The organism is Clostridium sp. CM036 (assembly GCF_055081135.1).
Genome location: NZ_CM143652.1, coordinates 57,672 through 115,342, shown reverse-complemented (window position 1 = coordinate 115,342; position 57,671 = coordinate 57,672). Strand labels below are relative to the sequence as shown.

Sequence of the window (57,671 nt, the reverse complement as noted above, 5' to 3'; positions counted from 1 at the left end):
ATCCTGTAATGGTTGCGGTGGACATTGTGGTTCTCATTAACCACATGTAATATGTGATTAATATGGAAATACTTAAAAAGGCTAGCCAATATTATTGGTTAGCCTTTTAGTTAAAATTATACATTTATTGATAGACCATCTGTTTTTGAAAACAAATCAACAGTTCCCTTATACTGATCTTGGTATGTAAGCTTTTGAAGGCTCGCAAGCTCCGGAAACCATAACGCAATCTCATGTTCTGCACTTTCAATGCTATCAGAGGCGTGAACTAAATTTTTAGTTTTATCCAAAGTGAATTTCCCTCTTATACTGCCAAGTTCCGCTTTTACAGGATCCTTATCTCCATTGATTTTACGCACTACATCAACAGCTTTTTCACCCATTAAAATAATTGCACATATTTTACCTTCAGTAATATAATTTATTAACGCATCAAAAAATTTCTTTCCTGCGTGTTCACTATAATGTTTTTTAGCAATGTCCTTTGTAGCAGTAATCATTTTGAGCGACACAATTTCTAATGATTTCTCTTCATATTGATTAAGAATTTTCCCAATAAGTCCTCGTTTAACTCCATCTGGTTTAATTAAAACCAAAGTTCTTTCCATTTAAATTCACTCCCCCGCATTGTATATTTATAAACTAAATTATATCCTATTATTAGATATTATACACAAACTTTCATTAATATTCCTACTAGTATTCTTTGTATAGTAATCTAAGTGGTGAAGTTTTATCATCACTAAATAAATCATAATCAGAAATATTTTTAATATCAAATGGTTTATAATTTCTCAATTCATCAAACGGGCATTTCCCTCCATTATCTACCCATTTATGTAATGCACACTCCTTAAAGCAGTCTACTTCTTCTTCTATAGTTGTCAGAAAATCACACTGTAACATTTCATCACCTCGTCCCATATTTTGTTATTTAAGTAACATCATTACTCTCATAACATTATAAGACATTCTAGTGATAATTTGAAGTGCTTTTTTAAATTTTACATATAAATATATAGACAAAAATATACAAATTATCTTCCCTTCTGAGATGTCATTAAATCATCACCTGCGGTGCTGAAATATCGTTAAAAACCGAAGTCCTCACCAATTACAACTACAGTAATATCAGTTCTCATAGGCTTTCTTTTAATTACAGAATAGATCCTACAGATTCTAGTATCTGTTTTGCAGTCATTGCAAACTCCCGTCTTAGTACAAGGATTGGGCATATTTAGTCTCATATTATTCTTTGGTGCCGCAATTTGTTCTATTCGTTCAAAAGCTGAAGCTTCATTTTTACAAATTTTATTAACCCCTACTACAACAATGACTTTTTTAGGTCCAAAGCTCATTGCTGCCACTCTATTTCCTGCCCCATCAACGTTAACAAGCTCTCCATCTAAAGTTACAGCATTAGAACTACATAAATAAACATCACTAAGGAGCTCACCCCTCATAGTCTCCACTTTTTCGTAAGGTGTTAAAGTTGGATCACCATGATCTAACACAACTCCTCCCATGGCCTTTACCTTTTCTTGTATACCAAGTTCACTTATAGTCATTGATCCTCCAAAACCTACTCTGTCACCCTTGTGTACATTACTCATTATAAATTCTGAGGCTTCCTCACCTTTTTTTAAATAAACTGCTGAAAAACCATTTTTTTTAAGAACCTCTACTACTTTTGACCCAATAGTCTCTTTATGCCATGTATGAATTTCTTTCATTTCTTTCCCTCCTTTTTTAAGGAGGATTATATCATTGTATATAAAATATATCAATGATATAATTGTATATACCAAAGGTTTTTTAATCAAGTACTCACTTATAAGTTACTTAGTATACTAAGAACTGTTACCACTCGAACTAACACTAGGAGGTATTATGAGCGATAAAATTATGAAAATAAATAATAAAGAATATAGTTGTGCCATAGAGTTAACACTAGATATAATAGGTGGTAAGTGGAAGCCAATTATTCTTTGGAAATTAGCCCAAAACGGTGTATTAAGATTTAGCGAATTGAAACGCTCCATGGGTGGAATAACACAAAAAATGTTAACACAACAGCTTAGAGAATTAGAATCATATGAAATGGTTCATAGAAAAGTTTATGCAGAAGTTCCTCCTAAGGTAGAATACTCTTTAACAAAACAAGGCAAAAGTGTAATGCCTATATTAGACGTTATGTGTAAGTGGGGAACTGATTATTATGAAGGCATCGTCTCTGACAACAAAGAATAGTGATTTTTAAAGGGTGGACTTTTCCACTCTTTTTTTGATATGTTCAAATTAAGTATGCTAATCATCAGCTAACTAAACATATTTTTTAACTTTTAGGGCATATTAATTGCTAAAAGGAGTGATTTTTTTGAATGTAACCAGTACTTCATTATCATATATGTTTTTTGCAATTTCTATAGTATCATTTATATTTTTCTTGTATTACAAATTTCTAGTAATTAACACAGGTGATAAAAGTAAAAGACGAGATAAAATCATTGGATCAATGAAAGACCCTGAGCATTGGAGACACGGAAATAATATCATGGCTTTTATTTCTCTATTTTGGGCCTTAATATCGCAAAGTGCGTTTATTTATCTAAAATTTTTCTATAAATCAGGATTAGTTTCAATTATATATGTTTTTATCTATTTGGTTCTTATCTCACTAAGTGTTTTATTATTCATTAAGAAAAACAAAGTCGCACGCAGTAAATAATATAACTACAAAACAGTAATAATCTATTTCTTATTACTGTTTTGTAAAATTTCAATAAAACTTTTAATAATCTGCCCTGTAAAACCCCATATCTTATAGTTATTATATTCATAAAAATGCTCATCTAGATACCCTTTTCTAAACTTATAGTCTTTTCCTCCATTTATTAAATGAAAAGGAAAACCCTCTTGGTTTATGGGACCTATCTCCATTCTATAAAGCAGTGGTTCATTTTCCAAAAAGAATTTTAGTGGAACTTTAAAAACGTGATCTACTTCATCCTCATTAGGATTTATTTCACCATATTTTAGTTTGCCTACAAAAGCATATAGCAAGTTACCATAAGGGCTTATATAATAATCCATATCCCCTATAATTTCAATTTGATCGATTTTCAAATTTAATTCTTCCATAGTTTCTCTTATAGAAGTTTCCCTTGGATTTTCATCTAGTTCCACCTTTCCACCTGGAAGACAAACATCACCTGGCTGGCTTCTTAATTTGTGTGCACGCACTTCAAATACAATAGATAATCCCTCTGCATCCTCCGTAAGTAATATCATAACTGCACTTTCTTTAAATTCTCCAATAACCTTAGAATCTCTATTTTTAAATATTTTTTCTAGCTTATTTACCATACCTATTACCTCCTGATTCAACCTACTTATATACTATACCAAGATACTCAAATAATAAACCAAACCTTTCATTATTTTGGTTCTCACATATCAAACATAAATATATTGTATTAACTTCATCCTAAATACATCTTCATTAATCAATGTACCTTGTTCTTAATATCTTAAAATGATATACTTGCTTTATAATTATCAATAGATAAAGATAAAATTCAATACAAATGGAGAGATGAAAATTGAAAAGAAAAAATCGGCTTTTATTATTTACACTAGTGTTTACTTTAATATTTTCTACAACTGTTTTAGCTGCTGTTAACCCACCAGAATTAATTGGTAAAGCTGCCATTTCTGTAGATATGGATACTAACGAAATTATTTACACCAAAAACATTGATAATAAGATGTACCCAGCAAGTATTACAAAGCTTATTACAGCTTTACTACTAGCTGAAAATAAAAAATCAACAGATAATTTAAATTATACAAAAACTGCAAAAGAACAACCATCTTACTCTTATAATCTAAATGTACAGCCTGTAGCAATTGGAGATACAATGTCCGCTGACAACGTAATGGATGGACTTCTTCTTTATTCGGGAAATGATATAGCCTATATGATTGCCGATAACGTTGGTCAAAATCCAACTAATTTTGCTAAAATGATGAATGACAAGGCTACGAATCTAGGAATGAAAGGCTCTCATTTTATCACACCTAATGGTTTGGATGATAAAAATGATCAACATTATACAACTGCTTATGACCTAACTCTTTTAGGTAGAGCTGCTTATAAAAATGATTGGGTAAAAAAGTCTATGGGTAAAAAAACAAGTATAATAAAATCTGCTAATGGGGTCGAAGCTACTGTTCAGAATAGAAATAAACTTCTTGGCATAGAAGGCAACATAGGTGGTAAAACTGGCTATACAGAAAAGGCTGGAAGATGCTTAGTTTCTATATATGAACGTAACGGTCGCCATATCATAGGCGTTGTTATGAATTCTGAGAATGATGCAAAAGATACAAAGGTATTTGAAGATATGAAAAAACTAATTGACTTTAGTTATGACGCTAAAAAAGAAGTGCTTAATAAAAAAGCTACTGAAATCAAAACAATTTCTGTACCCTATAAGGTTATTCCATTCATAGGACCAGAAAAAACAATTGATGTGCCATTAGAGTCAAAGGAAGATGTGACTTTTTATAAAAATGATGTCGCACCACAAACTTCCTCTAAAGTTTCCCTCACGAATGCATGGAAACTTAATAAAAAGACTTCTGTTGGGACATTACTTTTCAAACAAAAAGATGCTGAAAAAAGCTATAAATTATATCCAATGATTTCAAAATCTGCTCTTATTAAAGATAATATAATTATCTATGCTGCAGCTGCCATTGTACTAATCGTAGTTTTAGCATTAATTGTATTATTAATTTCTTCTATCAACCGACGTAAAAATCGTCATAGTAGAGGAATGAGATTCAAATAGGTATTTGCGAGTTTAAGGACTATATTAATTCAAAAATTAATATAGTCCTTTTTTAGGCTTTTCAAATAATTTTTTTGCGAGTATATTGACATTTATATCGTAATATACTAATATAAGAATATTAATATATTATAAGTTGTTATATTTTTCATTACATATAATGTATAAAACAAATCTAAGATAAAATTTATTGATTTTTAAAAGGAGATTTTTTATGAATGCGAATTTTGAACAATATACAGAAATTGCTGATTTATTAAAAGCTATTGCTCACCCTGCACGAATATGTATTATTAGAGGACTTATGAACAAAGGACGCTGCAATGTTAGCTATATGCAGAACTGTTTAAACCTTCCTCAATCCACCGTCTCTCAGCATCTTCAAAAACTAAAATCTTTTGGAATTATCAAAGGTGAAAGAAATGGTCTACAAATTAATTATAAAATTTGTAATGAAACCATCATAAACGTTATAAATGCGATATTTCCTGATGAACATTAGTTGTCTTTTCAAAAAATTAGCGCTATGCGCTTTTTCTAATAGTAGGTTATAATAATTACCCCTACATAATTTCATAAGTATTTATAGTTATAACTTTATAATTCCCTTTAAAACTACTACAAACAATGTTGTAAATCATCCAAGAAAATACTGCTCCAAGAGTCATCAAGTCTCCTATTCTCAAATATAAAATATAGTGTTACTCCAAAGAGACCACCCAAGGCAAATTTAAACTTCTCCTCTTTTAAAACTTTTTCCTTATGGAATTTCACTTTTAATGTTATAAATAAAATTATTGCAGCTAACATAAATCTATAAAATGCCGATAATGTTGGCTCTACCTCTTCTGATATAACCTTTATGCTTAAATATGATAAGCTCCACATAAACATTAAGATAGTTGCCAATATCTAGTTACTCTAATATATTATTATTATAAAGCACATTTTAAAAATAACAATTCAGTATCCTAGTATGTCTATATCCCTGTATATTTTCATGTGCATAATATATTAAAATACGATTTATGCAATTTAGGTGTTGTTAATATTTCATTTTTGCAGTATTATATTATAGTATTCAAGTTTCAACCGTCACTTATGAAATGTTTTTTTATATTAATTTCATTTCGTTAAAACGCAAAAATTATCTACTCACATATGGAGGTGCCAATTTGAAAAAAGAATTTTCTTTAAGTAACGATAAAGTAATGATAAATTTCACTGCAAAATACTGTAATAGTCCTGAAACCCTATTAGAAAGTGCTGGCTTTCGACGGGTTTTCAACGCATATCTCAAAAAAATAAAAAAGAAAAAATCGAATATATATAAATATTTAATCCAAAATGCACACACAGACAATGAGAATTTAGATGTCTTCATTGTACATTTATTTAAACTCTTATCTGTATTAAATGTACATGAGATTACAAATTTAAACACTAAATATAGTTCCCTTATAAGTAGCAAGGATACTTTTATTGATTTTATAGAAGATTTCTATGGCTTTTGGAGAAAACTTGAAAGATACACTGTAATTCACAACAATAAAATCAATGATGGCCTTGAGAAAACAAGCTTTGTTGAAGCTAACAATAATTTTTCAATGCTTATACTTAATTTATACAGAAAAATTGAAGAGAATGTTGTTGGATATAAACCTAAGGTTTACAGGCAACTGCCCGCAGGTGGCAATGCTGGTCTAATTGTTAATAATGCATATTGGCCAATGCCTTCTGGATATGAGCTATTAAAAGACGTTCCATTTATTGATTCAATAATATTAGATTTACCTTATATAAGCTACCCTAAAAAGAATACTCGTAATGGAATTTTTAATGAATGCTTTGAAAACCCATTGAAAAATTGTACTATAAGCACAGACCATTGGTTTTGTTATCCAGCTAAAGTAGGCACTTTACTTGCATTCATTTATATTCACAGAGATTTTATGGCCCATGCAATAACGCTATGTAACCTCTTTGAAATGGCAAGTGAAAGCGAATATAGGGGCATTAAGCCAGATATAGTTTTTGTTTTTGGTGGTAAAGATTCTTCTAATATTAAAAATTCCTCTTCTAAAGGCAGCACAGTATTTTATGATGATGTAGCAAATAATATCATGCTTGGCTATATAAGTTATGGCGATGAAATTGATTATTTCGGATATGTAAAAAAGATGACCTTAACACTTCATAACTTAATAATGATTAAACGCGGTTCTCTGCCAATTCATGGCGCAATGGTAAACATTATTATGAATAATGGTAACAGCGCAAATATTGTTATCATGGGTGATAGCGGTGCGGGTAAGTCTGAATGCTTAGAAGCCTTTAGAAGTTTAAGTGAAGATTATATCAGTGACATGACCATAGTCTTTGATGACATGGGCGTTCTTACTCTAAACGAAGGTGCTAAACCATTAGCCTTTGGAACTGAAATTGGTGCTTTCGTAAGACTCGATGATTTAGATGCAGGTTATGCCTTTAAAGAAATTGATAGAAGCATATTTATGAATCCTGATAAAATTAATGCAAGACTTGTTATGCCAGTAGCAAGCTATAAAGATATTATTAAGGGTTATCCCATAGATTTATTTCTCTATGCAAATAATTATGAAGAAGTAACCTGTGATATTGAAGAAATTAATTTCTTTACGAATCCTGCGGACGCTATTGATGTTTGCAAAAGAGGGTCAAGGATGGCAAAAGGTACTACTACTGAATTAGGTCTTGTAACCTCTTATTTTGCAAACCCTTTTGGTCCTGTTCAAAAACAAGAACTAGTAGATGTACTTCTAGTGAACTATTTTGACGAATTCTTCAAAACAGGGGTAAAAGTTGGACAAATCAGAACTTCCTTGGGTGTAAAAGGACAAGAAAAAGATGGTCCTAAAAAGGCAGCTAAAAAACTATTTGAATTAATTATAAAATAAGAGTGCAATCCGTATGAAGTTTCTCCTGCGTGACTCCAAATAAGAGCTTGAAAAGTGAAGTTCCATACTATTGTGCATCTCCATATTCAAAGATGGAGCTCTTGCGCGACCATGGAAGAGAACGGTCTGGCGGCTAACAATGATAGGTGGGACAGACCCGCGACCTATCGGAAAAGTCCACTGAAATATGTATAAATATTTCAGTGGCCTTTTCATTATTGCTTAAATTCTTTTTCAATAACATCGGTTAATTTTTTACATGGGATAACCTTTAATTTCTTAAATTTAACCCCTGCTTTTAAACAATTTTGAGGTATATAAGCCTTTTTAAACCCCATCCTGTCTACTTCTTTTAGTCTTTGCTCTAAAGATGGGACTTTTTTTAATTCACCAGTAAGACCCAGTTCTCCAATAAATACTGTATCTGTAGCTATCCCATGATTAAGCGTAGAAGATGCGATGCTCATAACTACAGCAAGATTCACCGATGTTTCAGTTAATTTAAGACCCCCTGTTGCTTTTATAATAACATTCTTATCATAAAGCCCTATCCCTCCCCTTTCTTCAAGAATAGAAATAAGGGTTCCCAGTTGCTCCTTCCTTGAAAAACACTCACTTAACCTACTCGGGTAAGGAGTAAAAGATTTAGATACAAGACTTTCTATTTCTATAACAATGGGTCTTGTTCCATCCTTTATAACAGCTAAGGCACTTCCTGGAACCAACTCATCTCTTTTGGTCATAAAAAACTCAGAAGGATCAGTAATCTCTTCCATTCCTATGTCCGAAAGCCTAAACATACCACTCTCTTCCGTATTTCCGAAACGGTTCTTCTTACTTACCAAGTGTTTTAGCTCTTCTCCATCTTCTCCTTCAATATATAATACAGTGTCTACTAAATGCTCTAATATGCGCGGTCCTGCCATCTCGTCTGCCTTTGTCATTTGCCCAACCAGAAAAACAGCTCTTGGCCTCTCTGGATTTTTTGCTTTATCCTTTAAAGCTGTGGCGCATTCAATTACTTGAGTAGGAGAACCAGCCCTCGAACTTGAATATTCCTCCAAAGTGAATGTTTGAATACTGTCAAGTATTATTAAATCAGCATCAACAGTTTCTATATGTTGTAATATTTCATCTAACTTTGTATCTGAAACAACCCAAAAATTATCAGCTATCTCTTTTATTGTTCTGTCAGCTCTATTTTTAATTTGGCTATTACTTTCCTCTCCAGACGCATATAAAACCTTATATCCTTTTAATGACAGTGAATTTGCGAGTTGTAGCAAAAGTGTAGACTTTCCCGCCCCTGGGGGAGCAGATATAATAGTCACACTATCTCTAACTATTCCTCCACCCATAACCCTATCAAACTCTGAAACTCCAGTAATTATTCTATCACTGTTCGCCTGTACAACCGCCTTTAGTTTTGTAGGTTTAGTTGTTGTTCCCATACTATTTAAAGTATTTGATTTAGCAGAGCCCGCCTTAACCACTTTCTCTTCATATGAATTCCATGCACCGCAATCATTACATTTACCCATCCATTTTGGAGCATGTGACCCACACTCTTTACAAACATAGATTATTTTATCTTTTGCCAATTAGAGCCATCTCCCTTTAATTATAATATCAGTGAAATTCAGAAAAAAGATAAGCAGAAGATATATTTTACGTTCTGCTTATCTTTTCTATTATTCCACCTTAGCTTTTGAATTTTTGTAAAACCCACTTACCATATCAAAATTGTTTTTAAGCCTTTGTCCATTATTCAGTTTAAGTACCCTATCATTATTTTTAATAATATAATTTTCAAGCTTTTCCATGTACAAATCTCCAGCTATTTCTTTTTGAGTAACCATGGTTAATCCTTTTTCCCAACTAGCTGTTAACTCTGGATTTAAAAGCGTGGGGATAGAATTTTTCACCACATCATAGATAATTTCTCCAAGTAGAGTAGGCATAACTACTTGTGTTTTATTATTAGATTTAATGTATTCTATTTTTTCAAGCTTCGTTAAAATCCCTGAACGAGTGGCACTTGTACCAATACCTGACCCTTTTATATGTTCTCTTAGTTCTTCATCTTCAATTAGCTTACCTGCATTTTCCATAGCTATAATAATTGAACCTGTGGTAAACCTTTTAGGGGGAGAAGTTTTACCTTCTTTTACAACTAAATCTTCAATTTCTACACTTTGACCTTTTTTTAATGTACTCAAAAATTTCATATTTGTGCTTTCACTATCATTGCTATCCCTATCCGGTTTTAAAACCTCCAAATATCCAAGTTCAACGCACACCTTGTCTGAGGTGAAAAATCTTTCTTTGTCAATCTTTGTTATAACAGAGACCTTACTATACACAGCAGGCGGATAAAAAATCGCCAAAAACCGTCGTAACACTAAGTCATAAATTTTCTTTTGTATATCCTTTAATGATGAATAGTTTTGAAGCCCTTCACCTGTTGGAATAATAGCATAATGATCTGTTACCTTGCTATCATCAACATATTTTGTTTTAGCTATATTACTATACCATTTTTTCCCTAAAATAGTCTGAGCTATATTATTTATCTCAGCATTTCCATTTAACTTCGTTAATTTTTTTATATTCTCATCTATTTCTTTTGCTATCGCTGTAGTCAATACCCTAGCATCCGTTCTTGGATATGTAAGCATTTTCTTCTCATATAATGCTTGAATGTGACTAAGCGTTTGCTCTGGATTTATTTTAAATTTCTTAGAACACTCATTTTGTATTTCTGCTAAATTAAAAAGCAGCGGAGCATTTTTGTTTTCTTTTTTCTTAGTAATATTTTCAACGAAAACTTTACCATCTATACTTGAATCCCTTAGTTCTCCCATCAACTTTTCCGCCGTTTCCTTGGTTTTGAACCCACCCTCATTATAAAGCATAGGTGAATCAAAATACTTAGAACCTTCTACGGCTTTCCATTCTCCCTCATAATTACAACCTTCATCTACCTTAAAACTGACCATAATCTTATAAAAAGGAGTAACAACAAACTCGCGAACTTCTCTTTCCCTTTGAACTACCATTCCAAGCACACAAGACATTACTCGTCCCACAGCAATAACTATATAATTTTTTCCAAGATAATTGCTTACAGTTTTTCCATATACTAAACTTAAAAGCCTTGAGAAATTAATTCCCATTAGATAATCCTCTTTTGCTCTTAAATAGGCCGCTTCAGATAAATTATCATATTCACTCAAATCCTTTGCTTCTTTAACTCCTCGAATAATCTCAGCTTCCGTTTGTGAATCTATCCACACTCTTCGTTTTTGCTTATTAGGAGTCCCCGCCATTTCATCTACTAATCTATATATGTACTCCCCTTCTCGCCCCGAATCTGTACAAACATAAATTCTATCAATATCTTCACGTATTAGTTGGCTTTTAACTATATTAAATTGTTTTTTCACTCCATCTATAACTTCATATTTATACTTTTTAGGTAAAAATGGCAAAGTATCTAAAGACCACTTTTTAAGCTTTGCATCATATTTTTCTGGGTAACTCATAGTAACAAGATGTCCCACGCACCATGTAACAACAGCTTTATCAGACTCTATATATCCATCAAACTTTCTACCATTTATTTTTAAGACTTTGGCAAATTCCGCAGCAACACTTGGTTTCTCTGTAATAAATAACGCCTTACTAATAATTACCACTTCACTTTCCATTAAATCATCTCCTGCGGAGCTGAAGTATTAACAAACTCTATAATACATGCTCTAATAATTGTATTAAGCAATCTATTATACCATTTTTTACGCACCTATTTCAAAGGAAATGCACTTATAGTTCTTTTAGATATTTTTTCAAATCTCCCCCTGTGCTTTTTTCAAACTTACCCTTGTCTAATTTGAAATATTGTGCCTGCTTCTCTAGATCATTTATTAACTCTACTAAAGTTGCATGACAGGTAAGTACAAAAATCTGATGAGTTTTTGAAAGCTGTACTAATGCCTTAACTGTATTTTTCGTATGTGCAATATCAAAGTTAACAAAGGAATCGTCTAAAATCACTGGTAAACTTGGCTTAATTTCTTTTATTCTGCTTATACGAACTGCCAAAAATAATTGTTCTTTTGTGCCCCTGCTTAACTCTCTTGAACTCTCCTTAACACTCTCATCTCGTAATACAGTTTTAAAGTCTCCCTGCATTAAATCTTCCATAGGCACAATATCTTTGTATTCCCCAGAGGTTATTTCACTTAGAATATCACTAGCTCCTTTTAATAACTTATCCTTAGTACTTTCTAAAAACTTTTCTCTGATTTTTTCGAGTAATAAAGCTGCTGTATTATAAACAGCATATTTTTCTGCAAGGGGCCGCAAGTGGCCTCTTGCCTGTCTAATTTCTTTATCGTATTGCACTAACATCTCATCAGAATTTAAGGCTAGGAGTTCATCTTTTAAAGTTTGTTTTTCATTCTTTAAAATATCCAATTGCCCTATCAATTCTTTAATTTCAGCATTTAATCCCTCATATTCATAAGTGAGTTCATCTATATTGATATACTCCCTATATAAATTTTCAAGGATTTTTAATAGATTTGCATCATCACTGGGCGCAGCTTCTACTTTCCCATCATATAATATTTTTTTTATACGCTGGCTTTTTACCGATTGCAATAACTTCTCCTGAATAATTTTTAATTCGTTCTGCATATTTAAATATTTTATATACTTTTCTCCCTGACTTATATACTTTTCTATATTTAATATTATATCCTCTAAGTAATTGCTTCCAAGGAGCCCCAATATTTCATGCTCTACCATGTTTAATTTTAAGTAACTTTCATGGGCTTTTTCCACCAGTATCAAATGCTTATATAACTCCTCTAACTTTAGCAGTATGTCGCTACAAATATTTTCAATATTATCTAAATTTATTTCCTCTGGATTTTTAGTATTAAACTCAGTAAATTTTTTAAGCACCTCACCAATACTACTTAAAGATTCATTAAGGGTATTAAAGTGACTGCTTAGTTTTTTCTTTAATAAATAGTACTCCGATATTTCATCCTTTAAATAAGACACGGTTTTAAAATAATCCTTGATACCTTCTACTGAGACTCTTCCATCAAGCTTTAGAATGTCCCTATACTCGTCCATTATGTTGTTTAGTTCTCTTAAATCCTCATCTAAGCTTATTATTTCCTGGGAATTATTACTGATATCACCTGATCTATTCTCTATCTGAGTTTTAATTTCTATATTTCTATTTATAATTAGTTTGCTATTTGAGTAATTTATAAACAAATATAGGGCTGATCCTATTGCCCCAATTATTATTAGTGAACACCCAAGCAATTTATCTATAAAAAATAATGCCAAGCCTAAAATCATAAAAGATATTGTAAGATAAAAATACTTTTTCATATAAGTTGCAGAATCGCAGGTTACTATTTGTTTTTCTAAGATCTCCCTTTGGATTTTGAGGTCTCCACTTCTTTTATCACAAAGTGCTCTATCGTATTCTGCCTTTTTAAATTTTTCAATATTCTGTATTAAAATGCACTGTTGCACCTCATCACAATTAATCTCTGAAATACCTTTAAAACTAGACCAGTTATCATTTGATTTTTTAATTTTATTCATTAATAACTGTGTTTTCTCATAATACTCATTTTTTTCACTTAGTAGGTTCTTGTTCATTTCCTTAATGCCTGATATTCCATTATAAAAATCACTAATTAAATCCTTGCTACCTAAAAGCAATTCTTTCATAGGTTTCTCTGTGATTATTTCTCTTTGAAATCCATTGTTGTCATTATTGTACTGTTCTAACTCTTTAATATATTGAGTTTTTAGGGTCTTTGCTTTTTCTATATTATATTCCTTTATATCACTATGACTAAAAAAATATGTTTGAAGCTCACCCTCAATATTTTTTCTGTCTTGGTTAAGCTCGTAATTGTGCCTTAAAATGTCTAATTTAATTATATTATTATTGCTAATCTCAAGCTGCTTCTCCTTTGAAATTATGGTAGCCTGAAGATGGGACAAGCTATTTTTCTTTTCAGCAAAAGTATCTAACATGGATATGGATTTTTCCCTTCCCTCTACGCCTTTTTTAATATTCTCCGTGAAGGGCTTAAACATTTTAGTTGATGGATTTCCACGAGTTCCACCGATTGTATTAGCTTTTTCCCTTAACTCTTTAGCAACTCCAGGAATTTTTGCAATATGCTTAAAACCTGCACCCAGTAGCATAGACTGTAGGTTACTATCTTCCTTGCCAGAGCTTTTATTGAGTTCATCAAGACTTATGGTAAAGAGTTCTCTGTAGGTTGATTTATCTATATTATATAACCCTTTATTAGCTTTATTGTCTGTAGCTTTATTGTCTGTAGCATTATTATAAACTATCTCCGGATTACTAAATCCTTTTAAAAGTACATTTACGCCATTTCCATCATCTAATAATAAATCACATCGTACATTGTATTGGAATTTAGCTGGGGGTATACCGCTATTCTTTGAAAACCCAAAGGGGATATTTCTAAGTACCTGCATTAAGGTAGTTTTACCAGATCTATTTGCACCACCAATAACTATTATGCCGCTACCCAAGTCTTCCAGTTTTTCACCTTGAAACACGCCAAAATCTCTAATATCTAGCTGTGTTATTTTCAAATTCTCACCACCCCTACATTATTTCTAAAGCTTCTGCCAATTTTTCAATAAGCAATTCTCTAGCTTGTGATATAATATCCTGCATAATCTCTTCATCAAAATCAAATTTATCTTCATCTATATTTTCTGTATAAATTTGTTTTTTCCAAATGGATCCCCAATTTTTTGCAAGTTGGTTTTTATGCTCAGGGTCCTCAGTATATAAGCTAATTATTTCATCTAAATCCTTAAAAATAGAGTTTTGCATTTTTAGACTTTCAAAATCCTGCATAAGTGGTTTGGTTCTAAATATTATGGAATCTATCCACAGAAAATATTTTTTGGCGACCAGTTCTTCATTTATATCCTCTATAAACTGCTTATAATCATCTTCCGTCATGTTATTTATATCACCGTGCATATCTGTTCTTCCTTTTATTATAAGCTTCACAATATAGCCTTTAAATTCATCCAATAGATCTTCGTTTAAAGGCGTACTTTCCTTAGAATATGTATCTTCATTTAAAGGAACAATCTCGCTATAAATTTCAGGAAGACTATATGTTAAACTACTTATCTTATCGTAAATTACTCGAAGTAAATCACTATAATTTTCTATTTCATTCTCATCACCTATTATTACTTCTACCCTTTTATACATAACTGTTGCTACAGGTATGAATTCCATATGGGCAATTTCTTTCTTGCATGCTGTAACTAAGAAAACTCCCCCTACTCCCTGTTCTCCCATATCACGCCCTTGAGGAATCCCTGGGAAAGCTATAATAGGTTTCATAGTGCTTAAAATACTTAGTTTATGAATATGACCTAGAGCCCAATAATCTATATTAGGCACCACCTTAAGTTCCTCCAAAGTGCAAGGAACATAATTTTTATTATCCCCTTCTAAAGCAGTATGTAGCATTGCAATATTAAAAACATCATTATCCAATAAATAGTTTTCATATATTTTTTCTCTTTCGGATCGATGCTTATAAGATTTCCCAATAATTTTTGCTATAACTTTCCCTTCTTTGTATACCACAAAACTCTCTGCTTTATCAGCGCTTAATATATGAACATTTTGTGGCATAGCAAATAATTCCTGTGCATCATTTATAGCATCGTGATTACCGTAAATAGCATATACACTTATATCTTTTTCATTTAGTCTTTCGCATTGATTAATAAAAAAACTATTTCCTCTTACTGATCTTAAATAGCTATCATAAACGTCTCCACAAAGTAATATAAAATCTACCTTGTATGAAATAGCTTTATTACATATCCTTTCAAAGGCATCATAGACAGCGTCTTTACACAAGCCTTGAATTTCCTCCTGTGGTTTCCCATTTATATTAAGAAAGGAACCTAAATGCAAGTCTGCAGCATGAATAAATCGAAATGTTCCACTCATTACTTTACCACCCCCTAATATAGATTTTACCATAAAAACCAAAAGTAATATTACTACTACTCCATTAAGATTTTATTATTCCCTACAATATAAAAAAATTTAAGTTATAATAGTATCTATAAATATTTTAGGGAGGTTATTAAAATGAAATTTATAGATTTAAGAAGTGATACAGTAACGCAGCCTACACAAAATATGAGACAAGCTATGTTCACAGCTGAAGTTGGAGATGATGTTTATGGAGATGATCCAACTGTAAAAACACTAGAAGAGTATGCTGCTAAACTTGTTGGCAAAGAAGCTGCGCTATTTGTACCAAGTGGTACAATGGGTAATCAACTAGCACTTTTTACTCATTGCACTAGGGGTAATGAAGTAATTCTTGGTGATGATTGCCATATAGTAATGCATGAAGTTGCTGGTGCATCAATAATTGCTGGGGTTCAGCTTAGAACTCTAATGAGCAATAAGGGTGAATTAGATCCTAAAGAAATTGAATCTAAAATCAGAAAAGAGGAAGAAGACATTCATTATCCTAGTACAGGCCTTATATGCATAGAAAATGCTCATTCCTTCGGTACAGTAATACCTCTAAGTACAATGAAAAAAATTTACACCTTGGCAAAAGGGCATGAAGTACCTGTTCACTTAGATGGAGCAAGGCTTTTTAATGCTTCTGCTTACTTAGATGTGGATGCAAAAGAAATTACTAAGTATTGTGATTCTGTTATGTTTTGCCTATCCAAAGCTCTTTGTGCACCTATAGGTTCTATGCTTGCGGGCAGTAAAATTTTTATTGATAAGGCAAGAAAGAAAAGAAAAGTTTTAGGTGGAGGTTTAAGGCAATCCGGTATTCTAGCTGCAGCAGGCCTTGTAGCACTTTGTGAGATGATTCCACAACTTAAAATAGATCATAAAAATGCTATAGTTCTAGGCGAAGAATTGTCAAAAATCCCTGGCATAGTAGTCAATAAGGAATATATCCATATTAATATGGTATTCTTTGATATGAGGAGTACTGGATTTAGTAGCGATAAATTAGTAGAGAAATTCTACAATAGAGGAATAAAAATTAATGGAGAAGAAGATGGATTAATGCGTTTTGTTACTCACAATTGGGTTTCTGATAAAGATGTTGAATTTGTTATATCCTCTCTGAAAGAAATTCTTACTCTTGGCTAATTTTTATAATTTATTTATTATGCCTTATAGTATAATAAATAAAAAAAAGCATACAATAATCTTAGTAGATGATTTATTATGGTTGAGTCTAGAGTGCTCGTAGGCTGGAAATGGCTTTAGAGTATTCGGCCAAAGGTGTATGCGAGATCTGCTAAGGTTTTGTATATGCTGGAGGGAAGATTATTATGGGTTCTTAACAGCTGGATATGTGCCTAACCGTATATATATGGTTCTCCCGGATGTGTAATATTCGAGCTAAGATGATATAGGTTGCCGCAGGTTTTATTAACTTATAACTAGGGGTTATTCTTAATCGAGAGATTGTTTTTGGCTCCCAAGGTGTTCTATATTGTCGAGCAAAGATGTATATATGTGCTGTAATGCTTGTATGTTGTTGAAAGATTACAAATAGGTGTGTAGGTATGTATATGGGTTGTAGCGAAGACTGTTCTAAGTTGTCAAATAATCCCTAGGGTTAAAAGGCAAGTTATTAGGTACATGAAAATAAATAACAAGTCAAATAGGCTAGCATATTGACTTGTTATTTGTTTAAATGTATTTATAATAAACTTGCCTTTTTGTTTTTCAGTAATCTATAAATCTGAAACCTTGTGGGTATTATTTTTTTATCATTTCTTTATTTTCACTCATAGGTTTACTAACATCATAATGGCCTTTGATAGTATCTACCTTTTTCCCGTCAACAAGAAATTGAACCTTTGTTATTCCTAATTCCTTATCTAAAACCAATGTGTTTATTATTGAAAATAAAGCCATTCCCTCACCTGCAGAGCCACCCTGCATTTTCTCACTTAAGTTACCTTTAAAATCAACATAAGCTATATGTTCTTTAATCTGCACATCTAGTACTTGTGCTCTAACAGGCAATGTTGCATACAATTTTCCTGCTCCTTCGCTCATTGCACTAGGTCCTTTTACTAATTCCTCTACGATAGATTTAGCTGTAGGCTTTGTTATATTTCTTTTCTCTCCTACTAAGTACATAGCTTGATCATCACTAAAATACAGCAGCACTTCACTACTTTTCACTTCTTCTTTAGGCTCTGATTTAGTTTCTTCTTTAGGTTCTGATTTAGTTTCTACTTTAGTAACTGCTTTTGGCTCCTCTTTTTTTACCTCAGATTTCCCACAAGCGACCAATGTAAATATTACCACACTACATAATATTACTGAAAGAATCCTCTTCATTTTTGTCACCTTCCTATTTACATCTCATGTAGCACATGCTACACGTATTGATTTTGCTTATTATATTAATCGTTGACAAAATATAAAAACATCTTAATTTCGTTAGTAATTATTTCTAATTATATCATAAATTATGATGTTATGTGACAATCTTTTTTAAAAATTAAGTTTCTCTAATTGTACATACCATTTAGTATATGCATTTCCATATCCATCTCTATAAGTGCCTTTTGAATCCTTCACCATAACTATTGCTCTTTTATTTATTTTATAAATGAACCCACTATATTTTTTACCTGCATTCACAAAACTCACCTTTTGTCCTATTATTAAACCGTATTTTTGTGAAATTACCTCCTTTTGACTTGGCAATTGGTGATACACATCCGTATGGGCAAATAAGTTATTAACCATAGTTTTAAACCTAAGTTTTTTGCAACTAGATTCTTTATAAATATGTAGTTCAATTAAATGGCATAATTCATGTTCTAATACTATTTGGAATGCCTCTAAGGAATCTTTTGTATTTATACCAGATACTATTTTGTCTCTGTCTACCTTATAATACTGAAAAAAGAATTTTATTCCCATCCTGATTTCATAACTTTCTTCTGCTTCCTGCAATAGTTTTATCTTTCTACTATACATAGTTTTTCCTGCAGCAGAAGTCATCCTAGTGGATAATGAAAAAATTAAGCTCCCTTTGAATCTTTTACTAAAGTAATCATAAAAAAATTCTTCATCATACAAATAGAATAAAATTTTCAAATCCTCATTTGACATGCATTGTATATTTCCATTTTTTACATTAATAGATCTTACTATAAATTTCTTTCTTATTCTATTTCTTTTTTCAATTATTTCTGACCTGCCATACTCTAAATCTTTTATATTTTCATTTATCATTGCCTTACTTCCTTATTCTTAGGTTGATTCATAAAAATAAGTAGTCAGTATATCCTGACTACTTATTTATTTCCATGTGCCTAATACTTAAAAACTCTAGTGAATTTTAAACAGTTTTTAAAATAGCGGTGTCAATTATAAAATTAAGTGTGTCTTTAGGCTCATTAGAACTTTCCCTTAACCTATTAATAAATTCATCTTGCATTTCAATTACATCAACATTCTGCAATTCAAATTTTTCTTTGATTTCATTAATTTTCTTATCAATATTTTCTTTGTGAAAAGATAGTGCTATATTCTTTTTAATAGCCAATTTAAAAACTAACAATAAATTTAGGTATTCTTCTTTGTTTATTTCTAAATCATTCTTTCCTAATGCTCCATTTAAAAATTCTATAGATTTATTTAATTGATTAGTATACTTCTTAGTGTCTTCACTACCTATGATAAATGCTAATATAGCTTTTACAGTGTATTTTATATTTTTTTCTAATTTATCTTCCACATTAATACCAAAAGCTCCGCTGGCAAATTGGTTCGACGCCAAAATCCTTAATAACTCATTTCTTTGAAAATTAGAATATTTATCATTGCCTTCTTTTAGTTTTAATAAATCTTTATAATAAAATGCTGTTGATTCAGAGTCTTCATCTAAACTTTCACAGGAAATCCCTAATTTTTTCGTTGTTTTAACGGGTAAAATCTCTCTTATTCTTATTCCTATTATTGGATCTTCCATCTCTTCATAAAGAATAAAAGAAGTTTCTTTGCAAATTATACCAACCTTTTTAGAAATTTCAACAATTTTATTGCTCATTGCATCACGAAGTTCCCCTCGTTCATACTTGACTCTGTGTTGAAGAGATTCTATACGTTTTTTGTACCACATTTTTTCAATTAAATTCACATTTTCTTCTAGTTCAAGTTCATTAAGCATAATTATTCTTTGAATTCTATTGTTACCAACTTTTCCTTTTAAAGTTACAACACCGCCCACTTCTCCTTTAATTTTAGCAAAAATTGAAAATGGTTCTTTATCATACATATATTCAATAGTTCTTGGGAATGTTGTTTCCACATTCATTTTACCCCAATCAATTTCAATGTCAGTAATTTGAGGATTTTTGATTCTATTAAATTGTCTAAGCACCTTATCTTCAATTCTCTCATCTGAGGAAATAACTTCTGCAGCACCATAGCTAATACGAGCTAATTTATTTATGAAATAACTGTTTACTGAAGTATCTATTCCAAAAGTAAATATTCGGCTTTCTTTAATGTTCTCTTCCACAAAATTCAATATTTCTTTTTCATTTTCAACCACATCATCTGTAAATAAGAATATTATATTTTCTTCTTTTTCACTTTTCCCAAGTAGTGCATATTTTATTGCATCAAAAATTGCTGCATCTTTTTCTGTTGTAAGTTCTTCAATCCACTTGCTAGCACTGCTTAAATTTTCTTCGTTAAACTCAACCCTCATCTCTTTAGAGAAGTAATTAAGCTTATCTCCAAACGCTGCAATATTAAAGGTATCTCCTAGTGTTAAATTTCTTAAACATAGTTGAAGCGCATTTTTACCTTCTATTAACTTATCTTCATCCATTGATATATCCAACAGCAATATATAATTTTCTCCAGTCGGTTTTTGTTCTATTTCAATCTCTGGTATAAACCTTAAATATAAAATCCCCTTATCATCTCTCGGATAATCATATATCATTCCTGTAGTTTCTAATTTTTCTTGCTCTTCTAGTATTATTTCTAAATCTTGATCCATTTTTTGATTTTTTCCATCTAACGTTACTTTATATAAATTATTTTCTTCATATTCAACCTTGAGTTTATGCGAAGAACATTTAAATTTTAATTTTGTTAAGGATTCAACTAATAGGCTTAAAGTGAACTTATAATTTTCATTGGTGCTACTATCTTTATTAGATAGTAAATTATTATTAGTAGAAAGATTTATTGGAGTTATTATAGTTGGAATAATTAATTTTAAGTTTCTATTTTCATAACTAAGTTCTTCTATATAAGACACTTTAATTTTCACAACTTCATTAGGAATTATCTTGCCAATAAATATTCTAACTATATTATCTTTAAATTCTTCCAGCATAAAAGTGTTATTATCTTTTCCCTTAAGATTTTCGTATAGTTTATTTGCTTCTTCCTTATCTTGTATTAATCCCTTTATAGTCCTACCGCCAAGCACTGCTTCAAAACCAGATATTACAGCTCCATCTGGAATTGGGAAAGTATAAATTGCTTCTACATTATTGCTTCCTTTATTCTCATATACATGGTCAATAGTATACTCCGCAAATTCCCCACATAAATTTCCTCTTATATTAACTTCTTTTAAAATTATATTATTTTTCAATTCTTTTTTATGTTTATTTTTATTAATCGACATTGTATCCCTCCTGATTTTAATACCAAAAACTTCACAGAATTTTTAAAATATTATATATATATTTTATCATTAATTTCAAAATTAGTCTTCGAATTTTTGCAACAATTTTATTATTAAACGAAACTTCTAATAGTTCTATAGATTTTCGTCTTTTTTTTTAACATCACCTGTTACGCTATAATACTGGCTTGTTATTTGTTTTTATGTGCATTATAATAAATAGGTATGTGCTATAAGAACATACTATTAATTTAAGTTCTATTGAAAGGGGAGATTCTCTAATGAAAAATTGTATCGTAGCGCAATCAGGAGGTCCAACTTCCGTAATAAATGCTAGTGCTATAGGATTACTAGACGCAAATATAAATTCTCACTATTATGATAATGTTTATGCTGGTATATATGGAATACAAGGTATTTTAGACAACCACATTGTAAACCTATCCACCATTAACTATGATGATGTTAAAGGATTAAAATACACGCCTTCCTCTGGTCTTGGTTCTTGCAGATATAAATTAAAACCATTTGAAAAAAGCACCGAGGAATACATAAAACTCTTTGAAATATTAGAAGAATATGAAATAAAAACATTCTTCTATATCGGGGGGAATGATTCACAAGATACTGTTCATAAATTTAGCGTTTACGCAACTGAGCATAATAAGGATATAAAATTTATTGGCATTCCTAAAACAATAGATAATGATCTACCAATTATGGATCATACCCCAGGCTTTGGAAGCGCAGCTAAACTAATTGCCACTCAAGTTCTTGAAAACTTCCTAGATGCCAGTGTTTATCCTGCAAAAGGGGTTTTCATACTTGAAACTATGGGACGTGATACTGGGTGGCTCGCTGCTAGTGCTTGCCTTGCAACTATTAACGGTAAACCTGCCGCGGATTTTATATATCTACCAGAAGTAGCTTTTGATGTAGAGAAATTTTTGAAAGATGTCAGTAAAAAACTTACTGAAAAAAATCATGTTTTCGTAGTAGTATCTGAGGGCATCCGAACTAAAGAAGGTAAATTCTTAGGTGAAATGGGAGCAACATGCCTCGATAAATTTGGTCATGTTCAATTAGGTGGTGTTTGTGCCTACCTTAAGGATTTAATTTTAACTACGAGTACCGCTGAAAAAGTTAGAGTTTTAGAGCTTTCTACAACTCAACGTTGTTCAATGCACTGTGCATCTCAAACAGATATTGATGAAGCATATGAAGTAGGAAAAGCCGCTGCTATTTATTCTATAGATGGAATAAGCGGAAATATGATAGGTATAAGAAGACTTTCAAACGATCCTTACACCTCTGCAACTTTTGCGCTCGATACTGTACATGTTGCAAATAACATAAAATACTTCCCTTTGGAATGGATAAATTCGGAAGGTAATAATGTTACGCGCGACGCATACGAATACACCTTGCCATTAATAATGGGGGAACCAAAAATATCAATAGAAAATGGTCTTCCTAAATATACATTTTTAGAAGAATCCTTTAAATTTTAAAACAAAACCGTAACAAGGTTAGTTTAATATTTCCTAAAGGTAATAAAAAAGGTAGATATTTTTGCTGTTGCAGAAATATCTACCTTTTTAGCTTTTAACTATCCTATGATAACGGGTTCTCATTACCATATTTAAAATAAATTAATGAATTTAAAAATCTCTGGTATTTATTAATTTCAGAACTAACTTCGCGTCCTCTAAATATTACTATTGAAATAACTTCCCATAAAAATACCCAGCCGCCTATGTTAAATCCTTGTTGCAATGTTTCTAAGATTATGTTTTCACCAACTATTGTACCTAAAAAAATAGACATTGCTAGTAAACTAAATGATGAAACTAAATATTTGAATAACCTACTATAATTCCCCTTTAAAACTCTAATTTCTTGATGCAAATAAAAGGAATAATAAGTTTTAATACCTGCAATTAACAATTCTTCTCTGCTTACATCTTTTCCCTCTTTAGGTAAGTAGAAACATATATCTACTCCATGTTTAGCCGGAATATCTTCAAAACAGTTTTCAAGAAAAAGTGCTAAATCCGGATCCATATCTCTTTTTCTAAAAGGAGCACGATCCCATTCATTAAATATGTCAGTGTATTTATCTATAGCTACCTGTATAACATAATTTCCTGTACTAGTATTTTTCTCGTAAATTTTTTGAAGATAATCACTTTTTTTAGCTTTCATGGGTTTTTCCTTTCCTCTATTATTCATGTTCTGCAAAATGTTTTGCATATTATCAACCTTCCATAACCGATTCAGTTATGACTTATTATACAACTTTTATTCACAAGAGCCAAAGGTCGCCATTCTAGGTAGTTTAGCGATTACCTAAACTATTCGAGTAATCCTCTAGTTTTCATTAAAGTCCTTATGTTTAGACTGTCATTTGCAAATATTTGAAATTTTACAGTTAATTATAAAATTAAATTCAAGTACCAGTTTAAAATTTTATCACCCCAAATTATCATTAAAAAAGCGGCTATTATAATAGATGGACCAAAGGGCATTTCTGCTCTACCATTCTTTTTCTTGAATCTCATTAAATAAACACCAATGATTCCCCCAATTATAAAAGAAAAGAACATCATCGCAATGGTTAGTTTAAACCCTAAAAACAAACCACAAAGCCCGCAAATCTCTGCATCTCCCCAACCCATACCCTCTGTCCCAAGAATAAGTTTTGACAATAATATAATAAAGGTAATTGTACCTGCTCCGAGTATCCCTCCATAAATGTAGGTAACTATTGATTGTCCCATGTAGATATTCACTCCTAGTAAAACAATACCCATAGCAACAGCCAACCATGTTGTAGTGGTATATACTTCCATAGTATCATAATCTATCATAGCTATAACTATTAAAAAAGGTATAAGTATTAAATACCGTGCTAGATAAATACTGGCTCCATATTGAAAATAAGTTAATAAAAAAAATATAGCTGTTGTAATTTCTACCAGTGCATATCTGCTAGATATCCTCTCTCCGCAATTTCTACATTTGCCCCTTAAAAAAATCCAACTGAATACTGGTATAAGATCATAAGGTTTAATATCACTGCCACAAGAAGTACAGTGCGATGCTGGGTATGCTATATTTTCTCCTTTTGGAATTCTATATATACATACATTTAAAAAACTTCCTATTAATAATCCTAAGATAAAAATAATTATTCCGAAAATACTTTCCATAGGTAGAACCTCCTTGAATTTGCTTTTATATTTAAATACAAAGAAGCATTTATATTAATCTATTTTAATATAAGTTTTTAACTCTATTGTATTTATTTTCATTATTACTTTAACATATATAAGCAAATAATAACATTCAAAATATAAATTAATGATAATTAAATCCACAAAATAAGATGTTTTAGGAGGATTACTTTAATATAAAGTTTTTTCAAATATTAATGCAACGTAATCTTGTGAATGTCTAATAATTCAAAGTCCAAAGTCCAAAGTCATTAAAACTTTGGACAAATAAATAAGACTACAGATATGCTTATTATTTTGCGGGAGGATAAACTCCCTTTTGTTTAGGATACAACTGGGCGCCGCCAACTGTAACAAAAACATTGTCATTACCATCGATTTCAACAAAAAACTCACCATCAGTAACTGCCTTAACATCAGGCTCTACTTGAAGATAATCCGTTATTTCTTTGCCTAAATGACTTGGTTTAAAGTAAGTTGCTTTTGTTATGCCATCCTTAGCAATAAGAGTATTTGTGGCATCACCAATAACCTTTGCGCTAGCTACATCAACTTTTGCTTTAGCATCCTTTTGTACCCCACTAAACTTAGGCACCGCAATTGCCGCTAAAATCCCAATAATTGAAATTACAATTATTAGTTCAATTAGGGTAAATCCTTTTTTCTTTTTAACATTTTTCATCATTCTTTGTTTCCCCTTTTGTTATCTTTTTATTTTAACTCCTTTTGAGAGCTAATAACTTTTAATTGAGTTGAGTTTTACATGTGAGACCCGCTTTATAGGACTCTGTATTTCTTCCATAAATAAGTAGCCAATTTATAGAAGAACTATAAACTGACTACCATGGTTATATTTACAATGTTATCCTTATTTATTATTTATATACATATTTGCATGCATCAGTTTCTGCTCACATTAGTTAAGTAAAAGAAATCTAGATGCTATTAAAAAAATAGGAACGCTATGGACTGCTATTTCAACCCATGGCTTTCCTACACTACATCAAATCCATATTTTTTATCAACTATTTTACTATTAAAGTCATACCTTATTAGCTTAAAAGACATATACAAGTCCCCTGAAGCTCCTAGTAAATTAATCAGGAATATTATACCTCCCAGCCAAATAGGTAGCAATAATGTTATAATAGACAGTACTGTTAAAGGTGCCATAAGGATGATTAGAAATTTAGTGCGATCTATAGGTAGCTCAGATATTTCCTGGGTATATGCATAAATGCCTTTGAATCCATACCTAACTTTACCACCAAAAGCTAAAAATGCTAATCCATGTATACTCTCATGGACAATTGATATAGGAATCATAAGAAGCAACACATATATGTAAAAATTAATGATTAAGTTTGACGTTGGGTAAAAAATAAAAGGTTTTAGAAAGAAATTATCTAGTATGTTATTTGCGCTACTCCCCAGGAGCTTTACGGTTATAAATGTTATTAAAATGCATATTACATGCGTTTTCCACGTAATTTTAAAAGACATGCCATCACCTCTTTTGAAAGTGTTGACATGTCTTTAAATTGTTAAACTATTTTTATTATTTATTACTTTAATTATTTGCATAATATATAGTTGGTGTACTGGCGCTAGGTAACACAACCGTACTTATGTTATCAAGTACAACTTCATATGTTACACTATAATTTTGTCCGTTAGCATTATTTGTTACTTTATACTTTAGCATCCCCTTATCCGTAGCAGTCAAAAAAGATAAATCTGTTAGCATATCACCTATGGTTATTTCACTGACTAAAGTTTCATCACTATTTTTCCTTACTTGCTTTACTAAGTGATTACCTGTGTATGCTAATACATAATAATTAACATTCACATTTTGTTCTTTAACAATTGTTTTGTCACTATTTATTATTTTAGCACTTCTAATATCTTTTTTAATATAATCTCCAACTAGTCTAACAACTTGTTGATTATTCATTTGTATATTAGTTTTTTTGAAATATCTATTTCCAAAATCTCCAATAGAAAAAATTAAAGCTATAGCCATTATCATTATTGGAATTGTTACAACCAATTCCAATAGTGTAAATCCCTTTTTATGAAAGCCCTTATTTTGATTCATTTAATATTACTCTCCTCTAAGCGCTTCATCCAACGGAACAAAGGTAGATAGCGTTGTTTGGTTGTCGCCACTTTTATCAAAAGTAAACACCGTACCTTTAATGCTTCCAGGTGTTAGTATCATTATGCCCTCAGAATTTTTCAACGTCATTGGAATCATCTTGCTTGTTTGAACTACACCTGTAGTCGAATTACCTTTTATTGCATTCCCAATTATGTTTTCAGCAGAAGAAACATTTATAGTCCTATTACCATTAACATGAATATTTTTTAAGCTACCTGTAATAACTGGTAAAAATGTAACTAATACTATTGAAATTATTGCAAGCGAAGCGATTTCTTCTACTAATGTAACCCCGCTTTGTTTTGAAACAGTTTTCATAAACTCACTTCCTAAAAATAATTTTTTTTATTTCCAATAGGAGATTTCGTATCTATCTGAATTAACAGATAAAGGTGGCAGATCGCTAGGTAACTTTATTACAAATCCGCTATTAGTGACGGTAACTGTATTTCCAATAACAGCGCCTGTAATCTTTCCACTATTTAAAGTAATATCTGCATTAGGTGCATATAAAATTTGTGAACCTAAAAAGCTTCCACCATCAAAAAGAATGGATGTTCCTATGGAGGTCAAATTTCCTATAATCGCACCTGATCCAGTTAATATAATTTCCCCTGTGCCCCATGTTACAGAACCATAAATATGAGTTTCAGCATCCATAGTAAATGGAGTAGTATTGTTACAATAAAATTGTAATTTGTTTTTATCTCCATTTAATTTTCCATCGCTGTTAACATATCCTTTTAGGTTAGTACAATAGTCCACATATAGATTAACTTTATTACCTCCAGTAATTACAATTCTACCTTGTTTCATGTTTAAATTTTTTATTCTTATATTTCTATCCCCTGTACTTGTATTAATAGTTAGAGTAGTGTCATCTAATATTTCAATTTTTTCATAACATCCATCAGTGCTAATATTTACGCTACTAGCACCATTAATCGTAATATTACCCATATTTGCAAGACCATTTGGGAATCTTGGCATAACTGGCGTTGGGTAATTTCCAACAACAGTGTTAGGTGAATTCTCTACGGGTACAAGTTTAATCCAATTTCCTTGCTTTTTTACTACTGCACCTTCTAATTCACCATTGTTACCAGTATTAGGAATTATAATTTTATGACCGCTCGTAATTACATCCTTATAATACTTAATTGAATTAGCAGCTATAGAGTTGGTCCCAATATCTCCATCCACACTACCGCCATTAAGAATAATACTACTATTAGCAAAAATAGCTGTAGTAATGATTGTAGGTGATATAGTATTTTTAAGAACAACTGTAACTGTATCTGTAATATATTTTGGACTTCCACCGGAGTCTTTACCATTATTAACTTTACCTGTTGATTTAATTAGTAATTTTCCATTTGTTATAGCCGGTATTGTTATGTTGAAATTACCATTACCAAAAATAGTATTATCAGAATGGAGTGGAAGTTGAGATACCAATGTACTCACATCCTTACTGTTCATAGATTCTATATATTTAGCCGCGGCTTCCGCCCCCGCTCTTGCTATATAATATGCTTGTGTCTTTTTTTCTTGATTTCTTGCATTGTTAGCTTCCCAAACTACACTAGTTCCTAAAGCCGAACACAAGATAAGTAAAACACCAACTATAGCAATTACCAGTAATAAAGAAGATCCCTTATGCCTTTGTAACTTTATATTTCTGCTCCTAGACACTAATATCAAGCCCCTTAATTAAACAAATTACTTTTCCCAACATTATCATCCTTAAAATCATAGCTTGGTTTGTTTTTAATAGTACCTTCAGTAGAATAGTAGTTCAAAACAATAGTTGCTTGTGTCCCCTTGCTTTCTCCCTGTGTTGAAGACATACTTATATCAACTATCTCAGCCAATCTACTATCCCCTTCTATGTCACTAATGAAACTTAAAACAGATGAATAATCACCGTTAATTATAACTGTTACTGGCACAAACATTAATTTATGATTTGTACTGTCAATAGAACTATCTACTTCATTGGCATTTGCAGTGATGTTTGCAGAATTATTCACACTATTTTTGGAAGAATAATTTACACTTTGCCCAAAGGCAACAGAAATTAGTTTAATTTTATTCTTAGCGGCAAAAGTATTTATGCTATAAGATATCTCAGGATTTCTTTCATTTTCAGGAAGCACCTTTACTGATTCATTATATATATTTTTAATATCTTCTAGCTTTTCAGTATTACTTATATTTGAACCATTAAATTTTTCAATCGAATCACATTCTATCTTTTTATCACTTATGCTTTGATTTACAATCTTTATTTTTTGACTTATTGGTTTTAGAAAAAGATTGTAATATGGATACAAGATTACTAAAATGGTTCCTACTATAACCAGAAGTTTCTCTCTCTTACTAAAACTGCTCAATAAAATCACCTCAAAGTTCTAAATATTTCTATTCACTTATCTCTATAGTAAATGTATACCCTTTTGTCTTAATATCAGAGTTATTTATGTTACCAATTTTAGCTATTGGATACTCAACTGACATTTGAAGATTTGCAGCAAAAGTGCTAATTGAAGCATAATTTGTTGAAGCTCCACCTATCATTATTGTTCCCTTTGAATAATTAATATCTGTAAGTGATACATCAACCGGAATATATTTTTCAAGATTTTTAATTTTGTTTGTGACACTTACCTTTTGCTTTATTAATAAATCTACTTCATTATTATATAAGTTATAGTTTTTAATATCTGACAAAATCTTTTTGTTTTCTTGAACGACTTCGTAATTGTCAGCAATTTCAGTTTTAAAATCCGATTCATCTGAAATAAGCTTATTCAAATAAAGCTTCGGGACATATACAATTGTAAAGAGTATTGCAAGAACTATAATTCCCATGGAAATATAGTTCTTGGCTTTTAATTCCCTCTCTCTTTTAACCTTTAGTTCGTAGGGTATTAAATTTAATTCAGACATGAGTTACTCCTTTCTAAGTAAAAGGCCTAGGGTGCCAATAAAATGTTTTATATTGCATTCAGTAGGAATTATTGTCTTCACTCCAATACTCTTAGCATCATCTAAAATATATACAGAGCAGTTAAAATAATTACTAACGTATTCACTTAAACCATTAATTACACAACCTCCGCCAATTAAATATATACTATCCAAATTACCCTTAGTTTTACCTATTGTAAAGAAAGTGACTATTTTTTCTAAAGATAATAAAACATTATTAAAAAGTGCTTTTATTCTGCCTTCAAGTTCATTATCATCTTTATTTTCTATAAAATTAATATTTTTTTCTAAATATTCAAATGCACTAATGTGCTCAATGTTTTCTTTTTTAATAATTTCCTTGAGTATATTATTTACACCAAATGGAATTTCTCTTTCAATAAAAAGTTTTCCTTTATCTAATATTATTATATTGGTATTGTTACTACCAATATCTATAACTCCAATATTCTCTGATGAAGTACTCTTTTTTGAAGCATCTTTAAACACTCTTCGTGCACAGTTAGAAGAAATATCTATTGCTACAATCTCTAAATTTAACATTTGAGAAATTTTAACTAATTGGTTGATTTTTTCTTTAGGTACAGCCGAAACTAAAAGTCTTAATGCTTTTTTTTCTGAGGTATCTATTTTCTCTATAATTTCATAATCGATAGTGTATTCGCTTATATCTCTTGGGAGATACTGATTCATTTCCCATTCAAGTGAAGTTTTTATTCCTCTATCATCCATTATTGGCATTTCTGTATGTCTTGATATAACCTCTTGTCCATGGATAGTAAAGGCAATCTCCTTTGTTCTAATGTTGTTCTTCTTTAAAAACACTCCAAGTGAATCCTTGATTTCTTCAAGATTCACTATTTTATCATCTTTAATGCTACCCTCTGAGGTTTTTATAGTTTCAAATAACTTAACTTGTTTTTTATTACCTATCATTATTTTCATACTGGTAGAACCTAAGTCTAGAGCAATTCTATCCTTTTCAAACACTTAATTCACCTCATGTTTAGTAATAAAATTTCATTCAATAATAAGCTTAACCAAAGCATTGAATCACCTTGATTAAGCTAAAAACCTTAAATTATTAGTTAGATGTTACCATTCCATTACTATCAAGAATTATATGATCTTTGCCAGCAGCTGCAATCACCTTTAATTGTGCTAATGTTGTGACCTCAGAAAATTCACTAGGTTTTACCTCTATAACTTTTCCAGTTCCAGTTCCTATAATCGCATCTAATCCAAGTTTAAAAGTACCTGTATCTGCAATTTGTGCAGTTTCATGATCAGCATTGTAGGCTGCTGCTGCATTCACTATAATTTTAGCATCCGATATAGCCTTAGCTTTCTTAGCACTGTCGGAATAGCCTGTAATTTTTGGCACCAAAATAGCACCTAGTATAGCAAGTATTGCTATAACTGCAATAAGCTCGATAAGTGTAAATCCTTTTTTCTTCTTTTTAATAATCGTTTCAATCATTTTATAATTCCTCCCTTTTCATATAATATTTATATTCATCAAAGTATTAGCTTTGATAATTATCAAATTTAGACCCTTTAGACCCCTACTGCATCATACATGCCAAAGATAGGTAGTATTATTGATACCACTATAAATCCGACTACCATTGCTAATCCTATTATTATAAGGGGTTCTATTAAAGCAGTCATTTGTGCTGTAGCGTTCGCTACCTCATCATCATAAAAATCAGCCGTTTTCTTTAAGACCTCATCCATATTACCAGATTCTTCACCTATTTTAATCATTTGAGTAAGCATCAGTGGAAAGATTTCCCTAGTTGACAAAGCATCACCAAGACCTATCCCTTTTTTAACTTCTTCTTTAATAGAAAAAAGTATATCACTAATTGTTCTACTATTAAGGACCTTCGCGCAGGTTTCTAAACTTTCAATCATTGGTACTCCACTAGATAAAAGTATTCCAAATGTTCTAGCAAATCTAGCTGTTACAATCTTCAAATATAGCTTCCCAAATATAGGCATTTTCATAGTATATCTATCATTTCTCAATTTTCTCTTACCCTTATTGCCCAAAATTTTAAACAATAGAAAAGTAAATAACATAATTAAAGTTACAGCTATTATATTTTCTCTAAAAAAATTACTGATGCCCATAACAATTTTAGTAGGAAGTGGAATTTTTCCTCCTGCGTCTATAATCATATTTGTAAATGTAGGCACCACAAAGATTACAATCCCAGTTACAACAATAAATGAAAAAATAACAATAACCTTTGGATATGTTATGGCCTGCTTTATTTTTTGCTGTAGTTTATGCTCATTCTCATAATACTTAGCTAATGTTCCCAAAATTGTGTCCAAATTCCCGCTAGTTTCTCCAACCTCAACCATATTTACTAGCATATCTGGAATATCTTTGTGTTCTCTAAGGGATATTGAAAAAGTTTTACCCTTTTGTATCTCTTCACTCACAACATATAAAACTTTTTTAAGCTTTGGATTTTCTGTCTGTTCTTTAACTATATCTACAGCCTTAACTATACTGATTCCCGCAGAAACTATAACTGAAAACTGTCTGCAAAATATTGATATATCCTTTGTACTAACCATTTTAAGAGAGCTTAAATCTACATTTAAGGATTTCTTATATTCTTTTATTCTAACAGGATAATAGCTTTTCTCTCTAAGCATCATACTTACAGCTCTTTCATTTGAGGCCTCCATTTTACCTTTTAATGAAACACCTTGAACGTTTTTTGCCTCATATACGAAAACCGGCACTCATACACCCCCTTTATAGTTAGCACGACTGCTAACTATCCTTTGAAAAAGCTATTTTTATTAATTCATCTATTGTAGTTTCACCACTATAAACCAGCTCCTCACAGGATTTTTTAAGGGTTTTCATTCCATTTCTAATGCTTATATCTTTAATTTGATCTATGCTTTTGTTAAGTAGAATGCTTTCCCTTATTTCTCTAGTAATTTCCATAATCTCATAGACACCTGTTCTGCCCGAAAACCCACTGTTATTACAGTAGGTACAACCCTCGCCTTTATAAAGCTTTAGCGTCTCTTGCTCTTCTAATCCTAATATTGTTTTTTCATAACTACTAGCTTCGAAAGAAGTTTTACAGTGCTTACATATCCTCCGCACAAGTCTTTGTGAAATAACTCCACTTACCGAAGTTGCCACTAGGTATGGTTCTATTCCCATGTCCGAAAGTCTTACTACTGCTGAGGCCGCATCGTTGGTATGAATAGTGCTTAAAACCAAATGTCCTGTAATAGCGGACCTAATCGCTATTTCTGCTGTTTCACTATCTCTGATTTCACCTATCATTATTATATCTGGATCTTGTCTTAAAATAGATCTAAGGCCTGACGCAAAGGTTAGTCCCGCCTTAATATTCACATTAACTTGATTTATATCATCTATTAAGTATTCTACTGGGTCTTCTACAGTTATAATATTAGTATTTTCCTTATTCAAATCACTTAAAATACTATATAACGTGGTAGACTTACCACTTCCTGTAGGCCCCGTTACTAAAATAATACCGTAAGGGCTTTTAATTATACCCTCTACCTTTTCTAAGTCATCTTTACTTAATCCTAGTTGCTTCTTAGATTTAAGAAAGTTTTCTCTGTCAAGCACTCTAATAACCACTTTCTCTCCATAAACCGTAGGAAGAATAGATACGCGAAGATCGTAATCTTTTTTCTCTATATTCATTAGTATTCTTCCATCTTGAGGAAGTCTTTTCTCTGCTATATTCATGTTACCAAGTATTTTTATTCTTGTTACCAATGCAGCTAAGGTTTCCTTGGGAGACTTCAATACTTCATGAAGCTCACCATCGATTCTATATCTAACCCTAACATACTCATCAAAGGGTTCTATGTGAATGTCACTAGCCCTGCTTTTTACTGCATTTTTAACTAGAGAATCTACAAGCCTTACCGCAGGAGCATTCTTAATGTTTTCAAGGCTATCAGATTCCTCCACGCTAAGTCCCTTTATATCACTTTGAGTTTGAGATTTTACTAGTTCATTTGCTGCCTTTTGAACATATTGCGACGAGTAATATCTATCTATAGACTTTTTAATGGCTGTTTGAGTTGTAATTAAAGGTTCTACCTCGTAACCTGATGATATGCCCACATCATCGATTGCAAACACATTTAATGGGTCTGCCATAGCAACTTTGATTTTATTGTCTTCTATATCTATAGGAATCAAATTGTATCTAAGAGCTAGACTTTCAGATATACATTTAACTGCTTCCATATTTACAACAGTTCTTTCTAAATCTACTCTCATAATTCCTAGTTGTATTTCAAGTACATCTATTATTACATCTTCCGTTAAAATATTGTCCTCTATAAGTTGTTCTCCAAGTCTTTTCCCAGATATTCTTTGTTTTTTCAAAACTGATCTCAACTGTTCTTCAGTTATTTTCTTGGTTTGAACAAGTATATATCCTAATTTCTGTTTATTTTGAAGACTCATATTTCCCCACTCCTAATCATGTTTTCACTGTTATTAAATTTCTCATTAATAGCTTCATAACACATTATATAATATTTAGTACGCTAAATTTAAATACCCCTCTGACAGTATATGTACTCATATCAAAAATATTTACGGATTTTTTATTTTTTTAAATCCAATCACAATACCCGCCATCAGTGCACCCCTTATTTTGCAAATTATATGCATAGTTTTTTATGAATATTCAACATAATTATAAAGAAAACGTTAATTTTGTGGGATAAATAAATATCCCTATATCTCCTTTTCATAAATATACTTTATTAATTAATATGTTCATCATTTAGAAATGGGTTTAAAAAAAATCTTACAATAATATTAATTATTATTGTAAGATTTTTATTTCCGCTATTATTCGACAATAAGCTTTATAAATGCATGCTTATTATAGTCAAACAATCCTCTAGTAGTAATTTTAACTTCAGGTATTACTGGAAGTGCCATAAAAGATAAGCTTACAAAAGGGTCATATTCCTCTCGTACTCCAAAGCCTCTGGCAATTCTACTAAGCCTATTTAGGTGCTCTGACACCATATATGGGGACTCAAAGGTCATTAGCCCCGCAATTGGCAAGCTTAGCTGAGCAATAACTTTCCCCTCTGACACCATAGCTATACCTCCACCAATCGAAACAAGAGTATTAACTGCCACCTCCATGTCCTTATCATTATCTCCAACGACTATAAGGTTGTGAGAATCATGGACTATAGTTTGTGCTATGGAGCAATGTTTTAATCCTAATCCTTCTATAAATCCAACAAAATGCTTACCTGTATTATGATGTCTTTCAATTACTGCTATTTTTAATACATCTCTTTCTGCCACTCTCTTTATATAACCAAGTTCACTTTCTGTTTTCCTCTGTACCAATTTAGTTCGCAAGGAATTCGGAATTAATTTTATCACATTTACAGCTTTAGCATTACTTTTAACTTTGAAAATTTCACTATCTATAAAATCCATATGCATGGACGATTTTATTTTTAAGTCTACATGTTTTGTGCCCGGTAATTCTTTATACTCTTTACCATTTTTTATAACTTTCATTATATTTACGCCCTTTAAGTCTTCAAATAGCACTAAATCTGCTTTATATCCTGGTGCTATAGCTCCTCTATCCAACAAACCATAACATTTAGCTGCATTAAATGAGGCCATTATAAACGCATTTATAGGATTAATTCCCTGCTTTATAGAAATTCTAATACAGTTATCTATGGAGCCACTCTCTAGTAAATCGTCTACATGTCTATCATCCGTGCAAAATAAAAATCTTCCGAAGTTATTCTTGGTAACAGCGGGAAGAATGTCCTTTAAATTTCTTGCAGCTGATCCTTCTCGCAGCATTACGTACATTCCCCTACTAACTTTTAGTAAGGCTTCTTTGGCATTTTCGCTTTCATGATCTGTTCTTACACCGCAGCTTAAGTATGCATTTAACTCCCTAGGCGATATATTAGGACAGTGACCATCTATATGTTTGTGCTTTGCTATATCTATTTTTTTTAATATATTTTCATCCTTATTTGTAACTGCGGTCACATCCATTACTTCACCGAGACCTAAAACTAGCTTATTATTGATTAATTTATCAAAATTATTAGCATTAAGAACGAATCCACTATCCTCAAAGTTTGTTGCCGGAACACAAGAAGGTAGCATAAAAAAAACATCTATAGGTGCTTTTTTACTATTATTTATCATAAAGTTAATACCGTTCATTCCTTCTACATTAGCTATTTCATGTGGATCTGCTATTATTGTAGTTACACCTTTTTTAATTATCACCTCCGCAAACTGCTTGGGCATAATCATGGAGGATTCTATGTGTACATGCGAATCAATGAATCCCGGCGAAACATATAAATCTGAGCAATCAATTTCAGCGGTTCCATCGTATTCACCAATTCCTATAATAGTATCGCCTAGTATAGCAATATCCCCTCTATCTATATTTTCAGTAAACACATTTATAAAATTCGCATTCTTTAGCACTAAATCTGCTTTAACCCTTCCCATCGCTGCATCAATGTTTCTCCGAGTCTGCTCCATATGCTTCCCTCCTCTAATAATTTTAAAACACCCTTCTATTAAATTATTATGGAAATGCTTACAGTATTCCTCATTACTAAGTTAATCTAAAATTTTTTAGCAAATAAAAAAACACAGCTATTGATGTGCTATGCTTTCCTCAGTTTTTAACTGTATTTTATTGTACCAATCAACATATATATAAAATAAACTAACAACATCTTGTTGATTATATAATAATATTTTTTCTTTTTTTTCTTTAGGCATTCTATTTATATACTCAGCATCTTTTACTATTTTACCAAAGGTTTTAGCTAAATTAGAGCCACTAATTACCTCACTTTCGCGATCAATCTCAAATATCTTTTCTAGAGCTTTAAGCCCAATACATGTTCCTTCAGCTTTTTCATAACATTTCTGCAAATCTACTTCGCCAAAATACCCTTCTAGTATAAAATCTATTTTATGAGCTTTTAACAAATAGTTTATAACTGTAAAATCATTATTCCCTGAAAATGTAACGATGAATTTTTTATTATACTTCATCTTCATTTCTTCAAAATAATTTTTAGCTAAAGATAATATTTCTATAGCATCTTTTTTATTTTCCGCCATATATTGGGTAACCTTTAACTCATTTGAAATTTCATCATAATAGCAGCACCCAAAAACTCCTATACATATGGGCTTTTTATAAATGTAATGTTCTAAATCAAAAAACAATGCATCTTTAAAGAGTTGCTTATTTCCGTCTATAGTAAGGGCCCCTTCCACTGAAATTTCCCCTACCTTAATACTACTAAGTTTTGTAATCACAATATCACTCTTTTCTACTAAGTTTTCTAAAAAGCAAAACCGTAAATTTGCACATGTCTAATTTAAACCTCTGCTCTATTTATATGTTATCACATTTCCACTATTTTATAAAATCATTTTTAAAATTTAATGATTTTTCTTGTTACTTCATATTGACACTAATAGATAAACATGTTAAAATTACAATTGAGAATTGTTTTCATTAAGGAGTGATTATTATAAGTATTTACGATTTAAAGCCAGGAGATAAAGCGCTCATTGACTCCGTTTGCGGGGATGATAAATTTGCTAAAAGATTACTCGCATTAGGCTTCATAGAAGGTACTGAAGTTAAATTAGTAGCTACCGCACCTCTAGGGGATCCTATAATTATAAATTTACGCGGTTTCAATTTAGCCATTAGAAAAAATGACGCTAAAAATATATCTATAAAAATTGCATAATTATTATAGCGAGATATAATAAGGAGGATTTGAATGATTACTGCTGCTTTACTAGGTAATCCTAATGTTGGCAAAACAACTCTATTTAATGCACTTACAGGTTCTAACCAATACGTAGGTAATTGGGCTGGAGTGACCGTAGAAAAAAAAGAAGGCTTTATAGCTAATAAAATTAAAATTGTTGACTTGCCTGGTATTTATGCCATGGACACTTATTCAAACGAAGAAAAAGTTTCCAAGGAATTTTTGCAAAGCAGTAACGTAGATGTAATTGTAAATATTGTTGATGCATCGAGCCTTGATAGAAATTTATACCTTACAACTCAATTAAAACAATTTAACAAACCGATAATTTTAGTATTAAACATGATAGACGTAGCAATATCTAAGGGAATAGACATTAATTTAAAACTTTTAGAACAAAAACTAGGGGTAAAAATAATACCTATAGTAGCTTCAAAAGGTAAAGGTATTTCTGATGTTCGCGATTGCCTCCTCAAAAAGGATTACATTACCACTTCTACAAACAGTCTAAAATTTAAAGATGAAAAAGAAACTTATGATTACATTGAATGTTTATTAAAATCAATTACTAATAAAAACACTGATAATAAAGCTTCTATTACAGAAAAAATAGATAAAATTGTGCTTAATAGAATACTTGCTTATCCGCTATTTTTCGGAAGTTTATTTTTAATTTTTATGTTTACATTTACCTGGGTTGGACAACCTTTAGCTGATCTTCTAGATAGTTTGCTTAATGATTTTTTCGTTCCATTTTTACGTATTGTACTTGCGAGTAACAGCGCTTGGTTTTCTTCTCTACTAATTGATGGTATCGTAGGCGGAGTTGGTTCCGTAATAGTATTTTTACCTGTTATATTGACATTATTCTTAGGTATCTCATTTTTAGAAGACAGTGGATACATGGCAAGAGCTGCTTTTATAATGGATAAGTTAATGAGAAAAATGGGCTTATCAGGTAAAGCTTTTATTCCTTTAATTGTTGGTTTCGGTTGCTCTGTTCCAGCTATAATGTCTGCTAGAACTCTAGAGAGTGATAAAGACAGAAAATTAACAGCACTTTTAGTTCCTCTTATGTCCTGCAATGCCAGGCTTCCAGTTTATGCATTGTTTGCATCAATATTTTTTCCTGGAAGAGAAACCTTCATGGTATTTTCATTATACTTACTAGGTATTGGTTTAGCCTTTGGAATTGGCCTACTATTTAAAAATACTTTATTCAAAAAGGATGAAGAACCTTTTATTATAGAATTACCTGTATATAAATTACCAGAACCAAAAAGCTTATTAATACACACTTGGCAAAAAGGTAAAGGCTTCTTAAAGAAAGCCGGCACTATAATTTTCTCAATTTCCGTAATAATATGGTTTTTATCAAATTTCAATACTACAGGTATGGTTGATATAAACATTAGCTTTTTAGCTTCAATAGGAAAATTTATAAATCCAGTATTTATACCACTTGGATTTGCTTCATGGCAAAATTCGGTAGCACTTTTAACTGGTCTTATGGCTAAGGAAGTAGTTGTAGGTACAATGGGTGTTATATATGGAGGTAATTTAAAACATATTTTAGCTAATTATTTTACGCCACTATCGGCTTATAGTTTCTTAGTTTTCGTATTATTATATACTCCCTGTGTATCGGTAATCGCAACTATGAAAAAGGAATATGGAAATAAAATGGCAATTTTTTCTTTAACATATCAATTGCTATTAGCTTGGATAGTTTCTTTTATAATATTTAATGTAGGTAGTATTATAATTGGATAATAAAAAATTTATAGCATAAAATATATAGTATAAAATATAAAGAGGTGATGCTAGCGTGGAATTTATTATTGTTGGTGTGATTATAGTTGTAGCTGGATATATCTTGTATTCTAATATAAAAAAGCAAGCAAGTGGTGATTGTGGTTGTGGAAATGGCTGTAAAGGCTGTAGCCATAGTTGTGAGATAAAGCCCCCCAATAAAATTCAATAAAAAAAGCAGTGGTATAGTACATTTTTGTACTATACCACTGTTTTTTTTAATCTTAACTATGCACTATTTTGCTAATATAGATAACCTGGTACTCACCATTTTTAGTGGTTCATTAGTTGTTCTATTACTTTTCAAAAAAGCCATTTGTTTTTTAGCTAATTTTTCTTTTCTCTTAAGATCCAAATCATTTTCAATAATATCAACTACATTGAAAATTTTAGGCAAATTCACAACATCCTCATAATTATGAAGCATAAGAATTTCCTTAGACTTTTCATCATGTTTTACTAGGTATTCATTATATAGTTCAACCCACATAGCCCCATTTATTTCATCTTTTCTGTTAATACCAGTGAACTGCTCTACACTTTTTAAACTGCAATTTTTAATTCCCATTTTTTTATGAAAAGGTCTTATAATCCTAAATAAATCTATATGTTCCCTTGGCATTCTAAACCCAAGATTATATCTGTACATCTTTCTAATTATGAAGGGCTCATCAAAGGCTGTTCCATTATAAGAACACCATCTTTTAAAATTACCCATCGCTTTCTTAAGTTCTTTCAAAAGACTCTCCTCGTCGCTTGGCGCCTCCGCAAAATATTGAACGATTTCAAATTCATCTTTGTTTAAGTAATACCCTAAAGATATCAATACTATTTTATCATATTCCATATCGAACCCTGTAGCTTCAATATCTAAATACGCAATAGTGTCCATCTTATATTTGGTGAAAATTTCGTTAGGCAAAATAACCTTAATTTTGTATTTTTTGATAAACATAGTTCCCCCTAATCTATAAAAAAAGAAAAGTATCTATTACAACAAATGTGTTTTTTATTTGCTAAATAATTCTAAACAAGTTTTACATTTTTCTATAATCTAATAATACATTAAAAACAGCGTTATTGCAAATAATTGCAATAACGCAAATCCAAAGGAATACCGAGTATATGCTACATTCTGTCTACAACTTCTATCCCTATAAGGTTTAACGCGTTCTTGATTACTTGGCAAGTAGATTCTACCATTTTAATTTTTGCTTTTTTATTCGATTCATCTTCTAAATTTGATATATTGTGCTGATTATAAAATTTATTAAATGCCTTTGCTACCTCAATAACATATCTTGTAACCATAGATGGTTCTAATTTATCAATAGCAGCCATAATTGCACTTTGGAAACCTTCTAACTGCTTAACAAGTTCAAATTCTTCTTTAGAATTTAATTTATTATAATCAGGTTCTACATTAGTTCTAACTTCATTAGTTTCAGGTTTATTGCTATTTTCTCCAACTTTTCTTAATATGCTTTTTGCTCTTGCATAAGTATATTGCACATAAGGACCTGTTTCCCCATCAAAGCTAAGCATTTCTTCCCAATTGAAGACAATATCTCTTTCTCTATGATTTTTTAAATAAGTGAATACAATAGCACCTATTCCTACTTTTTTAGCTACATCTTCTTTGTTTTCAAGCTCTGGATTTTTTTCATTTATTACTTCAAGAGTTTTAACCACTGCTTGATCTAATAATTCATCTAAGAAAATAACATCGCCTTTTCTTGTAGATAATTTTTTATCTGCAAATCTTACTGTGCCAAAAGGTACATGCACACAATCATCTGCCCACTCATTGCCCATAAGCTTTAAAGTAGTAAATACTTGTTTAAAATGAAGAGCTTGATCTTTTCCAACTACATAAATATTTTTATGAAAATCATAAGTCTTCTTTCTGTAAGTTGCTGCAGCTAAATCACGAGTAGCATAAATTGTAGCACCGTCTGATTTTTTAATTATGCAAGGTGGTATATTGTATTCATCGAGCATTACAACTTTAGCTCCATTACTGTCTACAAGTAGGCCCTTTGAATCTATGTCTTTTATTATGTCATCCATTTTATCACAGTAAAAACTTTCCCCAGCATAAGAATCAAATTCAACATTTAAAGTTTTGTAAAGTTTCTTAAACTCTACTAGGCTTAAGTCTCTAAATTTAGTCCAAAGCTTAACTTCATCAACGCAACCGTCTTCTAATTTCCTAAAATACATTTTTGCTTCATCATTAAGTGTTGGGTCAATATCAGCCTCTTCATGGAATTTCACATAAATTCTTAATAATTCATTAATAGGCTCTTTTTCTAATGCATCTTCGTCTACCCAGTTTTTATAGGCGTAAATAAGCTTACCAAATTGTGTTCCCCAATCCCCAAGATGATTAATTCCAGTACAATTATATCCTTCAAAAGAAAGTATCTTATATAAAGAGTTACCTATAACTGTAGTGAATAAATGTCCTACGTGAAATGGCTTTGCTATATTAGGTGATGAATACTCTACTATCATATTCTTACCTTCACCTATTTTAGATGAACCATAGCTTTCTCCCTCTTCTAATATTTTTTCTATAGTATTTTTAATAAATACTCCTTTGTCTAGGAAGAAATTTAAGTAAGGACCAAAGCACTCTATTTTTTCAAAACCCTCATTTTCAATTTTTCCTTTTAGGTCATTAGCTATCATATTAGGCGCTTTTTTCATAGTTTTTGCTAATTGAAAACACGGAAAAGCAAACTCTCCCATTTCAGGTCTTGGGGGTATTTCAATTAACTTCTCTATTGTTTCTATATCGAGCTCCACCAATTGTTTAATTCTTTCTGCAACTATTTTTTTATAATCCATAAAAATTCCCTCCTGTATTGCTCTGCGGTAGATAACAATTGTTATCCCTCCTGCGCTGCATTTCACTTGATACACTTATTAATTGTAATCCTAATTTCAAAATCCATATATATTGTAATATAACAAAAACCCATCTCTAAATAAAGAGACGGGTTATACTTCCGCTGTACCACTCTAGTTGACTATAAAGTCCACTCAATGTGTTAACGCTACTCGCGGCTTACCCTATAAGAGTCAAAAATACTTTTAACTAGTTCAGGCAGCTTCTCCAAGGTTCTCTTCCTAAAATTAATTTAATACTAATTTTGTTAAATAGTTGCCCACTTAACTTCCTATACCTTACAAGGCTTACACTCTACCCTTGCTCGCTTTAAGATTAATAAGAAAGTACTGTCCTTTTCATGGAATTTAATGATTATATGATTATATAATTATATAATTACTCAATAATAGCTTAAATTATATCACTACAGTACATATTTGTCAATTTTTTTACAATTTGTTTTGCATATTAATAAATCTTAATATACTCAGAGAATTTTTTCAAATCAGTAATTGGCTCTTTGCAAGTAAAATTCTCACAAATATAGGCAGTAGTCTTTCCCTGCAAAGGTTTATGTGCTCTTAACTCATTATTAATGGAATTTAACCTTTCATCGCCAGTGTTTATTACTACTGTAGCAAATGGGAGGTAATTACTATTAATCTCTTTAATCATAGCTTTAGTAACACTACCCTGCCCCTCTCCTGCGATAATAATATCCTTTCCTGGTATCTTGCTATATAATAGTGCCGTCATAAAATAAGCATGAGCACTTTCTATAGTTTTAACCTTTGAAGCAAAAGCCTCAAATTGCCCGTATGCCTCATTTTCTAATTCACTATTACCACTTAATCTAGCAAGCCTTAACATATTTAAAGTAGCCACTGAATTACCTGATGGCATAGCACCATCATATATATCTTTTGGCCTAACAATTAGTTCTTCTCCGTCAACTCCATATAAAAACAATCCACCTTGCTCTTCATCTTTAAACAACTTAAGCATATTTTTATTAAACTCTATTGCTCTAGCTAAGTATTTTACATTAAAAGTAGCTTCATATAACTCAATTAAAGCATGCACAAGGAAGGCGTAATCCTCTAAATAGCCTAAATGGGCTATTTCGCCTTCTCTGTATCTAGCCATTAATCTTCCTTTTTCATTAATCATGTTACTTAAAATAAAATCCATAGCCTTTTCTGCCTGGGTAATATAATCGCTATTTTCAAAAACTCTTCCACCATAAGCGAGCGCCGCAATCATAAGCCCATTCCAGGAAGTTAATATCTTGTCATCCTTATAAGGATGAATTCTTTTTTCCCTATATTCAAATAACTTTTGTCTCATCTCTTCTAATTTGCGTTCTATTTTTTCATCTATCTTAGAGCTACTTTTTTTGCCAATAAGATTTGGAATATTCCTACCTTCAAAATTACCTTCAACCGTTATATTGTAGCGTTTACAATAGGTTTCATAAAGCTCCTCACCTAAAACTAAACCTATTTCCTTTAATGTTAATAAATAATATGTGCCTTCTTCTCCCTCACTATCTGCATCCTCTGCTGAGTAAAAGCCACCCTCTGGAGAGGTCATATCCCTTAAGATATAAATAAATATTTTTTCAGCTACTTGTTTGTAGAATACTTTGCCTGTAGCTTCAAAAGCCTCAATATATACTGTAGCTAAAAGTGCATTATCATATAACATTTTTTCGAAGTGAGGTATGAGCCATCTCCCATCTGTTGAATACCTTGAGAATCCAAACCCTATATGGTCGAAAATCCCGCCCTCATACATAGCTTCCAAAGTTTTTTCTACCATCTCTAATGCTTTAGGCTCATTATAATTTCTCCAGTATTTCAATAAAAATTGCAAGTTATGAGGCGCTGGAAATTTTGGAGACCTTCCAAATCCACCATAATCACAATCAAATACACCCTTGAAGCTATTATATGCATTATGTATTTCATCCTCGCCTATTTCTTCTCCTAGTTCTACTAGATTAACCTTTTTATCAATGTTTTTTATATGCTCTACTATTTTTTCACTAGATGCTATAATATTCTCTCTTTCTTCATTCCACTGCTGTGCTATAGAATTCAGTACATCCTTTATGCCTGGCATTCTATGTCTACTTTCCCTTGGAAAATACGTACCAGCATAAAATGGCTTTTTATCTGGTGTCATAAAAATAGTTAAGGGCCATCCACCACTTCCAGTTAAAGTTTGGCATACGGTCATATAAATACTGTCTATATCTGGGCGTTCCTCTCTATCTACCTTTATTGATACAAAATATTTATTTAAAATAGCTGCTACTTCTTCATTTTCAAAAGATTCTTTCTCCATGACATGACACCAATGGCAAGTTGAATAACCGATTGAAAGGAAGATTGGTTTATCTTCTGCTTTTGCTTTGGTAAAGGCGTCTTCACCCCAGGGATTCCAACTTACTGGGTTATATGCATGTTGCAGAAGGTATGGAGACTTTTCATTAATTAATCTGTTAGGTTTTCTGTTTTGTTTAATAGTGTCTAGTTTAGTCATAGCTACAACAACTCCTATCAAATATGTATTAACGATATTATGCCCAATGTAACTACTTTAAGTCCATAAAAATAAAGAATAACATTTTATCCAAGTGGTTTAATTTTGTGTTGCATACCTATATCAATACAAAAACACTTGTGTCGTCCGTAAAGAAAGTTTTATCTTATTTCATAATTTCTAATGCAAACGCCCGATTAACATCATTTTATCAGTCAGATATAACCAGCCTTCCATAAAAATAACCTAGTATCATTCTTTAATCCAAGATACTAAGTTATTTTTTTATATTCAATTTTCTTTATCAGTGCTTCCAAGGAAGCGACGGAAGTGGTTCTCCTGTTTCTAATAGAGTTTTTATTCCACAAAGAATAAAAGTCCATCCAGCAGCAGCTTGCTGGAATTTTGCATCTTCAGCATTTATATCTTGCAAAATCGTTAATTTTGTTAAGGGTCCCATCTCTTGTATTTCGAAAACCACTGTTGTGATCTTTTCTTCAGTATTTTCTTGAAACTTTTTCCAAGTATAGGAAAGTCTTTTGTTTGGGTTATATTCAATAACTTCGCCTCTCACTTCCTCTTTTCCTTCGGGTGTAATAACTGATACAGAGGAACCAACATTCCATTTAGAAATTACACTGCGTCCGAACCAATATTTTTTTGTATATTCAGGTTTAATAAGAGCTTCCCATACTTTCTCCGCACTGGTCGATATAACTATTTGATACATAAATCCTTCCATAATATCCTCCTTAGTTTATTTTTCAAGATTTCCTTTCAATTCCATCAAGTCTTCAATTCTTATTTCATCAAACTTATTTATCCACCTCAAAGAAATTAGCCTTAATGGAACAGTATTAATATAATGAATCTTCTCTCTCCCCCTCCATATGGGTACTATAATATCGGCGTTTTCTAGTATTAAAAGATGTTTTGATACTGCCTGTCTTGACATTTCAAGCCGGGAACATAGTTCAGAAAGAGATTGACCATTCTTTTCATAAAGCAGATCTAATAAGTAACGACGTGACTTGTCAGCAAGAGCACTAAATATTTTATCCATAGTTTTATATTAGCAACCTTTTAGTTGCATGTCAAGTTTTTTTCAAATTACTACTAATGTCATCCATTGTGCCTCAAATTTTCTTTTATTCATGTAATAATACTCCTCGTCTTCATAGGAGTATTATTACATTATTTTAGGTGACGGGTTATTTGTCGCTTACATATATATAACATACACAGCTTTAGTTAATAGTAATTGTTCTGTAACTATATTATTTAATAACAATTTAAAAAGGCATAAAAAAACAATACCTACAATTAAGTTAGTGCTTATATAGGAATTGAAGTTTTAGTGCAAAAGCATCTTAATACATTGATTTTAAATGGTTTCTTCTTTGTCATAAATTGCAGTCTTTAGGTTACATGACACCAATGGCAAGTTGAATAACCGATTGAAAGGAAGATTGGTTTATCTTTTGCTTTGGTAAGGGCGTCCTCACCCGAGGGATTCCAACTTACTGGGTTATATGCATGTTGCAGAAGGTATGGAGACTTTTCATTAATTAATCTGTTAGGTTTTTTGTTTTGTTTAATAGTGCCTAGTTTAGTCATAGCTACAACAACTCCTATCAAATATGTATTAACGATATTATGCCCAATGTAACTACTTTAAGTCCATAAAAATAAAGAAGCAACATAATCTTGTTACTTCTTTATATAATCCCTTAAATTTGACTCTTACATAACAATCTTAAATAGAACTTCGCCATATTGAATCATTGATAGATTTCTAACACATATTTCACTAACATATCCACATACACAAGATTTTATTTGAATAAACAAGTTTAGATATTCTATAACGCACAATAAATCACCTACTTCAACCATTTGTCCTAGAGTAACAAATGGTTGATGGCTTTCATTATCTATGATTTTTACAATTCCAACGTACTTTGATTTTATTAAATAAATATCTTTATTTTTTATAGCGCATGCAATTTCGTCATTTATGTTATGTTTTTTTTGCATTGCAAGTTTTAAACTTATGTTACTATCTTTATATTCTAAATATGAAATTGATGACTGTTCCATTTGATTAATAATTTTTTTTAATATATTAATGTCCATTTTGATTTAACTCCTGTTATAAAAACGTATGACCAGGTCGCATATACCCTTCATGAATTTAAAAGCTGCTTTAATAAATTACATGAGAGCAAGATGTTATTTTAACATATGAATAGTTACTTTACTATTTTGTTTTCCATAGATTTGTATTTTATTAATATTAATTTCTGGATTTTGTGTTATTTGATCAATAATGTCATAAAATGAATTAATAAATTGAACAATAGTTTCATCTTTAAATAAATCAGTATCATATTCAAATTCAAATTTAAATCCATCATCTAACGTATAAATTGTTAATAATAAATCATATTGTGATGTAGATGTATTAACATCTTTTAAAGTATATCTTATCCCTTGAACTTCAGGATACATAAAATTCTGATAAACAAATGCTATATTAAATAAGGGCGTTGTACTAGAATCCGTCTTAATTCCTAACTTTTTAATTAACATATCAAAAGGATATTCTCCCTTATCAAGTGCATTTATTACGTTATTTGATACAATTTTTAACAATTCACTGAATTTCACTTCATCATTAAAATTATTACGTATTGGAACCATATTTATAAACACACCTAACATATCTTGAATTTCATTTAAATGTCTCCCCGCCACAGGTGTTCCAATTACAATATCATTTTCTCCAGTATAAAGATTTATAAAAATATTATATATAGATAAAAATGTCATAAATTCAGTTACATTATATTTATTTCCTATATTTAATACCTCTGTTATAATTTCTTTATCTAACTGAAAGCTTATTCTTTTACCATTATATCTTTTAACTTTTAATCTATCAAAATCCTCCGGTAAATATACTGGTGATACCTCTGTGTTAAATTGTTCAATCCAATATTTTTCCATTTCTTGAATTTTTAAATCATATTCCGAACTATTTTGATAATCTACATAATCTTTAAATTGGAATCTTGGTGGCTGAAGTTCTCCTCCATAATATATATTTAAAAATTCATTAAAAAAAAGTGAAATAGTTGTACCATCGCTAATAATATGATGCATATCTATTAAAATAATCGTATCATTTTCGACATTATTTATTTCTAAACGCATTAAAGGAGATTCTGTTAAGTTAAATGGTCTTACAAATGTTTCAATAACGAGCTTTAACTCTTCTTCATCTATTTCCCTATACCCAACATTTATCTCAACGTTATTGTGCACCTTTTGCATAGGAGATAAATTCACAAGTTCTATGCTAGTACGTAAAATTTCATACTTTTGAACTAACATATTAATAATATTTTGAGCCTTTACTGGATCAATCAAACAATTGTATATCCTTGCAGCTATAGGAATATTATACACAGTATTATTTTCTGCAAGACATGCACTAATGTAAATTCTAAGTTGTTCTTTACTTAATGGATAATACTCTTCTTTAGGATTATTCTTCAATGTAAAATTATTTTCACTATTCATTTTATCTATAATAACAGATAAACTTTCTATAGTAGGATTTTTAAATATTACAGATGCAGGGATCGTCTTATTTAATCTTTCTTTTATTAACCCAACCATAGCAATAACTTTAATAGAATTTCCACCTAATAAAAAGAAATTATCACCAACTCCATACTTATCATTTTTCAAAACATCACACCATATATTAAAAAGTATCTCTTCTGTTCCAGTTTTAGGACTTTTTAAATATTTAGATCCGCAATCTATAGTATTAATTTGTTGCTTTATTTGGTTAAATTCACCTTTTTTATAATCCTCTGCTAATTTGTAACGTTGTTTCTTACCACTTAGTGTTTTAGGTATACTACTCACTGGTAAAATATCATCAATTATTAAACCATAGTTTAATGCCATATATGCTTTTATTCGGAGTGCCATAATTTTAAATTGATCAAATGTTATATCACTTTCAATAAATATAACTGCTCTGTCTCGCTGTGAGATAGAATCAAAAGCTGCCACAGCTACTACCTGTAATTCTATACATTCTCCTGAGTCTTCTACATATTTCTCAACATCATGACAGTAGATATTTTTTCCATTAACAATTATTAAATCCTTTTCACGGCCTATAATAGTTAATCTACCCTTATTTAAAAAACCAATATCTCCAGTCTTTAACCAGTCATCATCAGTATAAAGATTTTTCGTAGCCTCTTCTAACTCGTAATATCCTGGAGTCAAAGCGTCTCCCCTCAACTGAATTTCACCCGCCACTCCTTCTTCTACTAAAACTTTATTGTTATCGCAGATTCTAATTTGTATTCCATTCAAAGGATATCCAACATCTACCAGACAGATATCATTACTTTGTTCATCACCTAACTCAACCTTTTTTCCACCAATTAAACTTTCACGTTTATAATATCCTGCATAAATATGTTCATTAACAGGGGATATAGTTACGCAAACCGTTGCTTCTGACATTCCATACACAGAAATAATTGAATTATGTGATAACTGTAACGGTTTTAATATATTTACAAAACTTTCGCATGCCTCAAAAGAAATTTGCTCTCCACCATTAAAAATAACTTTTAATGATGATAAATCGAATTTAGGAAGTCCTAGCTTTTGAATTGCTTGTAATACATACTTAAATGCAAAGTTTGGTGTTGCAGAAAAAGTTATTTTGTGCTCATCAATTTTTTGTAACCAATTAAGTGGATTTTGTAAAAACATTGATGTTTGCATTATATGAGTGTTAACTTTATATACTAAAGGCAGTACCACAAAAGGTATTAACGCTAAGTTATGTGTTAATGGTGTCCATGTTAATATTTCACTTTCTTTTGTACCGCCAACGGCTTCATAAATGCCTGATACATTTGAAATCAGCGCTTTATGTGTCACTTGAACTCCTTTTGGTAGACTAGTTGAACCTGATGAATATTGTATTAAGCAAATATCATCTTCTTTAGGGTTGCAAATTTTTTGTGATTCATTAAATTCAGTATAATTTTCGTATCTAATGGCTTGTTTTTCAAATTTTTCTATCAATGCACTATCATCTGTATGTTCAATAATTTGTAAGACACTATTTAATACATAATCACTTGTAATAATCCATGAATTAGGCATCTTTTGTAATATCCCTTTAATTCTTTCTATGTTAAATTTATTTTGTATTCTATCAATAGGCACAGGAATAATTCCACCTATAATACACGCTATAAATGTAACTACGAATTGTTCATTATCGTCGAACTGAAAAATTAGTGTATCTCCTTTAACTAATCCGTTCTTCTGTATCATGTGTAAAACTTGCTTACCTTTTCCTAAAATATCTGAATACTTAACTTTATATTCATCATTATGGAGAATAAAGGTTATTGACTCTTCTCTACATTTATCAAGATCAAGTATGGCTTCCGTAATTGTTTTATAATTCATATTCACGCTCCTTATATACATTAAAAGATGATGTTATGTTCGTTAATATACTATTTTGCTCGTTCATAGGAACATTTTTTAACATTAAACATTTTTTTAATAACTCAACACACTTTTCCTCTATATTTTCATGACTTAAACTATTGGACTGTTCTAAATTATTACGAATTAACTCAAGTTTTTTATAATTTTCATTTAACCCTCTATGTGCTTCAACTATATAATTTTCAAATTTTGTTCCTGTTACTTCAGCTAAACATAAATTTACTATATATAATAATGATACTGATTTATTCTTATTAAATTTAATTAAGTCATTAAGCTGCTTTCTATCAGCATATTCATCCATTGCATATGCTGATATCTCATTGTAATTTTGAATAGCTATCCTCGTTAATACATTCCCCGCCCCAAATTCTATGGCATTCTCTATGCCTCGCCTTCTCAAAGTTTTCATACATTGAGTGAAATTTACTGGCTTGTATATTTGCTGTATAAGTCTTTTTTTAATTAATTCTTCCTTATGTACTTCCGCTGTTACATTAGATATTACATGAAACTCTGGCTCTGAAAATTTACATTTATTTATATACTCTTCAAATTTAATTGCAACACCCTGCATAATTTCAGTATGAAATGGTTGAGATGTCTTTAATCTTTTTGTGTTCCCACCTAATATTTCAATTTCTTTTTCAAATTTTCCAATAATATCTGCCTTAGCAGATATAACAACTTGAGTTGGAGAGTTATAATTGGATATATATATTTTTTCACTCATTTTTGCTATTACTTTTTCAAGATTTTCATAACTAACATTAACTACTGCAGTCATAGCATAGCCATTGTCTACAGTACTCATTAATTTACCTCTCATGCTCACAAGTTCCAATGCATCTTCAAAACTTATACACCCTGCACATGTCAATGCTGAAAACTCTCCCAAGCTATGTCCTAATGCTATATCTGGTACGTCCCCTCCAAGTTCTCTATAAAGCTTGTACATAATATAACTTACAGTTAATATAATTGGCTGTGCAAATTCAGTTTTGAAAATATCCTTATTTTCTTCATTACACATTTTCTTTATATCAATATTTAATTTATTCGATGCTTGTTCTAATATTAAGTTTACACATTTATTGTCTGCAAACTTATTACACATTCCAATATATTGTGAACCTTGTCCTGGAAACAGTGCTGCTATCTTTTTATTATTCATTCGTTACAACTCCATCTCTATGGTTAATAATCCGTCCATCACGCATTCTAATTATTCTATTTCCATATTCTGCAGATTCATTTGAGTGAGTAACTTGAATTATCGTAACTTTTTGTTCATCATTTATCCTTTTAAAAAGTTTCATTACTTCGTTTCCAGATACACTATCTAAATTTCCAATTGGTTCGTCTGCTAGAAGTACACTAGGATTTGTTATAAGTGCACGTGCAATTGCTGTTCTTTGTTGCTGTCCTCCTGAAAGCTGATGAGGACGAAGCTTTTTTTTATCTGTCAAGTTAACTATTTTAAGTAATTCCTCTAACTTTTCCTTCACATCCGCTCTCTTTTCTCTTGCCATTACTACTGGAAGTAATATATTTTCCTCTACAGTTAATCCTGGGACAAGATTATAAAATTGAAATACAAAACCTAGTTCTGAGCAACGTAATCTACTCTTTTTAGAATTAGATAATTTATTAATATCTTGATTATTTAATATAACGTTCCCTTCGGAAGGTTTATCTAATCCTCCTAATAAATATAGTAATGTACTCTTCCCACACCCTGATGGGCCCATAATTGAAATGAATTCTCCTTTTTCAACTTCTAAATTCACATCATTTAATATATTGGTATTTTCTTTTCCTATAGTAACTGTTTTAAATAAATTTTCAGTTTTTAATATTATGTCTTTCATTCACTCCATCTCCTACATATATTATTCTATTCATATTTCAATTCATCAATAATTTTCATACGTATTAATCCTAGTGAAGTTATTATAGTACCCAAAATCATTAGTATAAATAATACAATTGCTACAATACCAAATACTTTCCATGAATACAAAAATTTAAATGCAAGACCTGTTCCCCAAAGCATTTTAGGAAGCATAATGCAAATTGTATAACTTAATATGCAACTAGAACCTAAAGAAATTATAAACAATGCTATAGTTTCTAAAAAAAACATACAAGTAATTTGAAGATTACTCATTGCAACAGAACTTAAAACTGCAATTTGACGTTTTCTCTGCAAGAAACTAATAAACAAATTATTAACAACTCCGAATCCAACTAAAACAAAAACTAGGGCCATTAATACGCTTAAAACCGAAATCAATCCATCTACTCCTTGCATACTATCATTTATACTTTGATTAATTGTTTTAACAACAGCAGGAGTGTCTATAAGTTCATCAGTAATATCACTTGTTGCCTTTTTCTTCTTATCATCTGATAATTTCACAAGTATTTGATATGGTATTTTAGTTACGCTTCTCTTCATATTATCAAGGCTTATAATTGCTGCATCCCTTGTTGTTGCAAACCCAGAAGAGTCTAGAAAACCTATGATCTCATATTTACTTTTTCGTTTTGTTAGTTTTTCAGAATCATAAGTAACCAATAATTTATCTCTAATTTTTAAATTGTTTTTATCTGCAAAGAAAGAATCAACCATTATATAATCGCCATCTTGTAATTTTTCAGCCAACTTCTTATCATACTTTACTCCATTCTTATGAAAATCACTAAATTGTTGATCTTTTGACATTCCAATTAAACTTAAATTTCCGAGAGTTTGTGTACCTGCTTCAGCTTTAGGAAATGCTAAATATTCATAATACATTTTATTAACACCATCTATTTTACTGATCCTGTCGTAAGTTTTAATATCTGAACTAATGCTAGTAATAGATACGTCAAAATCATTCTGATTAAGCATTGACACCATTGACGATTGAACACTCGTAATTACTATGGATATAGTTAATATCATCGTTATCATAACAGTTATTAGTGTTATATTTCCTTGTAAAAATTTATCCGTTTCCAAATTCTTCATTGCCAAATTCAGTGTGCCACTAAACTTACCTAATGTCTTTGATACAAGCAATGTGAAAATATTAACTACAATTGAGGAAATTAAAATTCCCCCTATTATTAAAAATAAAAAGCTTATTGCACCTATAATACTATTGTAGTTTTTGTTGTAAAAATACAATCCTGCACTTACGCCAAAACTTATTATTCCAAAAGCTACATGAGCAATGCTTACATCTTTTGTTAGCTTTAATGTATTTATTATTTGATTTTTCACTTGAATTTTATTAATATTGAAAGTTATAGTTAAACTACTAATCAAAGATATCCCTACAGCAACAGCAAAAGCTATTAGTATATTAACTGGTTCCATTATAGGAATAGCATTTGTATTACTTGTCTGAAATTGATTTAGCATAGAATATATATTTGATAGTGTAAAATTACTTACCCCTATCCCTAATATAAATCCTAAAATTCCATAAATTAAACTTTCACCAATAAACAATAGGCTTATCTCACCTTTAGTTGCTCCTACACTTTGAAAAGTCCCAATTACGCTTATTCGTTCTGCTCCCATTACCTTAAATAGAAATGAAATTAAATATACACTTATAAATATTGTAATTACCAATACAAATAATAAAGCTAATGATATAGAGTCAGTTTGAGTTTTATAATCCTCAATTGAATGTGTAGCCTGTGCATCTATACCGCTGTTATCATTCTCTATATTTTTCATAACATTATTTATATCTTTACCATCCTTTACAGCTACATATATGTTGGTTATTTTATTTTCCGAATGATAAAATTGTTCTACAATTTTTTTAGGTAATACCATAGTAATGTTATTTTCATCATCCTTAGCAAGCACTCCACTGTTATCAGCTACGTTTACTACAGTATTCCTATATTTTTGTCCCAGCACATCCAATTCAAGTTCTGATCCTATATTGACCCCTAAATAGTTTAATGCCTTTTTAGATATTACAATTCCGTTATTATTATCATTTTCCTCATTATCAATAACTTTTAATTTCTTAAGTTCATTTGTATCTGCACCAATAATATTTATCTTTATATTTTTCCCAGCTTTATTTTTAATTTTTCCGAGTCCACCAAATATTTCTGAACTATTTTTAACATCGCTGCTATTAAGTTTTATACTACCTTGCTTAATTAATTCATCACTATTTTTTGATGCACTTATAACAATATCTATATTTCCTAATAAATACTTAACATTTGTATCATATGTGGCCATGAAATAATTATTTATACCTAAATTAGCCATTACCAACAATGTTGTAATCATTATAGAAAAGATAATGATAAAAGATCTTAACTTTTTATTCCATATGTTGTATAAAAAATATTTTAATATAAGTTTCATTTTCCCCTCCTAATTATTCACCATTTATTGAATATTTACTGACTTTCTAAAACTATTGAAATCTTTACTAAATACCGATATTAAGATTGCCATTAAAATTGATACTGCTGACACTACGATTACTATTATTGAATTAAAGTTTTGTAGAAGTTGTCCATAAATAACAACCCCTAGTGGACCAGAAATACTCAATGCTGTTGTCGCTATTCCAAAAATCCTGCCTCTCATATTCTCCGGAACATTTAATTGAAGATAAGTATAGGTTGGAACAATTATCATTGTGTATAGTACACCCATAAAAAACATTATTACAGAAAAAATTATAGTAGTGTTCCAAGTATTCCATCCACTTAAAATACCTTGAATAAAATTTGGTACGTTTAAAATAGTTTGTTGATTCTTAATTGCATACTCTATTCTAACTGGTATAACCCACGCAATTACACTAATACCTAAAAGCAAAAATAAAATTGGTAATTTTCTTAGGACTGAGTTAGTATTTTTTATTATACCTACTGAAATTGCACCTGCAATTACTCCTATACCTAATGCTGCAAGTATAAACGATAACTGATATTCTGATGATACTATCTCAATTCTCATAATATATTGAATTGCGACCATTGTAAGTGGAGAATACACGAATGTTAATATTGCTAATATAATCATAAAAAACTTTATACCAGTCGTTTCTTTAACATATTTGAATACAAATTTTAAATTATCGATAAATTTATCAGTCTCATGTTCGTTATAATTTCTATTGCTTGTAAATACTAATGAAAATGTAAGAATAGCTCCTATAATATAAGAAACTCCATCTATACACATTATTAGTTTAATTCCTATTACCTTATAAAGCAGTGCACTAATTACTGGGCCTAGAATTGTTATAATAGCACCCATACCTTGAAAAAATGAATTTGCTTTTGGAAGCTTGTCCTCTTCTACAATGTTCGCTAGACAGGAATTAATACCCAAATTCAAAAATGATTGAACTACACTTACACTAACAACGCATATTCCTAGAATGAAAATATTATTTCCTATCATTTCTAATGATATAAACATACTCAAAACTAAAATACTGCTAATAATATCTGCCCAAAGTATTATCTTTTTCTTGTCATATTTATCTATAATTGTTCCAGCAATTATACTAATTAATATCCCTGGCATCATACTCAGTGTCAAAATAAGTGAATATATTGCTGGTGATCCTGTAGCGTCTAAAATATAAAGACTTAATGCAAATTTAAATACGGCTGATCCCAAATCACTAATAAATCTACTTAAAAACAAAATAGGTATGTTTTTTTTCGGAAATTTTTTAATATAAATTTCATTTGAAACAGTTTTATTTACCATATTTAATCTCCTTGCACTCTTTAATATTTTCTATATTGCTTTTAAAAAACTCAATTATTGTATTATCTTGCGTATCAAATGGAATATTTATATCCACTTGTATTTTATTATTTGAATATCTAGTCATAAAGTGTATATTTACTGATTCCTCCATATTTAGCTCATGCATTAATCTTTCATATAATACGTCTTCAAATAATTTCATTTCTTTTTCTTCAAGCTTGCCTTGAAAATTAAACACTATAGATGATTTTTCATTTGTTTCTGTAACAAATCGGCATATCTTAGGTGTCCTTACTTGTTGTGACTTATTAGTTGCTAAATTTGAAAAATTAATATTATGGGTTTCAGAAAGAGCTATTGCATCTTGAGTTACCTGTACCATATTAGAAAGCTCTAATTTTCCATCAATAAATACTGGTATCATATCAATAAATTCTCCAACTGTGTCGAAATACCCCTTATTCTCATAATTACGTCCATAATAATAAAACATTATCGGAAGATTCTTCACTCCCATATAATCTTGAATAAATATATTAAGTACTTCAAATGCAACCTCCCATGCATTATCCTCACTTACACCCTCTTGTTTTTCAATTTCAAACTTTATATAAGTACTTTTATCACGATTATATTTATTTATCTTTTCATTTAGCAAATTAGTGTATTGTACATATTTACCAACTTCTAATTTTTTAACTAACTCTTCGTCACTTATATTTACAGGTCCTTTTCTTATCTGTTCAATAAAATTCTGATATTGGTTACTATTTTCCATTCCAATTACTTCACCGTCTAAAATTCTATTATAAAATTCATTAATACTGCCCTTAACAATTTCTCCACTCATCGCATCAAATATTGCATGATTTACTGGTAAAAATAAATAGAAGTCTCTTTCAGTTGATTTAACAAGCAAAGTTCTATATAACAAACTATTTTCATAGTTACTGTTTGCTGTATTATGCACACATCTAGAAATTTGTTCATAACTTTTAAAATAATAGTCACTTGCAATATTTCTCATGAGATTTACTTTACTTTCTTTTGTTACATTACTGATATCTATATAGGGAGCTTGTACATTATTTATTAATTCGTGTTGACTCCAAAACAATATATCATTTCTCTTTACTAGTGTTGATCTAAAAATACCTTGATTAATAAGTAGTGCCTGTATTGCTTTATTAAATATATCGATATTTAATACATCATCAAAATGTAACAGTGTGCCCGAGTATCTTTCACTATCTAAGAAAAAATATT

50 protein-coding genes and 1 pseudogene (2 of these 51 cut by a window edge) are annotated in these 57,671 nt (G+C 30.7%); 11 read left to right on the top strand and 40 right to left on the bottom strand.

Features of this window, described 5'->3' with window-relative positions; genetic code table 11:
* Positions 1 to 40, top strand: partial view of a hypothetical protein gene (locus ACWJKE_RS00435; protein ID WP_165411965.1) — the 3' portion only. It extends 320 nt beyond the left edge of the window; the window shows 40 of its 360 coding nt (coding positions 321–360); its start codon lies beyond the left edge, outside the window; it ends in the stop codon at positions 38 to 40.
* 76 nt (positions 41 to 116) lie between these two features.
* Here the strand turns inward: ACWJKE_RS00435 and ndk are convergent, their stop codons facing one another.
* From ndk to ACWJKE_RS00420, 3 genes are all read right to left on the bottom strand, one after another.
* The gene (gene ndk / locus ACWJKE_RS00430) at positions 117 to 608 is read right to left on the bottom strand and encodes a nucleoside-diphosphate kinase (RefSeq protein WP_216301715.1); all 492 of its coding nucleotides are present in this window, start codon (positions 606 to 608) and stop codon (positions 117 to 119) included.
* 88 nt (positions 609 to 696) lie between these two features.
* Positions 697 to 906: a hypothetical protein gene (locus ACWJKE_RS00425; RefSeq protein ID WP_165411967.1), complete on the bottom strand. Its 210-nt coding sequence runs from the start codon at positions 904 to 906 to the stop codon at positions 697 to 699.
* A 185-nt stretch (positions 907 to 1,091) separates the two neighbouring features.
* On the bottom strand, positions 1,092 to 1,733 hold the full coding sequence (locus ACWJKE_RS00420) for a lactate utilization protein (protein WP_220285996.1): 642 nt from the start codon (positions 1,731 to 1,733) through the stop codon (positions 1,092 to 1,094).
* Between the two features lie 157 nt (positions 1,734 to 1,890).
* Here ACWJKE_RS00420 and ACWJKE_RS00415 point away from each other — a divergent pair, with 157 nt between their 5' ends.
* Together ACWJKE_RS00415 and ACWJKE_RS00410 are read left to right on the top strand one after the other, a co-directional pair.
* Complete coding sequence (locus ACWJKE_RS00415; RefSeq protein WP_165411969.1) at positions 1,891 to 2,250, top strand: winged helix-turn-helix transcriptional regulator; 360 nt, start codon at positions 1,891 to 1,893, stop codon at positions 2,248 to 2,250.
* Positions 2,251 to 2,377: 127 nt separating this feature from the next.
* Positions 2,378 to 2,728, top strand: a complete 351-nt coding sequence (locus tag ACWJKE_RS00410) for a hypothetical protein (protein WP_216301713.1) — start codon at positions 2,378 to 2,380, stop codon at positions 2,726 to 2,728.
* 23 nt (positions 2,729 to 2,751) lie between these two features.
* Here ACWJKE_RS00410 and ACWJKE_RS00405 read toward each other — a convergent pair whose 3' ends face one another.
* Positions 2,752 to 3,366 carry an NUDIX hydrolase gene (locus ACWJKE_RS00405; protein ID WP_216301712.1) on the bottom strand — a complete coding sequence of 205 codons (615 nt, stop codon included), beginning with the start codon at positions 3,364 to 3,366 and terminating at the stop codon, positions 2,752 to 2,754.
* A gap of 236 nt (positions 3,367 to 3,602) precedes the next feature.
* Here ACWJKE_RS00405 and ACWJKE_RS00400 point away from each other — a divergent pair, with 236 nt between their 5' ends.
* Entirely contained in the window at positions 3,603 to 4,856 is a 1,254-nt protein-coding gene (locus tag ACWJKE_RS00400; RefSeq protein ID WP_216301711.1) for a D-alanyl-D-alanine carboxypeptidase family protein, read from the top strand.
* A 214-nt stretch (positions 4,857 to 5,070) separates the two neighbouring features.
* Positions 5,071 to 5,358: an ArsR/SmtB family transcription factor gene (locus ACWJKE_RS00395; protein WP_165411973.1), complete on the top strand. Its 288-nt coding sequence runs from the start codon at positions 5,071 to 5,073 to the stop codon at positions 5,356 to 5,358.
* Positions 5,359 to 5,474: 116 nt separating this feature from the next.
* On the opposite strand, the gene ACWJKE_RS00390 is transcribed toward ACWJKE_RS00395, so the two are convergent.
* The gene (locus tag ACWJKE_RS00390) at positions 5,475 to 5,744 is read right to left on the bottom strand and encodes an EamA family transporter (protein ID WP_216301710.1); all 270 of its coding nucleotides are present in this window, start codon (positions 5,742 to 5,744) and stop codon (positions 5,475 to 5,477) included.
* Between the two features lie 287 nt (positions 5,745 to 6,031).
* On the opposite strand from ACWJKE_RS00390, the gene ACWJKE_RS00385 reads away from it, so the two are divergent.
* Positions 6,032 to 7,792 carry a phosphoenolpyruvate carboxykinase gene (locus ACWJKE_RS00385; protein ID WP_220285997.1) on the top strand — a complete coding sequence of 587 codons (1,761 nt, stop codon included), beginning with the start codon at positions 6,032 to 6,034 and terminating at the stop codon, positions 7,790 to 7,792.
* 215 nt (positions 7,793 to 8,007) lie between these two features.
* Here the strand turns inward: ACWJKE_RS00385 and radA are convergent, their stop codons facing one another.
* From radA to ACWJKE_RS00365, 4 genes are all read right to left on the bottom strand, one after another.
* A complete protein-coding gene (gene radA / locus ACWJKE_RS00380; RefSeq protein WP_220285998.1) occupies positions 8,008 to 9,393 on the bottom strand; it encodes a DNA repair protein RadA in 1,386 nt (461 codons plus the stop codon).
* 90 nt (positions 9,394 to 9,483) lie between these two features.
* Positions 9,484 to 11,481 carry a DNA topoisomerase gene (locus tag ACWJKE_RS00375; protein ID WP_216301812.1) on the bottom strand — a complete coding sequence of 666 codons (1,998 nt, stop codon included), beginning with the start codon at positions 11,479 to 11,481 and terminating at the stop codon, positions 9,484 to 9,486.
* Between the two features lie 136 nt (positions 11,482 to 11,617).
* The gene (locus tag ACWJKE_RS00370) at positions 11,618 to 14,464 is read right to left on the bottom strand and encodes an AAA family ATPase (protein WP_462952869.1); all 2,847 of its coding nucleotides are present in this window, start codon (positions 14,462 to 14,464) and stop codon (positions 11,618 to 11,620) included.
* A 13-nt stretch (positions 14,465 to 14,477) separates the two neighbouring features.
* The gene (locus tag ACWJKE_RS00365) at positions 14,478 to 15,860 is read right to left on the bottom strand and encodes a metallophosphoesterase family protein (protein WP_462952868.1); all 1,383 of its coding nucleotides are present in this window, start codon (positions 15,858 to 15,860) and stop codon (positions 14,478 to 14,480) included.
* A 144-nt stretch (positions 15,861 to 16,004) separates the two neighbouring features.
* Between ACWJKE_RS00365 and ltaE the strand changes: the two genes are divergently transcribed.
* Complete coding sequence (gene ltaE, locus ACWJKE_RS00360) at positions 16,005 to 17,042, top strand: low-specificity L-threonine aldolase (protein WP_165411979.1); 1,038 nt, start codon at positions 16,005 to 16,007, stop codon at positions 17,040 to 17,042.
* A gap of 618 nt (positions 17,043 to 17,660) precedes the next feature.
* Here ltaE and ACWJKE_RS00355 read toward each other — a convergent pair.
* The 3 genes from ACWJKE_RS00355 to ACWJKE_RS00345 all read right to left on the bottom strand — a co-directional run bounded on the left by ACWJKE_RS00355 (position 17,661) and on the right by ACWJKE_RS00345 (position 21,576).
* Complete coding sequence (locus ACWJKE_RS00355; protein WP_462952867.1) at positions 17,661 to 18,251, bottom strand: GerMN domain-containing protein; 591 nt, start codon at positions 18,249 to 18,251, stop codon at positions 17,661 to 17,663.
* Positions 18,252 to 18,407: 156 nt separating this feature from the next.
* Positions 18,408 to 19,157 carry a hypothetical protein gene (locus ACWJKE_RS00350; RefSeq protein ID WP_462952866.1) on the bottom strand — a complete coding sequence of 250 codons (750 nt, stop codon included), beginning with the start codon at positions 19,155 to 19,157 and terminating at the stop codon, positions 18,408 to 18,410.
* Between the two features lie 106 nt (positions 19,158 to 19,263).
* Positions 19,264 to 21,576: a VIT and vWA domain-containing protein gene (locus ACWJKE_RS00345; protein ID WP_216301703.1), complete on the bottom strand. Its 2,313-nt coding sequence runs from the start codon at positions 21,574 to 21,576 to the stop codon at positions 19,264 to 19,266.
* A gap of 281 nt (positions 21,577 to 21,857) precedes the next feature.
* On the opposite strand from ACWJKE_RS00345, the gene ACWJKE_RS00340 reads away from it, so the two are divergent.
* Positions 21,858 to 23,087, top strand: a complete 1,230-nt coding sequence (locus tag ACWJKE_RS00340; protein ID WP_216301702.1) for a 6-phosphofructokinase — start codon at positions 21,858 to 21,860, stop codon at positions 23,085 to 23,087.
* Between the two features lie 103 nt (positions 23,088 to 23,190).
* Here the strand turns inward: ACWJKE_RS00340 and ACWJKE_RS00335 are convergent, their stop codons facing one another.
* The 15 genes from ACWJKE_RS00335 to ACWJKE_RS00265 form a co-directional block, all read right to left on the bottom strand.
* Complete coding sequence (locus tag ACWJKE_RS00335; RefSeq protein ID WP_462959085.1) at positions 23,191 to 23,829, bottom strand: hypothetical protein; 639 nt, start codon at positions 23,827 to 23,829, stop codon at positions 23,191 to 23,193.
* A 182-nt stretch (positions 23,830 to 24,011) separates the two neighbouring features.
* Positions 24,012 to 24,788, bottom strand: coding sequence for a prepilin peptidase (locus tag ACWJKE_RS00330; RefSeq protein WP_216301701.1), 777 nt, complete (start codon positions 24,786 to 24,788; stop codon positions 24,012 to 24,014).
* 316 nt (positions 24,789 to 25,104) lie between these two features.
* On the bottom strand, positions 25,105 to 25,497 hold the full coding sequence (locus tag ACWJKE_RS00325; RefSeq protein ID WP_290441233.1) for a prepilin-type N-terminal cleavage/methylation domain-containing protein: 393 nt from the start codon (positions 25,495 to 25,497) through the stop codon (positions 25,105 to 25,107).
* Between the two features lie 308 nt (positions 25,498 to 25,805).
* Positions 25,806 to 26,138, bottom strand: a complete 333-nt coding sequence (locus ACWJKE_RS00320) for a DUF3267 domain-containing protein (protein ID WP_216301700.1) — start codon at positions 26,136 to 26,138, stop codon at positions 25,806 to 25,808.
* 244 nt (positions 26,139 to 26,382) lie between these two features.
* Positions 26,383 to 26,913, bottom strand: coding sequence for a PulJ/GspJ family protein (locus ACWJKE_RS00315; protein ID WP_165411987.1), 531 nt, complete (start codon positions 26,911 to 26,913; stop codon positions 26,383 to 26,385).
* A gap of 6 nt (positions 26,914 to 26,919) precedes the next feature.
* Positions 26,920 to 27,294: a type II secretion system protein gene (locus tag ACWJKE_RS00310; protein WP_216301698.1), complete on the bottom strand. Its 375-nt coding sequence runs from the start codon at positions 27,292 to 27,294 to the stop codon at positions 26,920 to 26,922.
* A gap of 27 nt (positions 27,295 to 27,321) precedes the next feature.
* Complete coding sequence (locus tag ACWJKE_RS00305; protein WP_216301697.1) at positions 27,322 to 28,671, bottom strand: DUF7305 domain-containing protein; 1,350 nt, start codon at positions 28,669 to 28,671, stop codon at positions 27,322 to 27,324.
* A 14-nt stretch (positions 28,672 to 28,685) separates the two neighbouring features.
* Complete coding sequence (locus ACWJKE_RS00300; RefSeq protein WP_220286008.1) at positions 28,686 to 29,372, bottom strand: hypothetical protein; 687 nt, start codon at positions 29,370 to 29,372, stop codon at positions 28,686 to 28,688.
* 28 nt (positions 29,373 to 29,400) lie between these two features.
* Positions 29,401 to 29,928 (bottom strand): PilN domain-containing protein, encoded by a 528-nt coding sequence (locus tag ACWJKE_RS00295; protein WP_216301695.1) that lies wholly within the window; start codon positions 29,926 to 29,928, stop codon positions 29,401 to 29,403.
* A gap of 3 nt (positions 29,929 to 29,931) precedes the next feature.
* Entirely contained in the window at positions 29,932 to 30,960 is a 1,029-nt protein-coding gene (gene pilM, locus ACWJKE_RS00290) for a type IV pilus assembly protein PilM (RefSeq protein WP_216301694.1), read from the bottom strand.
* Positions 30,961 to 31,054: 94 nt separating this feature from the next.
* A complete protein-coding gene (locus tag ACWJKE_RS00285; RefSeq protein ID WP_220286010.1) occupies positions 31,055 to 31,450 on the bottom strand; it encodes a type II secretion system protein in 396 nt (131 codons plus the stop codon).
* A gap of 77 nt (positions 31,451 to 31,527) precedes the next feature.
* Positions 31,528 to 32,733: a type II secretion system F family protein gene (locus ACWJKE_RS00280; RefSeq protein ID WP_216301692.1), complete on the bottom strand. Its 1,206-nt coding sequence runs from the start codon at positions 32,731 to 32,733 to the stop codon at positions 31,528 to 31,530.
* A gap of 31 nt (positions 32,734 to 32,764) precedes the next feature.
* A complete protein-coding gene (locus ACWJKE_RS00275) occupies positions 32,765 to 34,465 on the bottom strand; it encodes a GspE/PulE family protein (protein WP_462952863.1) in 1,701 nt (566 codons plus the stop codon).
* A gap of 393 nt (positions 34,466 to 34,858) precedes the next feature.
* Positions 34,859 to 36,559 (bottom strand): adenine deaminase, encoded by a 1,701-nt coding sequence (ade, locus tag ACWJKE_RS00270; protein WP_216301690.1) that lies wholly within the window; start codon positions 36,557 to 36,559, stop codon positions 34,859 to 34,861.
* Between the two features lie 117 nt (positions 36,560 to 36,676).
* Positions 36,677 to 37,354, bottom strand: a complete 678-nt coding sequence (locus ACWJKE_RS00265) for a ribonuclease H-like domain-containing protein (protein WP_216301689.1) — start codon at positions 37,352 to 37,354, stop codon at positions 36,677 to 36,679.
* A 218-nt stretch (positions 37,355 to 37,572) separates the two neighbouring features.
* Between ACWJKE_RS00265 and ACWJKE_RS00260 the strand changes: the two genes are divergently transcribed.
* The 3 genes from ACWJKE_RS00260 to ACWJKE_RS00250 are packed head-to-tail and all read left to right on the top strand — an operon-like array spanning position 37,573 to position 39,805.
* Positions 37,573 to 37,797 (top strand): FeoA family protein, encoded by a 225-nt coding sequence (locus tag ACWJKE_RS00260; RefSeq protein ID WP_165414912.1) that lies wholly within the window; start codon positions 37,573 to 37,575, stop codon positions 37,795 to 37,797.
* 33 nt (positions 37,798 to 37,830) lie between these two features.
* Complete coding sequence (feoB, locus tag ACWJKE_RS00255; RefSeq protein ID WP_165414911.1) at positions 37,831 to 39,594, top strand: ferrous iron transport protein B; 1,764 nt, start codon at positions 37,831 to 37,833, stop codon at positions 39,592 to 39,594.
* Positions 39,595 to 39,649: 55 nt separating this feature from the next.
* Positions 39,650 to 39,805, top strand: a complete 156-nt coding sequence (locus ACWJKE_RS00250; RefSeq protein WP_165414910.1) for a FeoB-associated Cys-rich membrane protein — start codon at positions 39,650 to 39,652, stop codon at positions 39,803 to 39,805.
* Between the two features lie 63 nt (positions 39,806 to 39,868).
* On the opposite strand, the gene ACWJKE_RS00245 is transcribed toward ACWJKE_RS00250, so the two are convergent.
* From ACWJKE_RS00245 to ACWJKE_RS00185, 13 genes and pseudogenes are all read right to left on the bottom strand, one after another.
* The gene (locus ACWJKE_RS00245) at positions 39,869 to 40,588 is read right to left on the bottom strand and encodes a ribonuclease H-like domain-containing protein (protein WP_165414909.1); all 720 of its coding nucleotides are present in this window, start codon (positions 40,586 to 40,588) and stop codon (positions 39,869 to 39,871) included.
* 173 nt (positions 40,589 to 40,761) lie between these two features.
* Positions 40,762 to 42,486, bottom strand: a complete 1,725-nt coding sequence (gene argS, locus ACWJKE_RS00240; protein WP_216301686.1) for an arginine--tRNA ligase — start codon at positions 42,484 to 42,486, stop codon at positions 40,762 to 40,764.
* Positions 42,487 to 42,997: 511 nt separating this feature from the next.
* A complete protein-coding gene (locus tag ACWJKE_RS00235; RefSeq protein WP_462959084.1) occupies positions 42,998 to 45,076 on the bottom strand; it encodes a thioredoxin domain-containing protein in 2,079 nt (692 codons plus the stop codon).
* 304 nt (positions 45,077 to 45,380) lie between these two features.
* Complete coding sequence (locus tag ACWJKE_RS00230; RefSeq protein ID WP_216301685.1) at positions 45,381 to 45,818, bottom strand: SRPBCC domain-containing protein; 438 nt, start codon at positions 45,816 to 45,818, stop codon at positions 45,381 to 45,383.
* 15 nt (positions 45,819 to 45,833) lie between these two features.
* Entirely contained in the window at positions 45,834 to 46,139 is a 306-nt protein-coding gene (locus tag ACWJKE_RS00225) for an ArsR/SmtB family transcription factor (protein WP_216301684.1), read from the bottom strand.
* A gap of 362 nt (positions 46,140 to 46,501) precedes the next feature.
* Positions 46,502 to 46,693: pseudogene (locus tag ACWJKE_RS00220) on the bottom strand (DUF255 domain-containing protein); the annotation flags it as partial.
* A gap of 126 nt (positions 46,694 to 46,819) precedes the next feature.
* A complete protein-coding gene (locus ACWJKE_RS00215) occupies positions 46,820 to 47,212 on the bottom strand; it encodes an acetyl-CoA carboxylase biotin carboxyl carrier protein (protein WP_216301683.1) in 393 nt (130 codons plus the stop codon).
* Between the two features lie 96 nt (positions 47,213 to 47,308).
* Positions 47,309 to 50,596 carry a condensation domain-containing protein gene (locus tag ACWJKE_RS00210; RefSeq protein ID WP_216301682.1) on the bottom strand — a complete coding sequence of 1,096 codons (3,288 nt, stop codon included), beginning with the start codon at positions 50,594 to 50,596 and terminating at the stop codon, positions 47,309 to 47,311.
* Complete coding sequence (gene fabD / locus ACWJKE_RS00205) at positions 50,586 to 51,815, bottom strand: ACP S-malonyltransferase (protein ID WP_216301681.1); 1,230 nt, start codon at positions 51,813 to 51,815, stop codon at positions 50,586 to 50,588. Before fabD ends, ACWJKE_RS00210 begins: the two co-directional genes overlap by 11 nt.
* Positions 51,808 to 52,512 (bottom strand): ABC transporter ATP-binding protein, encoded by a 705-nt coding sequence (locus ACWJKE_RS00200; RefSeq protein WP_216301680.1) that lies wholly within the window; start codon positions 52,510 to 52,512, stop codon positions 51,808 to 51,810. The genes fabD and ACWJKE_RS00200 overlap by 8 nt, the downstream gene beginning before the upstream one ends.
* Before the next feature lie 26 nt (positions 52,513 to 52,538).
* On the bottom strand, positions 52,539 to 55,034 hold the full coding sequence (locus ACWJKE_RS00195; RefSeq protein WP_462959083.1) for an ABC transporter permease: 2,496 nt from the start codon (positions 55,032 to 55,034) through the stop codon (positions 52,539 to 52,541).
* Between the two features lie 24 nt (positions 55,035 to 55,058).
* On the bottom strand, positions 55,059 to 56,402 hold the full coding sequence (locus ACWJKE_RS00190; protein ID WP_462959082.1) for an MFS transporter: 1,344 nt from the start codon (positions 56,400 to 56,402) through the stop codon (positions 55,059 to 55,061).
* Positions 56,392 to 57,671: the 3' portion of an amino acid adenylation domain-containing protein gene (locus ACWJKE_RS00185; RefSeq protein WP_462959081.1), read on the bottom strand. 5,713 nt of this gene lie beyond the right edge of the window; 1,280 of the gene's 6,993 nt are visible here — the last part of the coding sequence; its start codon lies beyond the right edge, outside the window — the gene reads right to left on this strand; its stop codon occupies positions 56,392 to 56,394. The genes ACWJKE_RS00190 and ACWJKE_RS00185 overlap by 11 nt, the downstream gene beginning before the upstream one ends.

Bases quoted from the DNA above. Each gene is read 5' to 3' on its own strand.
- ACWJKE_RS00210 (WP_216301682.1), bottom strand. From the start codon at position 50,596: ATGAATTATAAAACAATTACGGAAGCCATACTTGATCTTGATAAATGT.
- ACWJKE_RS00325 (WP_290441233.1), bottom strand. From the start codon at position 25,497: ATGATGAAAAATGTTAAAAAGAAAAAAGGATTTACCCTAATTGAACTA.
- ACWJKE_RS00230 (WP_216301685.1), bottom strand. From the start codon at position 45,818: ATGGAAGGATTTATGTATCAAATAGTTATATCGACCAGTGCGGAGAAA.
- ACWJKE_RS00340 (WP_216301702.1), top strand. From the start codon at position 21,858: ATGAAAAATTGTATCGTAGCGCAATCAGGAGGTCCAACTTCCGTAATA.
- ACWJKE_RS00295 (WP_216301695.1), bottom strand. From the start codon at position 29,928: ATGTCTGAATTAAATTTAATACCCTACGAACTAAAGGTTAAAAGAGAG.
- ACWJKE_RS00275 (WP_462952863.1), bottom strand. From the start codon at position 34,465: ATGAGTCTTCAAAATAAACAGAAATTAGGATATATACTTGTTCAAACC.
- ade (WP_216301690.1), bottom strand. From the start codon at position 36,559: ATGGAGCAGACTCGGAGAAACATTGATGCAGCGATGGGAAGGGTTAAA.
- ACWJKE_RS00310 (WP_216301698.1), bottom strand. From the start codon at position 27,294: ATGAAAACTGTTTCAAAACAAAGCGGGGTTACATTAGTAGAAGAAATC.
- ACWJKE_RS00395 (WP_165411973.1), top strand. From the start codon at position 5,071: ATGAATGCGAATTTTGAACAATATACAGAAATTGCTGATTTATTAAAA.
- feoB (WP_165414911.1), top strand. From the start codon at position 37,831: ATGATTACTGCTGCTTTACTAGGTAATCCTAATGTTGGCAAAACAACT.
- ACWJKE_RS00245 (WP_165414909.1), bottom strand. From the start codon at position 40,588: ATGTTTATCAAAAAATACAAAATTAAGGTTATTTTGCCTAACGAAATT.
- ACWJKE_RS00425 (WP_165411967.1), bottom strand. From the start codon at position 906: ATGTTACAGTGTGATTTTCTGACAACTATAGAAGAAGAAGTAGACTGC.
- ACWJKE_RS00420 (WP_220285996.1), bottom strand. From the start codon at position 1,733: ATGAAAGAAATTCATACATGGCATAAAGAGACTATTGGGTCAAAAGTA.
- fabD (WP_216301681.1), bottom strand. From the start codon at position 51,815: ATGAATAATAAAAAGATAGCAGCACTGTTTCCAGGACAAGGTTCACAA.
- ACWJKE_RS00415 (WP_165411969.1), top strand. From the start codon at position 1,891: ATGAGCGATAAAATTATGAAAATAAATAATAAAGAATATAGTTGTGCC.
- ACWJKE_RS00200 (WP_216301680.1), bottom strand. From the start codon at position 52,512: ATGAAAGACATAATATTAAAAACTGAAAATTTATTTAAAACAGTTACT.
- ACWJKE_RS00315 (WP_165411987.1), bottom strand. From the start codon at position 26,913: ATGAATCAAAATAAGGGCTTTCATAAAAAGGGATTTACACTATTGGAA.
- ACWJKE_RS00330 (WP_216301701.1), bottom strand. From the start codon at position 24,788: ATGGAAAGTATTTTCGGAATAATTATTTTTATCTTAGGATTATTAATA.
- ACWJKE_RS00390 (WP_216301710.1), bottom strand. From the start codon at position 5,744: ATGTGGAGCTTATCATATTTAAGCATAAAGGTTATATCAGAAGAGGTA.
- ACWJKE_RS00345 (WP_216301703.1), bottom strand. From the start codon at position 21,576: ATGTCGATTAATAAAAATAAACATAAAAAAGAATTGAAAAATAATATA.
- ACWJKE_RS00285 (WP_220286010.1), bottom strand. From the start codon at position 31,450: ATGATTGAAACGATTATTAAAAAGAAGAAAAAAGGATTTACACTTATC.
- ACWJKE_RS00235 (WP_462959084.1), bottom strand. From the start codon at position 45,076: ATGACTAAACTAGACACTATTAAACAAAACAGAAAACCTAACAGATTA.
- ndk (WP_216301715.1), bottom strand. From the start codon at position 608: ATGGAAAGAACTTTGGTTTTAATTAAACCAGATGGAGTTAAACGAGGA.
- ACWJKE_RS00215 (WP_216301683.1), bottom strand. From the start codon at position 47,212: ATGGACATTAATATATTAAAAAAAATTATTAATCAAATGGAACAGTCA.
- ACWJKE_RS00320 (WP_216301700.1), bottom strand. From the start codon at position 26,138: ATGATTCCTATATCAATTGTCCATGAGAGTATACATGGATTAGCATTT.
- ACWJKE_RS00190 (WP_462959082.1), bottom strand. From the start codon at position 56,402: ATGGTAAATAAAACTGTTTCAAATGAAATTTATATTAAAAAATTTCCG.
- ACWJKE_RS00195 (WP_462959083.1), bottom strand. From the start codon at position 55,034: ATGAAACTTATATTAAAATATTTTTTATACAACATATGGAATAAAAAG.
- ACWJKE_RS00365 (WP_462952868.1), bottom strand. From the start codon at position 15,860: ATGAGTGGAACATTTCGATTTATTCATGCTGCAGACTTGCATTTAGGT.
- ltaE (WP_165411979.1), top strand. From the start codon at position 16,005: ATGAAATTTATAGATTTAAGAAGTGATACAGTAACGCAGCCTACACAA.
- argS (WP_216301686.1), bottom strand. From the start codon at position 42,486: ATGGATTATAAAAAAATAGTTGCAGAAAGAATTAAACAATTGGTGGAG.
- ACWJKE_RS00355 (WP_462952867.1), bottom strand. From the start codon at position 18,251: ATGAAGAGGATTCTTTCAGTAATATTATGTAGTGTGGTAATATTTACA.
- ACWJKE_RS00225 (WP_216301684.1), bottom strand. From the start codon at position 46,139: ATGGATAAAATATTTAGTGCTCTTGCTGACAAGTCACGTCGTTACTTA.
- ACWJKE_RS00335 (WP_462959085.1), bottom strand. From the start codon at position 23,829: ATGCAAAACATTTTGCAGAACATGAATAATAGAGGAAAGGAAAAACCC.
- ACWJKE_RS00405 (WP_216301712.1), bottom strand. From the start codon at position 3,366: ATGGTAAATAAGCTAGAAAAAATATTTAAAAATAGAGATTCTAAGGTT.
- ACWJKE_RS00350 (WP_462952866.1), bottom strand. From the start codon at position 19,157: ATGATAAATGAAAATATAAAAGATTTAGAGTATGGCAGGTCAGAAATA.